The organism is Aquibium oceanicum, assembly GCF_001889605.1.
Lineage (GTDB): Bacteria > Pseudomonadota > Alphaproteobacteria > Rhizobiales > Rhizobiaceae > Aquibium > Aquibium oceanicum.
Map to the genome: position 1 here is coordinate 556,559 of NZ_CP018171.1, position 55,480 is coordinate 612,038.

The following is a 55,480-nucleotide window of genomic DNA, read 5'->3' on the forward strand; positions in this document are numbered from 1 at the left end:
AGGACTGGGACCCTTCCATGGTCGAGGACCCGGTCCAGGACAAGCTTCTCGAGATCATCGAGGCGAAAAAGAAGAAGAAGCCGGCCAAGGCGAAGAAGGGCTCCGCCAGGGCGGAGCCGCAGGAGACGCCGAGCAACGTCGTCTCCATCATGGACGCGCTGAAGAAGAGCGTCGAATCCGAGAAGGGCAAGCGCAAGACGAAGTCCTGATCAGGCCGCTTTCTTGCCCTTGCGCTTCGGGCTCTTGCCGAGTGGCACTTCCGCCTTCCGGAAATCCGCCCACGGATCGGTCTCCAGGTTGGCGAGCCGCGCCGGCGCGTTGGGCACGGTGAAGTAGGCCGGCCCGATCTCTCCGGAAAGTTCATCCCAGGCGATCGGCATCGACACCGGCGCGCCGGCGCGTGCGCGGGTGGAGTAGGGCGCCACCGCGGTCGCTCCCCGCCCGTTGCGCAGGTAGTCGATCAGGATCTTGCCGCGCCGCTTCGACTTGGTCACGGTGGCCACGAAGCGGTCCGGGCTGTCGCCCGCCATGGAATCGGCGATCCCCTTCGCGAACGCCTTCAGCTCGTCCCATCCGACGGAGGGCTTGACGGGGCTCACCACGTGCAGGCCCTTGCCTCCCGACGTCTTAAGGAAGCACGCAAATCCTTCCGCCTCCATGCGCTCCCGCACCTCGTTCGCCGCCTCGATCACCGCCTGCCATTCCACGCCGTCGCCCGGATCGAGATCCATGACGATCTGGTCGGGGCGTTCGAGGTCATGCAGCGAGGCCTGCCACGGATGGATTTCGAGCACGCCGCCCTGCGCTAGCCCGATCAGCCCGTCGAACCCGTCGATCGCCACGATCGGCTGGCCGGACTTGTCCTTCGGGTCGTGGACGGTGAGGATGTTCGAACTCATCCCCTTCCAGGCATGCTTCTGGAAGAAGCTCTGCCCGTCATAGCCGTTCGGGCAGCGCAGCAGCGCCAGCGGCCGGTTGACCACCAGCGGCGCCATGAACCGCCAGGCCTGGCTGTAATATTCCGCCAGCCCTTCCTTCGTCACGCCGGCATCCTTCCAGTAGATGCGGTCGGGATGCGTGAGCTTCACCGTCCAGCGCGGCAGCTTTTCCTTGGAAGCCGCCTTCTGTTCGCGCACGATCTCCGCCGGCGGCTTGTCCTCGCGCAGGCCGCGGAACGAGGCATGGCGCAAAATGCCGTCGGCGGTCCAGGCCCGGAACTCGACCTCCGCGACGAGCCGCGGCTCGACGAACTTCACGCCCCGCTTGGACGCCGCGTCGAGAGGCGCATCGAACGGTGACCTGTCCCGCCGGATCGCGTCCAGCTTGCGGAATAGGTCTTCGGCCACCTTGCGCGAGAAGCCCGTGCCGACGCGCCCCGCATGCACGAGCTTGTCGCCCTCGTAATGCCCGAGCACCAGCGAGCCGATCGCGGTGTCGGACGTTGTCGACGGCACGTAGCCCGCGATCACGAATTCCTGTCGGTCCGAGCATTTCGACTTGATCCAGTCCCGGCCGCGGCCGGAGCGGTATTTTCCGTCGCGAAGTTTCGAGATCACGCCTTCCAGGCTGAGCCGGCAGGCGTGGCGCAGGATCATCTCGCCGTCCTCCTCGAAGTGGTCGCTGTAGCGCAGGCTCTGCGGCGCGTTGGCGATCAGCTTCGCCAGCCTCTCCTTGCGGTCGATCAGCGCGGCCCCGCGCAGGTCATGTCCGTCGAGGTAGATGAGGTCGAAGGCATAAAACACGAAGCGGTCGGAGCGGCCTTCCGACAGGTCGGCCTGGAGCGCGGAAAAATCCGAAGCGCCGCCGCCGCCTTCCACCACGAGTTCCCCGTCGATGACGGCCTCCGACGCCGGCAGGCCCGTGAAAGCATCCGCCACCGCGGTACCGAACTTCTCGGTCCAGTCCAGGCCGCTGCGCGTCAGCAGCCTGACCTTGCCGTCGGCGAGCTGCGCCTGCAGGCGATAGCCGTCGAACTTGATCTCGTGGATCCAGCGCGTCCCGGCCGGCGCCTCGGGCCGCAGCGTCGCGAGTTGCGGTTCGACGAAATCCGGCCGCTTCGCCTTGCGGCTGCCTTTCGGGAAATCCTCCGCGGCGGGCTTTTCGGCCGCTTCCTTCTTGCTGGTAGCCGGCTTCGCCTTTGCGGCCGCCTTCCCGTCGGTATTCGCCTTCGCCGCCGGCTTGCCAGTCTTCTTGTCGAGCTTTCCGGATTTGGACGACCAGCCCGGCGCTTCCTCGGCGATTTCGGGAATGTCGCGGCCGGTCTTCACCGATTTCGGCGCCTCTTCCAGGATGTCGGGATCGTCCTCCTCGCGGGCGAATTCATCGTCGCTTTTGATCAGCAGCCAGTTGTCGCGCTTTTCGCGCCCGCGCCTTGCCATCCGCACCAGGTGCCAGCGCCCGTGCAGCTTCTCGCCCGAAAGTTCGAATTCGAGATGCCCCTTGGCGAGGCCCTTCTTCAGGTCGCCGGTCGGGCTCCACGTGCCGCGGTCCCACAGCAGCACGGTGCCGCCGCCATATTCGCCCTTCGGAATCGTCCCCTCGAACTCGCCGTATTCGAGCGGATGGTCCTCGGTCTGTACGGCGAGACGCTTTTCGCCCGGCACGAGGCTCGGACCCCGCGTCACGGCCCAGCTCACCAGCACGCCGTTCATTTCCAGCCGGAAATCGTAGTGCAGCCGCGTGGCGTCGTGCTTCTGGATCACGAAGCTGTTGCCGCCCTTCGATGCCTTCGCGGCACCCTTCGGTTCGGAAGTCCGTTCGAAGTTGCGCTTCTGATTGTATGTCTCGAGCGCCATGGATCAGCTTGCCTTCTTGCGCTGCTCGGCCTGGCCGCCCTTCGCGGAACGCTTCGAGGAGGAGGTTTTCTTGCCGCCGCTCTTCTTGCCGGCCGCGTCCGTCGCCGCCGCGCTCTGGCGCAGCGCCTCCATGAGGTCGATCACCTTGCCCTGCGGCTTGCGTTCGGGCGCCTTGATCTCGCGGCCCTCCATCTTCGCCTTCACCAGTTCGGCGAGCGCCGCGTCGTAGCGGTCGTCGTATTCGTCCGGCTTGAACTCGCCCTTCTTGGTGTTGATGATGTGCTTGGCGAGATCGAGCATCTCGCCCTTGATCGTCATCTCCGGGATGTCGGAAAAGGCCTCTCGCGCCGAGCGCACTTCGTAGTCGAAGTTCAGCGTGTTCGCGATCAGCCCCGGCCCCTGGGCGCGCAGCAGCACGGTGCGCACGCGGCGGAACAGCACCGCGCGCGCCAAGGCGGCGACGTTCTTCGCCCGCATGCCTTCGCGGATGACGGCGAAGGCCTGCTCCGCCGCCTCGTCGGCCGGCGCGACGTAATAGGGCTTGTCGAAATACACGGTATCGATGTTGGGACAGCTGAGGAACGTGTCCACGCTCAGCGTCTTGTCTCCCTGGGGAACGGCCTCCGCGATCTCATCCGGCTCCAGCACGACGTACTGGTTGTCGGCCACCTCGTAGCCTTTCACCTGGTCGTCGCGCTCCACCGGCTTGCCGGTCTCCTCGTCGACATACTGCCGTTGCACCCGGTTTCCGGTCTTGCGGTTGAGGATGTTGAAGGAGATCCGTTCGGAGGTGGAGGCTGCCGCATAGAGCGCCACGCCGCAACTGAGTTCGGCGACCTGGAGATATCCCTTCCAGACTGCTCTTGCTGCCACGGTGGTTCCCTTTCACCGCCGGTAACGGCGTCGGGCGTCCATTGTTCCTGAAAGCCGCCACAGGAACAATCGTCTCCTCTTCCTGTTCATCAGACAATCGAAACCGCAAGGAAGACACAGACAATGGCCCGCATCACTTACGAAGTCGTCGAGCACGATGGCGCCTGGGCCTACAGGGTCGGCGACGTCTACTCCGAGACCTTCCCCTCTCACGACGCCGCGGCCGAAGCGGCCGAGCGCGCCGCCGCCGCGCACGAGCAGGCGGGGTCTGACGAAACCATCGAATACGAGGACCAGTCCGGCACCTGGCACGAGGAGCGGGCGTCTGGTGACGCTCGTCCCCAGACCGATGTGAAGGAATGACGGGCGCCTACCGCAGTTCGGGCTTCGTGATCAACGCGGTTCCGGAGCAGAACGCCATTGCATGACGCGGCTCCGAAGGCGCCGCCCACCTTAGACCCTTACCGCCCGGACGTCTTCGGAAAGGCTCTGCTTACGAACTTCGATCCGGCAAGGCCGAAGCGCCAGTCCTGATCCCGGGCCTTGCTGATCCCGATCCGCGTCCCGGTCACCACCGCGTGCGACCTGTCTGGCGGCTCGAGCCGCAGCGAACCGTGCGCCAGTGGCAGTCCGTTGTGCTCGCCGCCGATCGCCAGCGCCTGGCACAGTTTACCCGGTCCCGAGCAGAGCGAGCGGACATCCTCCATGCCGCGCCTCCGGATCATCGCCGGAATGCCGCTGACCGGCTCCAGCGCCCGCACCAGGACCGCCGAGCCCGGGCGGCACACGATGTTGAAGCACCAGTGCAGCCCGTAAGAGCGGTAGACGTAGGCGTGCCCGGCGGGACCGAACATCGCGGCATTGCGCATGGTCTGCCCGGAATAGCTGTGCGAGGCGGGGTCGTCCCGGTCGTAGGCTTCCGTCTCGACGATTGTCCCGCCGACTCCATCCAGCGACAGCGCCGCGCCGATAAGGTCCCGCGCCACTTCTGGCACCGGCCGGTCGAAGAATGCGTCATCGAACGCCGCGCTCACGACGCGTCCTTTCGCGGTCCCCGTTCCTCTCTCCTTTGACTCGCCACGACTGCCTCTCCTGGAACACCCGTCGGGAACAAGGCTGGCCCAAAACGATTTCTGACGTCGAAGACCAACGACCACGGCGGCGGGCGTTCCCCCGCCCCAGAACCGAGGGACAACCATCATGGCCAACGGCGAGTTTCGCAAGGACGCAGCCGAGGAAGTCTCGAGGCAGCGCTCCATCCAGCGGCAGGTGGACAAGGCGGACGCCGATCGCGGCAACGGTTCGTCCGACGACGCCATGCAGGCCGGCGCGCGGGAGTATCCCGTCCCGCCCTTCCCGAAGCAGCATCAGCCAAAGCCCGGCGACGAAGCCGCGCTCGACCCGGCGCCCATGTACGATGCGCCTTACTATCTTGGATCGAAGAAGCTGGAAGGAAAAGTCGCGCTCATCACCGGCGGCGATTCGGGCATCGGCCGTTCCGTGGCCGTCCTCTTCGCCCGCGAGGGCGCCGACGTCGCCATCGTCTACCTGAGCGAGGACGACGACGCGGAGGAGACGCGTCTGGCCGTCGTCGACGAAGGCCGCCGTTGCCTGCTCATCGCCGGCGATGTGACGGAGGCCGACTTCTGCCGCCAGGCGGTGGACAAGGTGGTGGGCGAGTTCGGCAAGCTCGACGTCCTCGTCAACAACGCCGCCTTCCAGTACCACGCCTCCGATCTCGGCGATCTCACGGAAGAGCATTTCGACACGACGCTGAAGACCAATCTCTACGGTTACTTCCACATGGCCAAGGCCGCCGTGGACCACATGCAGCCCGGCTCCGCGATCGTCAACACCGGCTCCATCACCGGCATCGACGGCAGCAAGGAACTTATCGACTACTCGATGACCAAGGGCGGCATCCACGCCTTCACCAAGGCGCTGTCGTCCAACCTCCTGCCGCGCGGCATCCGCGTCAACGCCGTCGCGCCCGGCCCCGTCTGGACGCCGCTCAATCCCTCCGAGCGCCCGCCCGAGCAGGTCGAACAGTTCGGCGCCGGCACCAAGATGAAGCGTCCTGCCCAGCCGGAGGAGATAGCCCCGGCTTACGTCTTCTTCGCTTCGTCCCATTGCTCCAGCTACATCACCGGCGAGATCCTGCCGATCATCGGGGGATACTGACCTGCGCCGCATGGACACCATACCCACCGCCAGCGCCGCGCGCGAATTGTCGGCCGCGCGGGCGGACCTCGCCTATGTCAGCGACATGGAGCCGGGCATACGCCGCCGGCGCGTCGGCAAGGGCTTTACCTTCTTCACGCCTGAGGGGCAGCGTCTGGCGGTGCCGGAGACCATCGCTCGCATAAAGGCGCTCGCCATACCGCCGGCCTGGACTGACGTGTGGATCTCGCCCGATCCGACCGGCCACATCCAGGCGACCGGCCGCGACCAGAAGGGACGCAAGCAGTACCGCTATCATCCGGGATGGACGGCCTGCCGCGACGAGGCGAAGTTCTCCTCGCTGGTCGATTTCGCCGGCGCCCTGCCGCGCATCCGCGACCGGGTCGACCAGGACCTGCGCATGCGGGGCACCCCGCGCGAGCGCGTTCTCGCCTCCATCGTCTGGCTGCTCGACAACACGCTGATCCGCATCGGCAACGATGCCTATTCGCGCGAAAACAAGAGCTTCGGCCTGACGACCCTGCGCCGCAAGCACGTGCGCATCGAGGGCCAGCGCATCCGCTTTTCCTTCGTCGGCAAGTCTGGGCAGGAATGGAAGCTGCAGCTTACTGATCGGCGCATCGCGCGCATCGTCGGCGCCATCGAGGAACTGCCGGGCCAGCACCTGTTCCAGTACCTCGACGAGGAGGGCACGCGGCGGCCCGTCCACTCGCACGACGTCAACCGGTACATTCACGAGACGGCAGGGCCGGACTTCAGCTCCAAGCACTTCCGCACCTGGTCGGCCACCATCTTCGCCGCCGACATGTTCGCGCAGAAGGAGTACCCGTCGACCAAGCGCGAACTGGCCCGCACCACCAACGAGGTGATCGACAAGGTCGCGGCGCGGCTGCGCAACACCCGCGCCGTCTGCCGCCGGTGTTACATCCACCCGATCGTCATCGAGAGCTGGGAACAGGGAAAGCTGTCTGAAGAGATTGCCGAGATCCGTCGCCACACCCGAAAGCCCCTCCAGGGCCTCGACGAGGACGAATCGACCGTCCTGCGCTGGCTGCGCGCTCGCCACCAATAGACGTACGGCGAGCGGCTGGAGCCTTGAACATCAGCTTTTTGTGCGAAGGCTGGGGCTTCAGCGCGGCCAGTGCACCTGATGCTCGGTGTCGGGCTCTTCCACGGCCTCGACATTCACCTTGCCCGGATCGAAGGCGCCATACGACCGAAGCTCGCTGTAATCCACGGTGGGCGCATCGAAGGCCCACAGCACGTCGTCGGCGGACTCGCCGACCGCCGTGACGTTCCAGAACCGCGCCTCGCCTTCTTCCATCTTCCGGGTCGTGGGCGACTGCTTCAGGAACTCGAAATAGATGTGTTCGAATGGGACATAGTAGAGCGATGCCCGCCCAGGCTCCTCGACCACCATGGCCTTGCCCGTCGAGGCAATGATGGCGTCGCTGAACATCACGTTCACCTTGCCCTTGAAGGGCCGTACCGTCTTCGTGGCTGTCGTCTGCATCTGCTATCCGATCTCTGAAATGTGTTCGGTCGGGTGGCGCGGCCCGTTCGTCCGGGTCAGGAATCCGACTTGTGCTCCGGCTTTCCCTTGCGCTTGGTCGAAGCCATGTCGTGCAGCTCCTTCTCAGACATGGATTTCTCCATGCCCTTGGAAGCGCCCTTGAGTTCGCTCTTCTTGATGTCGCCGCGCTTGGCGGCCAGCGCGGCCCCGGCCGCCTTCTGCTGGGATTTGGATTTGGCAGGCATGCGAACCTCCGCTACGTGCTTGCCGTGTGGCCGGTTCCGGCCGTCCGGCTCTATTTTCGCTACTTCAGGGAAACTCGCTCCGCAGGCAAAAGTTCACGGAGCCCGCGGCTTCGATCGGCGCCAGCGTGGTCCTCGACCAACCGCGATGCATGCGCGCGGGATGCGAATGGCTTCAAACCGGCGGCGAAAGACACTACCTTCCTGATTCGAGGAAGCAGGATTGGACGAGTTGCCATGAGAATGAGGACGCCGCTGGCGGCGCTTGGGCTTGCGCTGGCGTTTTTCCTCGTCGTCATCTCCATCGGCGGTCTGTTCGTATGGCAGGGCTATCGCGATACGCTGAACCGGGGTGAGCAGCGCGCCGCGGCTGCGGCCGAGACGATCGCCGCGCATTTCCAGTGGATCGTGGAAGCCAGCCGCCAGGCGCTCGGCCGCATCGACGACACCATCGGCTTCCGCCCCGAACTCCTGAGTTCCGCCGAACTCGGCGACATGGACGACGCCGTCGCGGGGCTGCCGGACAACGTCGTGGTTCGCGTCTTCGACAGGAGCGGCCGCGAAATCCTGTCGACCGCTCCCTCGGAGGAGGAGGTGACGATCGGCGACCGCAACTATTTTCAGGCGCTTCGCGATGGCGAGAGTTTCGTCATCTCCAGGCTCCTCGTCGACCGCGCCACCAACCGCCAGAGCTTCGTGATCGGGCGGCGCCTCGTCCGGGACGGAGAGTTCGCCGGCATCGCCGCGCTCATCGTGCCCTCCGATCTCATCGCCGACTTCTGGGTGTCGTTGAACCTCGGCAGCGGTTCCGCGGCGAGCATCGTAGGCGACGACGGCTGGCTCGTCACGCGCTTCCCCTCGCTGGAAAGTTCGATCGACCTGAGCAATCACATCCTCTTCACCCGCTATCTGCCCGAAGCGCCGTTCGGCAGCTATCGTTCGGAGGCATCGCCGGCCGACGGCACCTCCCGGCTGGTGGGTTATCACCGCGTGGCAGGCGCACCGCTGATTGCTTTGGCCGCCGTCTCCACCGATGCTGTCCTGGCCGATTACCGCTCGCGGATGCTCGGCATCGGCATCGGCGCCATCCCGATCCTCCTCGGCCTCGCCGGATTCGCCGGCTGGGTGTTCCGCCTCCTCGTCCACGACAGTCGCCGCCGCGAAGAGCTGGAAGACGCGCTGGCGCAGAACCGTCTCCTGCTGCGCGAGGTGCATCACCGGGTGAAGAACAACCTCCAGACTGTCACGTCGCTCATCAGGCTGCAGCCGCTTCCGCCCGATTCCAAGCGCGATCTGGCCGGCCGCATCGGCGCCATGGCCGCCGTCCACGAGCAGATCTACCGCTCCGACCGGCTCGAGGCGATCAAGCTCGACCACTACATCCGCAACATAGCCGACGGCGTTCGATCCTCCTTCGACGGCTCGAGCGAGTTGCGCTTCGACATGCAGCCGGTAGAGCTCGATCCCGAGCGCGCCATGGTGGTCGGCCTTCTGGTCACGGAAGTCGTTTCGAACTCGCTCAAGCATGCCTTCCCCGGCGGAGCCAAAGGCACGATCACGATCAGGCTCGACGCCGAGGGCGACGATGTCCGCCTCGCCATCCGCGACGACGGCGTCGGCTTCGGCGAACCGCGCGAGCGGAGCGGCCTTGGCATGCGGCTGATCGACAGCTTCGTTCGGCAGCTGGAAGGAGAACAGCGGCTGAAGGGGGAGGGCGGCCTCGATTTCGAGGTTCGCTTCCCGCTCGCCAATCCGGTAGCGAGCACGTTCAAGGCCTAGACGGGCATCGCCCGGAACCGGCCGGCGCTTCGCCTGTTATGCCGGAAGGAAGCACGCAGGCGCAGACCAGCTCGCCGGCGGCAGCGGCTTGAATGAAAACGATATCCCGAGAGGCAAAGATGCTCCGATCCGATAACAACGGTCCGGTGGAGGTCGTCGTCGTCACCGGTGCCACCGCCGGCGTCGGCCGCGCCACCGCGAGGCATTTCGCCAGGTCCGGAGCACGGCTCGTGCTCATCGCCCGCGATCCGGTCGCACTGGAAGAGACCCGCGCCGAGATCGAGGAACTCGGAGCCGAGGCCATCGCCATTGCCGCCGACGTTGCCGACGCGGATGCCCTCTTCGCCGCGGCCGACCATGCGGTGGAACGCTTCGGCGGCATCGACATCTGGATCAACAACGCCATGGCGACGGTGTTTTCGCCCGTGGCGAAGATCACGCCTGAAGAATTCCGCCGGGTGACGGAGGTCACCTATCTCGGCTTCGTCCACGGCACGATGGCGGCCCTCAGGTACATGTCGGCCCGCAACCGCGGCACCATTCTCCAGGTCGGCTCGGCGCTCGCCTATCGCGGCATCCCGCTGCAGGCCGCCTATTGCGGCGCCAAGCACGCGATACGCGGCTTCACCGATTCCCTGCGCACGGAACTGATCCACGACGGCAGCGCCATCCATCTGGTCATGGCGCACCTGCCGGCGGTCAACACTCCGCAGTTCGACTGGGCGCGCACGCACATGGATCACGAGCCGCGCCCCGTGCCGCCGGTCGTCCAGCCGGAGGTCATCGCGGCGGAAATCTACAAGGCCGCGCATGGCCGGCGCCGCGAGATCTGGATCGGCAAGAGCACCATCGAGGTCATTCTCGGCAACGCGCTGGCGCCCTGGTTCCTCGACCGGTACCTCGCGCGCAACGCCTATGACGGACAGTCGACCGACCGGCCCGTCGTGCCGGAAAGGCCCGACAATCTGTTCGGCCCGGTCCCCGCGCTTCACCGCACCCGCGGCTCCTTCGGTGCCGAGGCGAGCACTTCCGCCATCGCGGTCCCCGAACGCGGGTCCCGCACCACCGCCGCCGTCGCCGCCATCGGGCTGGGCCTCGTCGCCGGGATGCTACTCGAAGGAGCGATCGGCCGCAGGTCGTGATGCGGCGGTCGACATCGACATGAGGCTTCACGTCTGCCAACTGTGAACCCCATGCGCATCGAAGACTACGGACTGATCGGCAACGGCGAGACGGCCGCACTCGTCAACCGCGACGCCTCGATCGACTGGCTGTGCTGGCCCCGTTTCGATTCCGAAGCCTGCTTCGCGGCGCTGCTGGGCGATCCCGGCAACGGTCAATGGTCGATAACCCCCGAAGCGCCCGTCACAGCGCGCAGCCGCCGCTACAGGGGCGATACGCCCATCTTGGAAACGACGCTCGAAACCGCGAGCGGCGTAATCCGCATCATCGACTTCATGCCCGTCGATCAGGGCACGCCGGCGCTCATCCGCATCGTCGAGGGCGTCCGTGGCACCGTTCCCGTCGGCATGAACCTTTGCCTGCGCTTCGGCTACGGCTCGCGTGCGCCCTGGCTGCGCAAGGAAGCCTCCGGGGACATGAAGGCGATCTCCGGCCCGCATGCCGCCGTGCTGCGCAGCACGGTCGATTTCGCCATCGATGATCACTCCGCCATCGGAAAATTCACCGTCTCCGAGGGGCAGCGGCTCGACTTCGTCCTCGCCTACGGCCCCTCCTTCGAGCCGCCGCGCGTCTTCCCCGATGCCGCGGCGGCGATGGAACAGACGGAACGCTTCTGGCACGACTGGTGCAAGTGCTGTACCTACCAGGGCGCGTGGGGGGAGCCGGTCAGGCGCTCGCTGATCACCATCAAGGCTCTGATCTATGGCCGCACCGGCGGTATCATCGCCGCCCCGACCACCTCGCTTCCCGAACAGGCCGGCGGCGCGCGCAACTGGGACTACCGCTACTGCTGGCTGCGCGACGCCACCTTCGTGCTCCTGATGATGATGTCGGCCGGCTACCGCGAAGAGGCCGAGGCCTGGACCGACTGGCTGCTGCGGGCCGTCGCGGGCTCCTCGCATCAGGTGCAGCCCCTCTACGGCGTGGCGGGAGAGAACTGGATCGGCGAGCGGGAGGCCGACCATCTCGCCGGCTTCAACGGCGCCCGCCCGGTACGCATCGGCAATGCCGCTTTCCGGCAGCGCCAGATCGATGTCTTCGGCGAGGTGATGGACGTCATGCACCACGCGCGCCGCTCCGACTTCTCGCTGCGCGAGGCCGACTGGACCCTCCAGACCTCGCTCGTGAACTATCTCGAGGAAATCTGGAATCAGCCCGACGAGGGCATCTGGGAGGTGCGCGGCGGCCCGCGCCACTTCGTCCACTCCAAGGTCATGGCCTGGGTCGCATTCGACCGCGCCGTCAAGGCGATCGAGGGCTTCGGCCTCGAAGGTCCCGTCGAACGCTGGTCGCGCATCCGCGACGAGATCCACGCGCAGGTCTGCGAGCGCGGCTTCGACGCCCGGCGCGGCGCCTTCGTCCAGTCCTACGGGTCGAAGGAACTGGACTCCTTCACCCTCCTCATCCCGCTGGTCGGCTTCCTGCCGGCCGACGACCCCAGGGTCACCGAAACGGTCCGCGCGATCGAGAAGGAACTCACCGTCGACGGCCTCGTGCTGCGCTACAGGACCGAGCACACCGACGACGGGCTGCCACCCGGCGAGGGCATGTTCCTCGCCTGCAGCTTCTGGATGGCCGACAACTACATCCTGCAGGGTCGTTACGCCGATGCGCGGAAGCTCTTCGAGCACCTTCTGTCGCTGCGCAACGATCTCGGCCTCTTGGCGGAGGAATACGATCCGCGCACGAAGATGCAGATGGGCAATTTCCCGCAGGCCCTGTCGCATCTGACGCTGGCAGCTACCGCGCTCAACCTCGACCATGCCTCGAGCCCCACCCGCGAGCGGTCCGAGGAAGGCAGCTAGCTCATCCGGTCGGCGGACGTGCCGCCCGGGGGTCGCCTCTCTGCTCGGCGACGTCCCCGCGCCCATGTCCGGCCGAGGCTCAAAGTGGGGTTTGCGAAGCCCGGCGCATTTGCGCAGACGCCATGACCCCCAGTCCGGACTCGCGCTCATGCGCCCGGCGACCGGCTGAGGCAAAGCGGCGTTCGCCCTATCCGGCCCGTACCTGGGAATCCGTAGGTCGTTGCCGCGTCAGGATCAGGGTCGGAGCGTCATGGTAGCGGGCCGCGATCGCGTTGCGGTAACCGAAGTACCGCGCCACCCGAAGCGAGGACTCGTGGTCCGGATGGATGATGCAGACGATCGTTTTCGAACGAAGCTGCGCGTCGCCCCAGGCGTGGATCGCAGCAAGGGCTTCGCGCGCCAGGCCTTGGCCGTGGAACTCCGGCCCGAGCAGCCATCCTGCTTCCGGCGTTCCGTCGAACGCGGGCTCGATGTCGCGTCGCAAATCGTGGAAGCCGGCCTCTCCCGCCAGCTGGCCGCTCGCCCGGTCCTCGATCGCCCAGAAGCCGAAGCCGAGCACCCGCCAGTGGCCGACCTGGCGCAGGAGCCGGATCCAGCTCTCTTCCCGCGTCAACGGCCGGCGGCTCGTATATCGCACCACGATCGGGTCCGCCCATAGAGTGGCATAGGCTTCGTGGTCGCGCGCCTCGAGCGCGCGCAGGATCAGCCGCTCCGTCTCGATCACGGGCGCGCAGGCGAATTCAGTTTCATCCATGATGGTATCCAGACGGAGAGGCCTTACTGCCCGGACCCGGCCCGCCCCGACAGCCGCTCCGCGACGAGCGCCGCTAGCTTGTCAGCGACGTCGCCCTTGGCCATCTCCGGCCACTCCTCGACGCCTGAGCGGGAGACGATCCGCACCCGGTTACGGTCGCCGCCCATGACGCCGCCCGGTCCGATGCCGCTTCCATGCGAGACGTCGTTGGCGACGATCAGGTCGGCGCCCTTGCGGTCGAGCTTGGCCTGGGCGTTGGCCAGGAGGTTCTCGGTCTCCGCCGCGAAGCCGATCACCAGCGCCGGCCGCTTCTCGTGATGGCCGACGGTGGCGAGGATGTCCGGGTTCTCCACCATCTGCAGCGCCGGAGGGCCTTCGCCCTTCACCTTCTTGATCTTCTCGCCGGCCGAATCCGCCGTCCGCCAGTCCGCCACCGCCGCGACGAAGATCGCGGCGTCCGCCGGCAGCAACGCCTCGACCGCGTCGCGCATCTGCCGCGCAGTCTCGACATGCACCGTCCCGACGCCGGCGGGATCAGAAATGTTGACCGGTCCCGACACGAGGTGCACGTCGGCTCCGAGAGCGGCGAGCGCGGCGGCGATCGCGTGCCCCTGCTTGCCCGACGAGCGGTTGGCGATGTAGCGCACCGGGTCGATCGGCTCGTGCGTCGGCCCCGAGGTCACGACGATCCTTTTGCCGGCAAGCGGCTTCAGTCGTCCGTCGAGCATGCCCTCGACCGCTGCCACGATCTCCAGCGGTTCGGCCATCCGCCCATCGCCGACCTCTCCGCTCTCCGCCATCTCGCCCCGCCCGGGACCGACCAGCGCGACGCCGTCGCCCTTCAGTGTTTCGAGGTTCCGCCGAGTCGCGGGGTGCGACCACATGCGCGGGTTCATGGCGGGTGCGATCAGCACGCGCTTGTCCGTCGCCATTAGCACCGTCGAGGCGAGGTCGTCGGCATGGCCGTTCGCCATCTTGGCCATCAGGTCGGCCGTCGCCGGCGCTACCACGATCAGGTCCGCCTCGCGCGACAGGCGGATGTGGCCGATGTCGTGCTCGTCCTGCCGGTCGAAGAGATCGGTGAAGACGTGATCGGCCGACAGCGCCCCGACCGACAGCGGGGTGACGAATTCCTGCGCCGCCCGCGTCATCACGCAGCGCACCCTCGCCCCCCGCTCGCGCAGCCGCCGGATCAGGTCGAGCGCCTTGTAGGCCGCGATCCCGCCGCCGACGATCAGAAGGATGCGCTTGTCGGAAAGGGTCATGGTGCCGGTCGCCTCGTCACGCCGGCTTCAATGCCGGTTCGATGTCGGTATGGATGAAATCGTTGCCCTTGAAAAGCAGGGGCAGGTTGCGCGTCCGGGCGAGGGCATAGGAGAAGCAGTCGCCCATGTTGAGCTTGGCCGGATGGCCCGAGCCCCTGCCGAACCGCGCATAAGCCTGGCGGCTGGCGGACAGTTGCTGCACGTCGAAGGGAACGATGACGGGGCCGATCAGGTCGAGCATCCTTTCCAGCCGTGCCGCGCCGTCGCGCAGCCGCTCCCCCGATGCGACACAGAACGCCTCGTGCACCGTCGCGGCGCTGATCTGCGCATTGACGTCCTCGTCGATGTAGCGCTTGAAACGGTCCGCGTCCGGTTCGGCGGCGAGGATCGCGATGAGCACCGAGCTGTCGAGGACGAAGCCGCTCACCGGAAGCTCTCGTCCCACATTTCGTCGGTGGTCCTCTTCTGGTCGAAGGGCTCATCTGGCGCGGCGCCGAGTTTCGTCAGTTCGTCGAAGATTGACGTCTTGCGCCGGGTGGCGCGGTTCACGCTCTCGGCCAGCCGCTCGCGGGCCTCCTGTTCCATCGACACGCCGCGCTCGGCCGCAAGCCGCCGCAGGCTGTGCTTCACTTCCGGATCGAGATTGCGGATCGTCAGGTTGGACATGGGATCGCTCCACCAGTCATGACGTCAATGTATGCATTGCATGCAATGCGGTCAACGCAATCACGCCACCTGCCAGGCGATCCACACCAGCGCCAGCGCGATCACCCACAGCGCCACCCGCCCGGACCGCGTGTGCCGCGCCTCCGCCTTGCCGATCGCGCGCGCGGTCTCATCGTCGAAGCGCAACCCGTGCTCCGCCATGGCGTCGATCTCCCGCGACAGCCGTTCGGCGCGCGCGGCGAGTTCCGGCGCCTGGCGGGCGAGAGCCACCATCGCGCTCACCCCGTCGCGCGCGTCGGTCAGCAGGCCGCGCGGTCCGAGATTGGCCGCGATCCAGTCGCCCACCACCGGCTCGGCGGTCTTCCACATGTTGAAATGCGGGTCGAGCGAGCGCGACACGCCTTCCACCACCACCATCGTCTTCTGCAAGAGCACCAGCTCCGGCCGAGCGGCCATGTCGAAGAGTTCCGTCACCTCGAAGAGCAGCGTCAGGAGCTTGGCCATGGAGATCGTCTCGGCCGGCTGGCCGTGGATCGGCTCGCCGATCGCCCGGATCGCCTGCGCGAAGGCGGCGACGTCGTGTTTCGCCGGCACGTAGCCCGCCTCGAAATGCACCTCCGCCACGCGCCGGTAGTCGCGCATGATGAAGCCGTAGAGGATCTCGGCCAGGAACCGGCGCTCCTTCTTGCCGAGCCGGCCGGTGATGCCGAAATCGACCGCCACGATCGTCCCGTCCGCCTCCACGAACAGGTTGCCGGGGTGCATGTCGCCGTGGAAGAACCCGTCGCGCAGCGTGTGGCGCAGGAAATTCTGGATCAGGTTGGCGGCGAGCGCCGGCAGGTCGTGCCCCGCCTCGCGCAGCCCCTCGATGTTCGACATCTTGACGCCGTCGATCCATTCCAGCGTCAGCACGTCGCGCCCGGTGCGCTCCCAGTCCACCGTCGGCACGCGGAAGCCCGGATCGTCCCGGGTGTTCTCCGCGATCTCGGAAAGCGCCGCCGCCTCCAACCGCAGGTCCATTTCGATCTTGGTCGTCTGCGCCAGCGTCTCCGTCACCTGCACCGGCCGCAACCGGCGGGTCGCGGGGATGAAGCGTTCCTGCAAGCGCGCGGCGACGAAATAGCTCTCGAGGTCATGAAAGAAGCGCCGGCGCACCCCCGGACGGATAACCTTCACCGCGACGCGGCGTCCGCTCTCGGGAAGCGTGGCGGGATGCACCTGCGCGATCGACGCGGCCGCCACTGGCTCGCCGAGTGTCTCGAAAAGTTCCCTGACCGGCCGACCGAGCGAGTCCTGCACGGCAGCCACGGACTGGGCCTGCGGGAACTTCTCCATCCGGTCTTGCAGATTGGCGAGATCGAGCGCGATCTCGGTGCCCACAACGTCCGGGCGGGTAGCGAGGAACTGGCCGAGCTTGACGTAGGACGGGCCGAGCCGGGTTGCCGCTTTGGCGAAGCGCTCCGAGCGGTCGCGCCCGGCCGAGCGGCGGCGCGCCATAAGCCGCGCCACGCGCCACGCGGTCTTCGGCGGACCGGTCAGCTGGTCGCCCGGCAAGGCTGCCACCACGCCCTCGCGAACCATGATCCAGCCGGCCCGGGCGAGGCGGAAATAGGCGCCGACGGTGGTCATCGGATCAGGGCCTTCAAAGCTTCCAGCCGGAGTGGACCGCCGCGATGCCGGCCGAATGGTTGCGGTAGGTCACCCGTTCGAACCCCGCAGCCTCGACCATCCTGGCGAAGTCGTCCTGGTTGGGAAACTTGCGGATCGATTCCACCAGATAGCGGTAGGAATCGGCATCGCCCGTCACCGCCTTGCCGATCGCGGGGATGGCGTTGAACGACCACGCCTCGTAGGCCCGGTCCAGCATCGGCAGGTCGACGTCCGAGAACTCCAGGCACAGGAACCGCCCGCCCGGCTTCAGCACCCGGTAGGCCTCCGAAAGCGCCCGGTCGATCTTAGGCACGTTCCTGATGCCGAAGGCGATGGTGTAGGCGTCGAAGCTGTCGTCGGGAAACGGCAGTTCCTCTGCATTCGCCTCCACGAAGCCGACATTGTCGGCAAGCCCGCGCTTCTCGGCCCGCTCGCGTCCGACCGCCAGCATGGACCCGTTGATGTCCAGCACCGTCACCTTTGCGTGATGACCGGATGCCTCGACGATGCGGAAGGCGATGTCGCCTGTGCCGCCCGCCACGTCGAGGCTCGTCCAGCCGGCGCGCTTCGGCGGGTTCAGCCACGATACCATGGCATCCTTCCACAGCCGGTGCAGCCCGCCCGACATCAGGTCGTTCATCAGGTCGTAGCGCTTGGCCACCTTGTGGAAGACCTCGTCCACGAGCGGCTGCTTCTCACCGGCGGGAACGCTGCGAAAGCCGAAGGAGTTTTCCATTCCGCCGCGCGCGGTCGTTCTTGGTTCTGTCATCTGGTCATCCGTCGAATGCGCCGGGACCATAGCCGATGCGGCTGGCCGGCGCTATTGTTGTGGACGCGGTGAACCGCCGCGCCGAATTGAGAACGAAGAAGGAAACAAAATGGTCCTCAAGGCGGAGATTCACTGTCACATCGAAGGTGCCGCCTCGCCGGACCTCGTCGTGAAACAGGCGCAGAAATACGGCGCCGACGTGTCCGGCTTCATCCGCGACGGCGCCTTCGTCTGGGACGATTTCACCAGCTTCCTCGCCGCCTACGACCAGTCGGCCGATCTCTTCCGCGACGAGGGCGACTATGCCCGCCTCGCCGAGACCTATCTTTCCAGCCTGGCCCGCGACGGCGCGATCTATTCGGAATTCTTTACCTCGCCGGATCACGCCGAGCGCGCCGGTCTTTCGGCCGCCGCCTACACAGCGGGCCTCGCCGAAGGCATGCGCCGCGCTCGGGCGAAGACCGGCATCGAGAGCCGCATGATCGTCACGGGCGTGCGCCATTTCGGCGTCGAGTCGGTGGAAAAGGCGGCCCGCTTCGCCGCCCGCTGCGGCGAGCCTCTGGTCACCGGCTTCGGCATGGCGGGCGAGGAGCGCTTCGGCGATCCGGAGGACTACGTCCGCGCCTTCGAGATCGCCCGCGAGGCGGGGCTGGGCATCACCGTCCATGCCGGCGAGTTCGGCGGCTGGGAGAGCGTGCAGTCCGCCCTCGACCATTTCAGGCCCACCCGCATCGGCCACGGCGTGCGCGCCATCGAGAACCCGGACCTCGTCTCCCGGATCGCCGACGAGGGCGTGGTGCTGGAATGCTGCCCCGGCTCCAACGTCGCGCTGCGCGTCTTCGAAAGCTTCGAAAACCATCCCTTCCCGAAGCTGCGCGCCGCCGGCTGCAAGGTAACGCTCAATTCCGACGATCCGCCCTATTTCTGGACCACCCTGAAACACGAATACGAGATCGCGCGCGAGCATTTCGGCATGGACGACAAGGCCCTGACCTCCGTCACCCGCACCGCCATCGAGGCCGCCTATGTCGACAAGAAGACGAAGGCGTCGCTCCTCGCCCGGCTGGACGGCGCCAAGCGCTAGCGCCTTTCGGATCGGCTCCGCAGGGAACATTCCATCCGTGTCGGGATTGAAGGCGGGACGCGCTTCGCGCTCGCTCACCCAGCCCCCGCGCAAGGAATGCTCCCATGAAAACCGACCTGACGGTCAACGGCCGGACAAGAACCATCGAAGCCGACCCGCGCACCACCCTGCTCGATGCGCTTCGCATCCATCTTGGTCTTCCCGGCACGAAAAAGGGCTGCGACCACGGCCAATGCGGCGCCTGCACGGTGATCGTGGAAGGGCGGCGCATCAACTCCTGCCTCTCGCTCGCTTGCATGCACGAGGGCGACGACGTCGTGACCATCGAGGGCCTCGGCACGCCCGGCGCGCTGTCGGATCTCCAGAAGGCCTTCGTCGAGCACGACGGCTTCCAGTGCGGCTTCTGCACCCCCGGCCAGATTTGCTCGGCCACCGCCATGCTCGCCGAATTCGAAGCCGGTTGGCCGAGCCACGTCACCGGCGACGTCGCTGCCGATCCGGAGTTCTCCGTTGAGGAGATCGCGGAGCGCATGAGCGGCAATCTGTGCCGCTGCTCAGCCCATCCCAACATCGTCGATGCGATCCTTGACGCGGCCGGAAGGGCGCGCTCATGACCCCGTTCGACTATTCCCGCGCCGCAACTCCGGCCGAGGCCGCTCGGCTCGGCAGCGAAGGCGCGACCTTCATCGCCGGCGGCACCAATCTCCTCGACCTGATGAAGCTCGAAGTGATGACCCCCGACCGCCTGGTCGACATCAACCGGCTGGATCTCGGCGGGATCGAGGAAACGCAGGATGGAGGCCTGAGGATCGGTGCGCTGGTGCGCAACAGCGATCTCGCCGCCGACCGCCGCGTGCGCGATGCCTATCCCGTGCTCGCGGAAGCGCTGCTCGCCGGCGCCAGCGGCCAGCTCCGCAACAAGGCGACGACCGGCGGCAACCTCCTGCAGCGCACCCGCTGCTACTATTTTTACGACACCGCGATGCCCTGCAACAAGCGGGAGCCCGGCTCCGGATGCCAGGCCCTCGGCGGGGTCACCCGCCTGCACGCGATCTTCGGCGCCAGCGAACACTGTATAGCCACCCACCCCAGCGACATGGCGGTGGTCATGCGTGCGCTCGACGCAATGGTCGAGATCCGCTCGGCCGGCGACGAAGTGCGCCAGGTTCCGATCGGAGACTTCTACCGGCTGCCAGGCGATACGCCGCAGATCGAGAACGTGCTGGAGCCCGGCGACCTGATAACTGCGGTCGTGCTGCCGTCGCCTCGCGCCGGACGTCAGACCTACCGCAAGGTGCGCGACCGGGCCTCCTATGCCTTCGCGCTGGTCTCGGTGGCCGGCGTCCTCGACGTCGAGGACGGCCGCATCATGCGTCCGGCATTCGCCTTCGGCGGCGTCGCCCACATGCCGTGGCGCAACGCGGAGTTCGAAGCGATGCTCGATGGCCAGCCGTTGTCGTCGGACCTCTTCGACCGCGCGACCGCGCACCTTGTCGCCGACGCGAAGCCGCAGGACGGCAACGCCTTCAAGGTCCCGCTCCTGAAACGCACGCTGCGCGCCGTCCTGCGCGAACTGACGGAGGGCTGACCCATGACCCTGCACATCAAGATGGACGACAAGGTCGATGCCGATCGGCTGGAGGAGATGGTCCAGGGCGTCGTCGGCGAGCCCCTCGACCGGCCGGACGGTCCGCTCAAGGTGTCGGGCATGGCGCCCTACGCGATGGACGCGCTGCCCGATGGAAGCCTTTTCGGCGTACTCGTTCGCTCCACCGTGCCGGCCGGGCGGATGACAGGCGCCGACTCCGACGCGATAGAGGCGTTGCCGGGAATACGCGCGGTCGTCATCGACGATCGCTTCCTGCGCAATCCGGCGCAGGGCATGGCCGGCGCCGCGCCGGTCCAGGATCCCCACGCGATCGCATATTTCGGACAGCCGGTCGCGCTTGTCGTCGGGGAGACCTTCGAGCAGGCGCGCCACGGCGCGCTGATGCTCGGCCTGACGCTGGAATCCGACCGGGACGTCGTGGTCGCACCGGATTCTCCTGGCGTTGAGATCGAGACGCCCGAGAAGAAGCAGCAGTCCAGCGGCGATCTAGCCAAGGCGATGCGCGAGGCCGCCCACACGGTCGACGGGACCTACACGACACCCTCGCATGTGAGCGCCGCCATGGAGCCGCATGCCGCGATCGCCCGGTGGGACGGCGACGACGTCGTCCTGCGGGGCAGCTACCAGATGCTGCGCTTCAACCGTGCGGAACTGGCGGATTCGCTCGGCATCGACGAGAAACACGTACGCATCCTGTCGCCTTATGTCGGCGGCGGCTTCGGCTCCAAGCTCGGCATCGCGCCGGAGGCCGTCGCGGCCGCCATTGCCTCGAAGAAGCTCGGCGCGCCGGTCGCGGTGGCGATGAGCCGCCAGCAGGTCTTCGAGACCGTCATGCGCCGCTCCGAGACGAGCCAGCGCATCCGTCTCGCCGCCGACGCCGAAGGGCGGCTGACCGGCATCGGCCACGAGGCACTGGTCTCGAACCTGCCGGACGAAAAGTTCTCCGAGCCGGTCACCCAGGCAACCCCCTTCCTCTATCGCGGAAAAAACCGCGTGATCGGCCATCGCATCGCGCGCCTCCACCGCACTTGCGCCGGCTCCGTTCGCGCGCCCGGCGAAGCCGTCGGCGTCACCATGCTCGAGATCGCCATGGACGAACTCGCGGTGGCGAGCGGTATCGATCCGGTGGAATTGCGCCTGCGCAACATCCCCGACGAGGACCCGACCCAAGGCATCCCGTTCTCCTCCAACAAGCTCGCCGAGGCGCTGCGCATGGGGGCGGACAAGTTCGGCTGGGACCGCCGCAGTGCCGAGCCCGGCAGTGTGCGCGACGGCGAATGGCTGGTCGGCATGGGCATGGCCTCGGCCGTACGCGTCAACATGCTGATCGAAGCCAAGGCTCGCGTCACGCTGACATCGGACGGACGCGCCCGCGTCGAGACCGACATGACGGACATCGGCACCGGCACATACGCGATCCTGACCCAGGTCGCCGCCGAAATGCTCGGGCTTCCGGTCGAAAGCGTCGAAACGCGGCTCGGCGACACTGACCTTCCACCCGGCTCAGGCTCTGGCGGCTCCTTCGGCGCGGCCTCCAACGGCACCGCCGTGTTCCTGGCCTGCGAGGAGATCCGCCGCAGACTGTGCGACAGGCTTGGCTGCGAGCCCGGGGATCTGACGCTGAAGGACGGAAAGGCGATCACCGGCAACCGGAGCATCCCGCTCGCCGAAGTGCTGGCCGGCGAGACGATCGTTGCCGAAGGCCACGCCGAACCGGGCGAGGCGGAAGACAAGGTGCGGCAGGCGACGTTCGGCAGCTATTTCGCCGAGGTCGGCGTCAATTCGGTTACCGGCGAGACGCGGGTCCGGCGCATGCTCGGCGTCTTCTCGGCCGGGCGCATCCTCAACGCCAAGACGGCCCGCTCCCAGTGCTTGGGCGGCATGACTTTCGGCATCGGAATGGCGCTGACCGAGGAGATCTTCCACGACCCGCGCGACGGCCACATCGTCAACCGCGATTTCGCCGAGTACCACCTGCCGGTCAACGCGGACGTTCCGCAGATCGACGTGGTGCTGCTCGAAGAGCGCGACGCCTGGGCGAACCCGCTCCAGGCCAAGGGCATCGGCGAACTCGGCATCTGCGGGGCGGCGGCAGCGGTCGTCAATGCCATCCACAATTCATGCGGCGTGCGAGTGCGCGATCTTCCGGCCACCCTCGACAAGGTGATCGAAGGGCTGGAGCTCCAGGGGAGGTAAGCAGCCGTCCGGGGCGAACTTTAATCGGGAGTATCGGCGCTGCCGCGTTTCCCCTGCCGCGTCGATGCGGTAAGGGACGATGTTAGGCGTACGCGCACGATCCGAAGGAGCCCCGCACGATGAACGGCGTCACCGTGGTCAGTCACCCGCTTGTGCAGCACAAGCTCACGATCATGCGCAAGAAGGAGACGTCCACCGCCGGGTTCCGCCGCCTGCTGCGCGAGATATCCCTGCTGCTGGGATACGAGGTCACGCGTGAGCTGGAGCTGACGACCACGGAGATCGAAACGCCGCTCCAGACCATGCAGGCGCCGACGCTGGAGGGCAAGAAGCTGGTCTTCGCCTCTGTCCTGCGCGCCGGCAACGGGCTGCTCGAAGGCCTGCTCGACCTTGTGCCCGCCGCGCGTGTCGCCCATGTCGGCCTCTACCGCGACCACGACACGCTGGAAGCGATCGAATACTTCTTCAAGGCGCCGAGCGACCTCGCCGACCGGCTGGTGATCGTCGTCGATCCGATGCTGGCGACCGCCAACTCGGCCATCTCCGCGGTCGAGAAGCTCAAGCAGCGCGGCGCGACGAACCTGCGCTTCCTCTGCCTGCTCGCCGCACCGGAAGGCATCGAGCGCTTCACCAAGGCCCATCCCGACGTGCCGATCTTCACCGCGTCCATCGACGAGCGGCTGAACGAGAAGGGCTACATCGTGCCGGGTCTCGGCGATGCCGGCGACCGCATGTACGGCACCAAGTAGGCCGTTCAGGATTCGCTAACCACCGCCGTCGAAACGGCTTTGCGGCGCGCCCCGGCGCCCTCCGCTTAAGTTGCCTTCAACGGCTTTGACGCCATGATCGCCGCTCCTGAAAGGTGGATCATGACGCGCAAGCTGCTTGCACTCAGTGTCTCGGCCGGAATGGCGGCATCCGTGCCGCTGCTCTACCAGGCCAATCCCAACCTGTTCCACGACCTCGCCGCCGTGGGACTGACGCAGATCACCCCCGCCCCCGAGGAGGAGCGGCCGATCCCGGTCGTCAATCTTGCCGCCGTGCCGAGCCAGAAGCAGCTTACCGGCCGCCGCGTAGAACTGACGATGGGCTCGCGCGGCCACTTCACCGGCGAGTTCAAGATCAACGGCCGCCGCGTCGACGCGATGATCGATACCGGGGCGACGCTGGTCGCCTTCAACGAAGCCACGGCGCGCAAGGCCGGGATCAAGCTTTCTGCCGACGATTTCCGCTACCGGATCGAGACGGCGAACGGCGTCGCGCTCGCCGCCTCCGCCGATCTGGAATCCCTCGAGATCGGCCGCATCCGCGTCGAAGGTGTCAAGGCGGTGGTGCTGAAGGACCACGCGCTCAACGACATCCTCATCGGAATGAGCTTCCTGAACCGGCTCTCGAAGGTCGAGGTCGAGAACGGGGCGATGCTGCTGGAGCAGTAGGTCCGCCGCCGCAACCGCTGCAATTTATTGCGGCGCGCCGACATGGCGCAGCACCGGCTTGCCGGGGGAAGGCCGCTTTTCGCCCACCGCGTAGGCCTCGCGCACCGCCGCGATCGCCGCCTCCGCCGCCGCGTCGTCGCGCGCATGCACCATCGCCAGCGGAGCGTCGGGACCGACCTCGCCGCAGACCGGCGCCAGGTCGCTCAGACCCACAGCATGATCGATCGCGTCACCGGGTCTGGTCCGGCCGCCGCCCAGCGCCACGACAGCGACGCCGATGCCGCGCGTGTCGATCGCCGTCACGAACCCGCTCCCCGGCGCCGGCACCGCCTTCACGACCGGTGCCGCCGGCAGGTGCGCGCGGCAATCCTCCACGAAATTCGCCGGCCCGCCGAGGCTCGCTACCATCCGCCCGAACACTTCGGCCGCATTGCCGCCGTCGAGTGCCGCGCGCGCGGAAGCCTCGCCCTCCTGCCGCGAACCCGCGAGCCCGGCCGAAACCAGCATCTCGGAGGCGAGCGCGAGCGTCACCTCCTCCAGGCGCGGGTCGCGGGCGCGTCCGGTCAGGAAGTCGACCGCGTTGATCACCTCCAGCGCGTTGCCGGCCGCCGAGGCCAGCGGCTGGTTCATGTCGGTCAGCAGCGCCGTCGTGGCGAGCCCGGCGCCGTTGGCGACCTCCACCAGGCTCGTCGCCAGCGCCACCGCGTCGCGGCCTTTGGCCATGAAGGCGCCGTTGCCCGACTTGACGTCGAGCACCAGCCCCTTGAGGCCGGCCGCGAGCTTCTTCGACAGGATCGAGGCGGTGATCAGCGGGATCGATTCCACCGTCGCGGTGACGTCGCGGATCGCATAGAAGGGCTTGTCGGCCGGTGCGAGGTTGCCGGTCTGCCCGATGATGGCGCAGCCCACCTCCCGCACCGTCCGGCCGAAGAGGTCGTTCCCCGGCTGGCTGGTGTAGCCTGGGATCGAGTCCATCTTGTCCAGCGTGCCGCCGGTATGCCCAAGCCCGCGACCGGAGATCATCGGCACATAGGCGCCGCAGGCCGCCACGATCGGCGCCAGCATCAGCGAGACGTTGTCGCCCACCCCGCCGGTCGAATGCTTGTCGACGATCGGCCCGTCGAGGTCGTCCCACGACAGCACGTCGCCCGAATCGCGCATGGCGAGCGTCAGCGCCACCGCCTCCTCGCGGCTCATGCCGTTGAAGAACACCGCCATGGCGAGCGCCGCCACCTGCCCCTCGGTGACGCTCTCGTCCGCCAGCCCCTTCACGAAGAAGCCGATCTCGTCCGGCGTCAGCGCCTTCCCGTCGCGCTTCCTGCGGATGATTTCCTGAGGGAGCACGTCACACCCCGAACGGTGTCCAGATCGACTTGATGCGCGTCGCCCGGAACAGGAACTCCTCGCCCTGGCCTTGGCCCTGGCCCCCGTCGTACCAGTCGCGCGCCTTGCCGTTGTTCACCCACGTGGCCTTCAGATTGCCCGCCGACTCGCGTTCCACCATCGCGGACCCCTCCGCCGAACCGAAATACCAGCAGGCGGCGATGTCGTCGTGCTTCGCCATCACGCTTGCCAACTGGTCACGGTCGCCGGTGACGATGTTGACCACGCCGCCCGGCACGTCCGACGTGTCGAGCACTTGGTAGAGGTCGCAGGCCGCCAGCGGATGGTGCTGCGAAGGCGTGACGACGACCCGGTTGCCCACGGCGATCGCCGGCGCGACCAGCGACACGAAACCGAGCAGCGGCGCCTCGTCGGGACAGGATATGCCGATCACCTCAAACGGCTCCGGCAGCGCCAGCGCCAGCATGCGGGCCTGCGGCGCGCGCACGCGGCCGTCATACTTGTCGGCGCGAGACGCGTAATGGATGATCCGCGCCACCGAAGCCGCCACTTCGCGGCCCGCCTGCTTTTGCGACGCGCCCGTCATCTGCGCGATCCGCGCGGCGAACTCCTCCGATCGCAGTTCGAGGTTCTCGGCCAGGAACCACAGCACCTGCGCGCGCGCATGCCCGGTCATGTCCGACCAGGCGTCCGCCTTGCGCGCCGCCTCCACCGCGTTGCGGATGTCCTTGCGGTTGCCGTAGCCCGCCTCGGTGATCAGCCGCCCCTTGGCGTCGACCACGGGATAGGAGTAGCCCGAATCCGGCCGCGCCTGCTTGCCGCCGACATAGAGCTTTACCGTGCGGTCGAGGCTCGCGCGCGCGCCGCCCGGTCCGGCGTCGTCGTCGACCGGGACCGGCGCCGGCAGCGGCGTCGCGGCGGGGGCAGCCTTCGCCTTCTTTTCCCAGGCAGGCACCAGATATTCGAGCATGCCCTCGCGGCCGCCCTCGCGCCCGAAGCCGCTCTCCTTATAGCCGCCGAAGCCCACCGCCGCGTCGAACAGGTTGGTCGAGTTGATCCACACCACGCCGGCTTTCACCTTGCGCGCCGCGTCGAAGGCGACGTCGAGGTTCTGCGACCAGATCGACGCCGCAAGCCCATAGCGGCTGTTGTTGGCGAGCGTCACGGCCTCGCCCGGCGTGCGGAACGTCATCGAGACCAGCACCGGCCCGAAGATTTCCTCCTGCGCCAGGCTCGATGCCGGCGACACGCCGGTGAACAGGCTCGGCGGATAGAAGCAACCCTTTTCCATCGCCTTGGTGAAGTCGTCGTTGGCCCAGGACGGCTGCCAGAGGCTCGCCCCTTCCTTCACCCCGGCCTCGACCTTGGCCCGGATCGAGGCGATCTGCACCGGCGCCACCACCGCGCCGATGTCGGTCGACTTGTCGAGCGGCGGACCGACCCGAAGCGTCTCCATGCGCGCCTTCAGCTTGGCATGGAATTTTTCCGCGATGCCTTCCTGAACGATGGCGCGCGAACCGGCGCAGCACACCTCGCCCTGGTTGAACCAGATCGCATCGACCACGCCCTCGACCGCGGCGTCGATATCGGCCGTGTCGAAGACGATGAAGGGCGACTTGCCGCCGAGTTCGAGCGACAGCTTCTTGCCGGTCCCCGCCGTCTGGCGCCGCAGGATGCGGCCCACCTCGGTCGAGCCGGTGAAGGCGAGCTTCGCCAGCCCATCGTGTCCGGCCACCAGTGCGCCGGTCTTGCCGCCGCCGTTGACCAGGTTGAACACGCCCGCCGGCAGTCCCGCCTCGGCGCAGATCTCGGCGAAGGCGATCGCGGTCAGCGGCGTATGCTCGGCCGATTTCAGCACCATGGTGCAGCCCGCCGCCAGCGCCGGCGCCACCTTCCAGGCCAGCATCAGCAGCGGAAAATTCCACGGGATGATCTGCCCGCACACGCCTGCCGGCACATGGTCGGGAAACTCCTCGTCGCGCAACTCCGCCCAGCCGGCGTGGTGGTAGAAATGCCGCGCCACCAGCGGCACGTCGATGTCGCGCGTCTCGCGGATCGGCTTGCCGTTGTCCAGGCTCTCCAGCACGGCGAGAAACCGCGCATGCTTCTGAACCTGCCGCGCGATGGCGTAGAGATGCCGCGCCCGCTCGGTCCCGGTCAGGCCCGACCACTTGGCGAAGGCCGACGTCGCGGCCTTCACGGCGGCGTCGACCTCCTTCTCGCCGGCCTCTGCCACGTCGGCCAGCTTCTCGCCGTCCGCCGGGTTGTTGACCGCGAAGGTCTCCTTGCCGGGCTTCGTCAGCTTGCCGTCGATGAACTGGCCGAACCGCCCGCCGTGGCGCGCCAGCCAGGCGCGGACATGGCCGTCCTCCTCGGGTGCCGGACCGTATTCCATTGTGTCGAGGATGTTCACGATCTCGTTCATGCTCACGCCATCCCGTGCCGGTCGGCGGACGAATAGCGCCCGGTGACGAAGTGCTCGATCTGCCGCTCGATGTCGGTCAACAGCCCGCTGGCCCCGAAGCGGAAGAGCTCCGGCTCCAGCCAGTCGCGCCCGAGTTCCTCCTTCATCAGGAACAGCCAGGTGAGCGCGTCCTTCGCCGCACGGATGCCGCCGGCCGGCTTGAAGCCGACGCGCAGTCCCGAAAGCGCCAGATAGTCGCGGATCGCCCGCACCATCACGAGGCTGACCGGCAGGGTCGCGTTGACACCCTCCATGCCCGTCGAGGTCTTGATGAAGTCGGAGCCGGCCATCATCGTCACCATCGAGGCGCGGTAGACGTTGGTCAGCGTCTTCAACTCGCCCGTGGCCAGGATCGCCTTCATGTGCGCTTCGCCGCAGGCCTCGCGCATGCGGCGCGTCTCGTCGTAGAGCGCCTGCCAGTTGCCGGTCAGCACATGGGCGCGGGTGATGACGATGTCGATCTCCTGCGCGCCCTCCGCGACCGCGTAGCGGATTTCGGCCAGCCGCTGCTCGAACGGCGTGAGGCCGGCGGGAAAGCCGGTCGCCACCGAGGCGACGGGAATGCCGCTGCCGTCGAGCGCCTTTACCGCCGTGCGCACCATGGACGGATAGACGCAGACCGCGCCCGTCGTCAGCCGCCGCCCGGTCAGCCCCAGCGCCTCGACGAGATCGTCGCGCAGCGGATGGCGCGCCTTGGCGCAGAGCCGCTCGACGCGGCCGGGCGTATCGTCACCGGTCAGTGTCGTCAGGTCGATGCACTGGATCGCCTTGACCAGCCATGCCGCCTGCCACTGCTTCTTCACGGTGCGCCGCGTGCCGATGGTCGCGGCGCGGCGTTCGGCGGCCGACAGGTTCACCTCGGCGGCGTCGAACCAGTCGGCGTTGAGCGGCGTCCCGTCGTTGCGCGCGTGCGGCTGGTGAAGCTTCACCGGCCCGGCCGCCGCGGCGACGGGCTCTCCGGTTCTCATGTTCATCAAAGGTCTCCGATCGCCTTGCGCAGGATCGTGGCGAGGCGGGCGCCGCCTTGCGGCGCCATGTCCTTCGTCTCCTGATGCGACAGTTCCGCGCCGGTCATGCCGGCGGCGAGGTTGGTGATGACCGAACAGGCGGCGACGCGCAGGCCGAGGAAGCGGCCGAGGATCACCTCCGGCACGGTCGACATGCCCACCGCGTCGGCGCCGAAAGTGCGCGCCATGCGGATTTCGGCCGGCGTCTCGAAGGAGGGGCCCGAAAACCACATGTAGACGCCCTGGTTCAGCGGCGTGTCGGTGTCCGCCGCGGCCTTTTCCAGCGCGCCGCGCATGTCGGCGTCGTACGCGCCGGTCAGGCCGACGAAGCGCCGGTCGGTCGGCTCCCCGAACAGGGGATTCGAGCCCGAGAAATTGATGTGATCTGTTATCAGCATCACCGAACCCGGCCCCATTTCGGGGCGCAGCGATCCGGCGGCGTTGGTCAGCATCAGTTTCCTGATCCCCACGCCGGCCAGCGCCTCCAGCGCCGGGCGCATGGCGGCCGCGTTGCCGTGCTCGTAGTAGTGGGAGCGTCCCGCCAGCATCAGCACCGGCACGCCCGAAAACAATCCGCCGACGATCTCGCCCGCATGGCCAGAGACTCCGCTCTTCGGAAAGCCTGGCAGATCGCCGTATAGCACCCGCACCGGGTCCGAAACCTCCTCGACCAGGCCGCCAAGTCCCGATCCGAGCACGAGCGCGATCTCGGGCGCCAGCCCGTTCAGCTTCTCGACGAGATGGTCGACCGCGGTCTTCATGTCAGCCGGGTCCTCATTTCAGGATGTCTCCCTGGAAACCGAGCGGCAACATGGCGCCCAGCGTCGTGGTTTTGACTATACCCTGCTCGTTGCACAAATGCAGCCTCGTCTCCGGCCGGGCGAACTCCGCAAGCCGCTGGCGGCAACCGCCGCAAGGCGTTACCTGCGCCATGCGCTCCGCCACCACCGCCACCTCGGCGATCTCGCCGCCTCCATCCATGATGAAATGGGCGAGTGCCGTCGTCTCCGCGCACCAGCCTTCCGGATAGGACGCGACCTCGATGTTGGCGCCCGCGAACACCCGGCCGTCGCTGGTACGGATGGCGGCCCCGACCGGAAACTTCGAATAAGGAGCATAGGCCTTGGCCATCGCCGCCCTGGCGGCTTCGAAGAGGTCGTGGGATGGCGAAGTGGACATTGGATCTTTCCGGTCATGGGCAATAGGCAGTCGGCAGTCGGCAGTAGGCAGTAGCAGAAAGGGCATAGTCCTCGAGAGCTACGAGCATGCTTGCGCCAGTAGCGAACCTGCGGTTCGTTCCGACTGCCGACTGCCGACTGCCGACTGCCGACTGCCGACTGCCGACTGCCGACTGCCGACTGCCGCTCTATCTCTCCTTCACATACGCCACCCCGCCTGCCTTCGGCGGGATCGCCCTTCCGATGAACCCCGCAAGAAGGATCACGGTGAGGATGTAGGGCAGGGCCTGCATGAGTTGCACCGGCACGCGGCCGATCAGCGGGAATTCCGTTCCCTGGTAGCGGATGGCGAAGGCGTCGAGGAAGCCGAACAGGAGGCAGGCGAACATGGCGTTCACCGGTTTCCACTTGGCGAAGATCAGCGCCGCCAGCGCGATGAAGCCGCGCCCCGCCGTCATGTCCTTCACGAAGCCGGCATTCATGGCGAGCGCCAGATAGGTGCCGGCGAAACCGGTCAGCACGCCGGTGATCATCACCGCGCGGTAGCGCAGCCAGGTCACCGAGATGCCGGCCGTGTCGACGGCGGCCGGGTTCTCGCCGACGGCGCGCAGGCGCAGCCCGAAGCGGCTGCGGAACAGCACCCACCAGGTGAACGGCACCATGAAGAAGGCGAAGTAGGCGAGCAGCGAGTGCCCCGAGATGATGTCGGAATAGATCGGCCCCAGCACCGGCACGCCGCGCACCGCCTCTGCGCCGGGAAGATCGATCGCCCCGAAGCGCCCTTCCGGCGGAAGGGAGGGCGTTCGTCCGCCCTGGTGGAACCAGCCCTGGCCCAGGATGACGGTGGCCCCCGCTGCGATGAAGTTGATCGCCACGCCCGACACGATCTGGTTGCCGCGGTTGGTGATGGAGGCGAAGCCGTGCACCAGCGCCAGCATGCCCGAGACGAGGATCGCCACGCCGAGCCCCATCCAGGCGGACCCGCTGACCGCCGCCGCCGCGCCCGCGGCGAAGGCGCCGGCGAGCATCTTGCCCTCGAGCCCGATGTCGAATATGCCGGACCGCTCCGAATAGAGCCCCGCCAGGCAGGCGAGCAGCAGCGGCACCGATAGCCGGATGGTGGCGTCGAGAAGCTGGACGATCGTATCCATCTCAGGTCCCCTCCCGCCCTGCCGTGCCCATGCCCATCGAGCGCGGGCTCAGGCTCGCGAACGCCGCCTGCACGGCGGGCCGGAACATGTGCTCCAGCGCGCCGGCGAACAGGATCACCAGTCCCTGGATGATGACGATCATGTCGCGCGAGATGTTGGGCATGACGAAGGAGATTTCCGCCCCGCCCTGGTAGAGCATGCCGAACAGGATCGCCGCCGGCACGATGCCGGCCGGGTGCGAGCGTCCCATCAGCGCCACCGCGATCCCGACGAAGCCGGCACCGGTGACGAAGTCGAGCTGCAACCGGTGCTGGTCGCCCATGACGGGGTTCAGCGCCATCATGCCGGCCAGGCCGCCGGAGATCATCATGGTGATGACGATGATGCGTGCCTCGCCGATGCCGGCGTAGCGTGCCGCCTTCGGGCTGAAGCCCATGGTGCGGATCTCGTAGCCCAGCCTGGTGCGCCAGATCAGCGCCCACACCGCCACGGCCATCACCAGCGCAAGCAGGAAGGAGAGGTTGAGCGGCGTCGAGCGGATCGTCGCGCCGAACATTTCCAGCAGCCAGTCGAGCTTGGGCAGGTGCGCGTCGGCCGCGAAGGTGCGCGTCTGCGGCGCCATTGAGTTCAGCGGCTTCAGCGGGCCGACCAGCAGGTAGACCATCAGGCTGGCCGCGATGAAGTTGAACATGATCGTCGTGATGACGATGTGGCTGCCGCGCTTGGCCTGCAGATAGGCCGGGATCATCGCCCAGAAGGCGCCGATCGCAGCGCTGCCGATGATCGCCAGCGGAAAGTTGATCCACCAGGGAAACACCGAGTCGAAGCCGAGGCACACCAGCGCCACCCCCAGCCCGCCGACATAGGCCTGGCCTTCGCCGCCGATGTTGAACAGGCCGCAGTGGAAGGCGACCGCGACCGCGAGCCCCGTGAAGATGAAGCTCGTCGCGTAGTAGAGCGTGTAGCCGATGCCGGCCCCCGAGCCGAAGGCGCCCTTGATCAGCAGCGTGGCGGCCTGAATCGGGCTTTCGCCGACGAGCAGCACGACGAGCCCCGCCACGAGGAAGGCGACGACGAGATTGATGAGCGGGATCAGGCCGTAATCGGCCCAGGCCGGCAGCTTCGCGTAGGGTGTCGCCATCTACTCCGCCGCCTCCTGCGCTTCGACGCCGGCCATCAGCAGGCCGAGCTCGCCCTCGGTCGCGTCCGGCCCGCGCTCGCCGACGATGCGGCCGTCGAACATCACCAGGATGCGGTCCGACAGCGAGCGGATCTCGTCGAGTTCGACGGAGATGAGCAGCACCGCCTTGCCCTGGTCGCGCATGGCGATCAGCTGCTTGTGGATGAACTCGATCGCGCCGACGTCGACGCCGCGCGTCGGCTGGCCGACGATCAATACGCCCGGATCGTTCTCCATCTCGCGCGCCAGCACGATCTTCTGCTGGTTGCCGCCGGAAAAATTCGCCGTGCGCAGCCGGCAGTCGGCCGGGCGGATGTCGTACTTCTCGATCTTCTCGCGCGCGTCGCCGCGGATCGCGTCGATGTTCAGAAACGCGCCGTTCAGGAATTTCGGGTCGTCGTGGTAGCCCAGGATCGCGTTCTCGTTCTCCTCGAAGGGCAGCACCAGCCCGACATGGTGCCGGTCCTCCGGCACGTGCGCCAGCCCGCGCTTGCGCAGTTCGGCGGGATCGGCCGTGCCGGTCACGTCGATCGGATTGCCGTCCATGGTCACCGATCCGGTTTCCGCCTTGCGCGTGCCGGCAATCGCCTCGATCAGCTCGGACTGTCCGTTGCCGGCGACGCCCGCGATGCCGACGATCTCGCCGGCGCGCACGTCGAACGACACGTCGTCCACCATGGTGACGCCGCGCCCGTCCTTCACCGTCAGGTTCTTGACCGACAGCTTGAAATCGCCGGGCTTGGCCGCGCCCTTTTCCACCTGCAGCAGCACGCGACGACCGACCATCAGTTCGGCCAGTTCCTCCACCGTCGTCGAGGCCGTCTTGCGCGTCGCCACGATCGTGCCCTGCCGCATGACCGAGACGTTGTCGGTCACCGCCATGATCTCGCGCAGCTTGTGGGTGATGAGGACGATCGTCTTGCCCTGGTCCTTCAGCATGCGCAGGATGCGGAACAGGTGGTCCGCCTCGGGCGGCGTCAGCACGCCCGTCGGCTCGTCGAGGATCAGGATCTCCGCCCCGCGGTAGAGCGCCTTCAGGATCTCGACGCGCTGCTGCAGGCCGACCGGCAGCTGCTCGATCACCGCGTCGGGATCGACCTCGAGCCCGTATTCCTTCTCCAGCCGCTGCAGTTCAGACCGCGCCCGGGCAATGCCCTTGTTGAGCAGCGAGGCGCCTTCCGCGCCCAGGATGATGTTTTCCAGCACCGTGAAGTTCTCCACCAGCATGAAGTGCTGGTGCACCATGCCGATGCCGGCGGCGATGGCGTCGTTCGGTGTATGGATCGAAGCCTTCTCGCCCTTGACGAAGATCTCGCCGCTGTCGGCCTGGTAGAAGCCGTAGAGGATCGACATCAGCGTCGACTTGCCGGCGCCGTTCTCCCCGATGATGCCGTGGATCGTGCCCTGCGCGATCTCGATGTCGATGTCGCGGTTGGCGCGAACCGCGCCGAAGCTCTTGTTGATGCCTTTGAGTTCGATTGCAGCTTGCGCCATGCAACCGTTTCCCCTCGATTTTTTATCGTTTGGTCAAAACTGCTATCATGACCAGGAACGGTTGCCAATCTCCCGCCGCTACTCTCGACAAAAGCGCGGCACCTTGTCAATTTCCGCGCCATGACAAATCCGGCATTCGCACCCTTCACCTTCAACACCACCCCGCAGATCGTTTTCGAGAACGGCGTCGCGGGACGTATCGGCGGCCTGCTCGCGCGCAAGCTTGGCAAGTCAGTCCTGTTCGTCACCGATCCCGGCCTGCGCTCCCTCGGCCTGTGCGATCCCGCGATCGCCTCGCTGGAAGCGGAAGGCGTGACGGTGAGCGTCTTCGACAAGGTCGAGGCCGATCCGCCGCTGAAGACCCTGACGGCCGCGGTAGAGGCCGGCCGTTCGGCGGGCGCCACCGGCGTCGTCGGCTTCGGCGGCGGCTCCTCGCTCGACGTCGCCAAGCTCGCCGCGCTGCTCGTCGGCTCGGGCGAGGACCTCGACCAGGCCTGGGGCGTCGGCAACGCGAAGGGCCCGCGCCTGCCGCTGGCGCTGGTGCCGACCACCTCCGGCACGGGTTCCGAGGTCACGCCCGTCTCCATCATCACCGTCGGCGAGGAGGAAAAGCGCGGCGTCTCCTCGCCCGTCATCCTGCCCGATGTCGCCGTCCTCGATCCGGAACTGACGCTCGGCCTGCCGCCGTCCATCACCGCCGCCACCGGTATCGACGCCATGGTCCACGCCATCGAGGCCTACGCCTCGAAGAGCGCCAACAACAACCCGCTGTCGCGCGCGCTGGCCCGCCAGGCGCTGCAGCTTCTCGGCGCCAACATCGAGACCGCGGTGAACGACGGCAAGGACATCGCCGCGCGCGGCGCCATGCTGCTCGGCTCCATGCTCGCCGGCCAGGCCTTCGCCAACTCGCCGGTCGCCGCCGTCCATGCGCTCGCCTATCCCATCGGCGGCACCTTCCACGTGCCGCACGGGCTCTCGAACGCGCTGGTCCTGCCGCACGTGCTGCGTTTCAACGCCCCGCAGGCCGCGCATCTCTACGCCGAGATCGCCGCCGACGCCTTCCCGCACCTTGGCGCCGAGGAAGGAACCCAGGGACGCTGCGCCGCCTTCATCGAGGCGCTGGCCGCCCTGTCGGCCCGCGTCGGCCTCCAGCCGCGCCTGCGCGACGTCGGCATCGGCGAGGAGCATCTGGCGAAGATGGCGGCCGACGCGATGAAGCAGACGCGCCTCCTGGTCAACAATCCCCGTGACGTCGCCGAGACCGACGCGCTGGCGATCTACCGGGCCGCCTGGTGAGCGACCGCCCAGCCCCCTCCGACCGTTCGGCCTACCGCGCCTTCCGCACGATCCATACGCGCTGGATGGACAACGACGTCTATGGCCACATGAACAACGTCGTCCATTATTCGCTTTTCGACACCGCCGTGAACGGCTGGCTGATCGAGAAGGGCGTGCTCGACATTCGCGGCGGCGACCAGATCGGGCTCGTGGTGGAGACCGGCTGCCGCTACTTCTCCGAAATGGCCTTCCCCGACGTAGTCACGGCCGGGCTTCGTGTCGCGCGGCTCGGCAGTTCGTCGGTCCGCTACGAGGTTGGCCTCTTCCGCAACGACGAGGACATCGCGGCGGCGGAGGGCTTCTTCGTCCATGTCTACGTTGATGCACACACCCGCCGCCCCAGGCCGCTGGGCGATGCCCTGCGCGCCGCGCTCGAGGAGCTTTGCGGATGAGTTCGCCGGAAGAACGCCTGGTGACGCTCGAGGCGCTCTGCGCCGAACAGGAGCGCACCATCGAGGAACTGTCGGGCCAGATCGCCGAGCAGTGGAAGACCATCGACGGGATGCGCAGGAAGCTCGAAGTCCTGACCGAGCGCTTCCTGGCGGTCGAGGAGCGCACCGCGCCCGACGTGCCGGTCACCAAACCGCCGCACTGGTAGCGGTCCGGCACGATTTTTCCGCACCGGCATCGACCGGGCAGTTCCCAGCGAAGCCGCAATGGCCTAGAATTTCGCCCGGGACGAGCTTCAATCCGGGTGTCAGGGATGAGCAGCGAAGGCGACCGCATCGAGCGCGCGGGCGACTACATCATGGGCCGCATGAGCCAGGCGGAGCGTGAGCGCGCCGAACGCGACCTCGAGCGCGACCCGAAGTTCCGCGAAACCGTGATCCGCCTTGCCGAACGCCTTCGGTCAGGCACCCACGCGGACCAGGGCGATCTCTGGCGTTCGGTGCAGGATGCCATCGCCGGCCTGCCACAGATGCGCGACGCCGCTCTCGCACAGCCTGCCGAGCGTAGCCCCCAACCCATGTCCGGCTCCTCGACCCAGGCCCCGCTCGGCGGCTGGCGGGGAGCCGCGCTCATCGCCGCTCTGGCGGCGGTCGGCGGCGCGGGCTACGTGGCCGGAGACCGGTTCTCCGGCCCGGCCGACCCCATCGCGCTGGTGCGGCTCTCGGACGCCGTGGGAAACATCGCCGGCATTCTCGAAATTACCGAAAGCGACGATCTGCGCTTCCTGCCGCTCGACATGGACCTGCCGACCGAAGGGCGGGTGCTGCAGTTGTGGACGCGTTTCGACGAGGCGACCGGACCGGTGCGGCTCGGAACCGTATCGCATGCGGGGCCGCTGCGCTGGCGCGGTCCCCATCTACCGCCGCCGCAGCCCGGCCAGTCCTACAGTGTCACGGCCGCCACACCGGCCGAGGCGGCGCTCGACCGCCCCGGAGGCGAGACGCTCTTCCAGGGCACCGCTCAGACGCTGCCGCGCCCCTGACCGGGCCCGGGCGCCCGCGAAGGGTCAGGTCTGCCAGTCCGGCACCTTCTGCCGCCGCACCAGCGGGATAAGGCACAGGATCCCGGCGACCGACAGCACCGCCAGGAACCAGCCGAAGCCCGGCCAGCCGAAGTTCGAGATGACGTAGCCGGCGATCGGCGGGCCGATGAGGGTTCCGATGCCGCCCGATTGTGCCACGAGGCCGATCCCCACCGCCACCGATCCGCCCGCCGGAACCACCGAGGGAACGCTGGCGAACAGGCACGATGCGATGACGCCCCCGGCGATCGAGAACACGACGGCGGCCCCGGTCGCGAGTGCCGGGTTCGAGGAGGAGAAGAACGGCACCGCCGCCGTCGCGCTGACGGCGAAAGCGGCCGCGGTCAGAAAGGCGGTGAAGCGCGCGTCGCGTCCCTCAACCAGGAAGCCGGCCAGGATGTTGCCGAAGGGGACCAGCAATGCCACGACCCCGGCTGAGAGCAGGATCGCCCCCTCTTCGTTGGCGAATTTCGGCAGGAAGCTGAAGAAACCGAGCGACAGGATCACGTAGGCGCCGAACGCCGCCGCGATCGCCCCGACTTTGGGCGTGAACGTGGCGGAGAGCGGTGCCGCGCGGTCGCCCCGTTTCGCCGCGTGGCCGATCGGTTCGAGGCCGAAGGCGAACAGCGCGGCCGCGAGCGCAAGCCCGGCGAAGGCGAGCGCGATCGTCAGGAGATAGATCTGCGGCGCAAGCGAGGGCAGCATGGCGGCGGCCGAGAAATCCGCCACGGCGTAGCCGAGCGGCACGAAACCGCCCCAGATCGCCAGCGCCGGCGCCTTCAGCCGCGGCGGCGCCAGCGCGGCCAGCAGGGCGGGGGTGGCGATCACGATCACCAGATAACCGATCGCCTCGACCAGCCGGCCGGCGAGGACAAGCGCAGGCGATTGCGACAGGGCCAGGATGACCCCGCCCAGTGCCAGCGCGGCCGAGGACGCGACGAAGGAGGCATACATGCCCGCCCTGTCGATCGCGAAGGCGGCCGGCAGGGCGGCGAGCGCGACGAAGACCCCGAGCGTCGAGGTCAGCCAGCCGACCGTCACCAGCGTCAGTCCGGCTTCCGCCTGGTACCAGCCGACGAGGGGCGCGATCTTGCCGAGCTGGGCGCCGGCGAGAATCCCGGCGAGCAGAAGCAGGAAAAGGGCTGAAAGGCGGCGGGCGTTTCCGGTCATGATGCTCCGAGCTTTTCGTCCTCTGCGGCGCTTGAGCATATCTCCCGAGAAAAAAACAGTTCTCGGGAAAACGACATGCACAAGAGCGGAAACTTGAAGCGCGGCAAGCGATTCTGAAGGATCGCGACGCCGCCTTGGGCCTCCGGAAACGTCCACACCACTCGGACGAATGTCTGCGCGGACGGTAACCATTCGGTGTCGCGCCGTCCGCGAGCCGTCCGATGGGAGGCTGGCCGAAAAAACAAATCCGCCGGGCGATGCCCGGCGGATCGTCGTTTCCGCTGGTTGCGGAAATCAGTACGGGCAGGAATTGTCCGACATGTAGTCGTGCACCTCGATCGTGCCGGCGATGATGTCGGCCTTGGCCTTCTCCGCGGCGTCGATCATCTCCTGGGTGACGAGATCCTTGTTGTTGTCGTCCATGGCGTAGCCGACGCCGTCCTCGGCGAGGCCCAGGCTGTTGAAGCCGTAGGTGAACTGGTCGTTCTTGGCGTCCATGAAGGCGTTGTAGACCGCCACGTCGACGCGCTTGACCATCGAGGTCAGGACGTGACCCGGCTGCAGGCCGTTCTGGTTGGAATCGACGCCGATGCCGAGCTTGCCCGCGTCGGCCGCTGCCTGGAGCACGCCCACGCCGGTGCCGCCGGCCGCGGCGTAGATCACGTCCGCGCCCTGGTCCATCTGCGACTTGGCGATCTCGCCGCCCTTCGTCGGGTCGTTCCAGGCCGCCGGGGTGTCGCCCGTCATGTTCTGGATCACCTCGGTCGCGCCGGCCGCCTTGGCGCCGCCGACATAGCCGCAGCCGAACTTGCGGATCAGCGGGATGTCCATGCCGCCGATGAAGCCGACCTTGTCGGTCTCGGAAGCCATCGCCGCAAGCACGCCGACGATGTAGGAACCTTCCTGTTCCTTATAGACGACGGAACGGACGTTCGGCGCATCGACGACCATGTCGATGATGGCGAAGTCCGTGTCGGGATACTCGGGAGCGATCTTTTCCAGTGCCGCGGCCCAGGAGAAGCCGGCCATGACGATCGGGTTGCGGCCGTCGTCGGCGAAGCGCTGCAGGGCCTGCTCGCGCTGCGCGTCGTTGGAGATCTCGAACTCGACATACTCGACGCCGGTCTCCGACTTGAACTTCTCGGCGCCGTTATAGGCGGCCTCGTTGAAGGATTTGTCGAACTTGCCGCCGAGATCGTAGATGATCGCCGGAGCGATCTCGTCCTGGGCCAGTGCCGGAACGGACATTGCGGTTGCGGCCAGCAGGCCGATGACGAAACGCTTCATATTGATCCACACCCTGTTGGTTTCTTGCGGTTGTTCTTGCGGTCCGTCGCGCGGCACAGTTGACGCGGGACCGGGCAGGGAATGCCCCCGCTCCCGGTCAATGTTGCATGTCGGCGCGCAAAATTCACGCGGAAATTTGACCTTCCGGAAAAGGCGGCTGTCGCCGGCCGCGGGTTACTCCGCGGCCACCGCCGGCGCCGGGCAAGACACGCCCGTGCCCCGCAGCGCGCAATAGCCGCCGGGGTTCTTGCCAAGATACTGCTGGTGCTCGGTCTCGGCGAAGTAGAATTCCGGCGCCTCGGCGATCTCGGTGGTGATCTTGCCGCGTCCGGCCCGGTTGAGCTCCGCCTGGTAGGCGTCGCGCGAGGCCTGCGCCTGTTCGAGCTGCTGCGGCGTCGATGCGTAGATCGTCGACCGGTAGGTCGTGCCGACGTCGTTGCCCTGGCGCATGCCCTGGGTCGGGTCGTGGCTTTCCCAGAAGATCTTCAGGAGGTCGGCATAGGATACCTCCTTGGGACCGTAGACCACCAGCACAACCTCGGCGTGGCCGGTCAGCCCGGTGCAGGTCTCCTGGTAGGTCGGGTTCGGCGTATAGCCGCCCTGGTAGCCGACGGCCGTCACCCACACGCCGGGCGTCTGCCAGAACAGGCGCTCGGCGCCCCAGAAGCAGCCCATCCCGAAATAGGCGGTCTCCAGACCTTCCGGATAGGGGCCGTGGATCGGCCGGTCGTTGACGTAATGCTTCGTCGCCGTCGGAATGGCCTTGTCGCGGCCGCGAAGCGCATCTTCCGGCTTCGGCATGTTCTGTTTCTTGTTCAGAAGGTCACCCAGGAAGAACATTTGGTCGCTCCTTTGTTGGCCTCAGCCGCCGACGTGCCCGAGACGGCCGAGGCGCCGAGAGGGCCTGCGCCCGATGAGATAGAACAGCAGGGACAGCACCAGGAAGACGGCGAAGCCCGGCAGGGTCAGGATCGTCACCACGACCGGATCCCAGATCGCGGGCAGAAGGTATCGCTGCACCATTGCCTGCGCCAGGTTCAGCGTGTCGGGAGAGACAGCGTACCAGCTCGATCCGAGCGGCGTCAGCACGATGTCGTTCGCCGCGACCGACCGGGTCGCATCGATCACCGCCATGATCACGGCGACGGCGAGAGCCAGCACCGAGAACAGTCTGAAGAAGAACCTGATGACTGCCATAGATCCTGCCACCGTCTGCGACGGCACGTCCTTTGGCCCCCGACATATGGCCGCCGCCGTCGCGGTTCAATCGGATCACGATGTTTTGTCAAGCCGCCGGCCGGGTCGGGACGTCCCCCTGGGCCGCGGCACGTCCGGTCCGGTCACCACATTCCCGCCAGTGTTTACTGCCAAGCGGGGCCTTCCGGCGGCGCGTTTCGCCGCAAACTCGTTCGATGGTATCAACGCTCGCGAGCGTGCGCACATTGACCCGTGCACCTCATCGCGATAAGCGCAAGCGTCGATTTTCCCGCTGGAGGCAGGGCGGGACGGCAGGATGGATCGGCGCTTCGCCGGCGGCAGCGGGAAGGAATACATGGCGGACCGGAAATCGAGCTACGGTTATGAGGAACTGCTCGCCTGCGCACGCGGCGAGCTGTTCGGACCGGGCAACGCGCAATTGCCGGCTCCGCCGATGCTGATGTTCGATCGGATCACGGAGATCTCCGAGACCGGCGGCGCGCACGGCAAGGGCTGCATCCGGGCGGAGTTCGACATCAAGCCCGACCTCTGGTTCTTCGCCTGCCATTTCATCGGCAATCCGATCATGCCCGGCTGCCTCGGCCTCGACGCCATGTGGCAGATGACGGGCTTCTATCTCGGCTGGCTGGGTGAGCCCGGCAAGGGCATGGCGCTCTCCACCGGCGAGGTGAAGTTCAAGGGAATGGTCACGCCGTCGGTCAAGCTCGTCGAGTACGGCGTCGACTTCAAGCGCGTCATGCGCGGACGGCTGGTACTGGGCATCGCCGACGGCTGGCTGAAGGCCGACGGAGAGACCATCTACCAGGCAACGGACCTCAAGGTCGGCCTGTCGAAACAGAGCGCGGCCTGATCGGCCATCGATGAGTTCAGGTCGCAGTCGCGGTTCGCAAGGCCGCGCAGCGGGAAGGAGCCCAACATGAGACGCGTCGTCGTGACCGGTCTTGGTATCGTGTCCTCGATAGGCAACAACGCCGATGAGGTGCAGGCGTCCCTGCGCGATGCCCGCTCGGGCATCAGCTTCTCCGATTCCTTTGCCGAGCACGGGTTCCGCTGCCAGGTATGGGGCAATCCCACCCTCGATCCCGCCGAGCTCGTCGACCGCCGCGCCATGCGCTTCCTCTCCAAGGGCGCGGGCTGGAACCATGTCGCCATGGAACAGGCGATCGCCGACGCGGGGCTGGAATCCTCCGACGTCACCAACGAGCGCACCGGCATCATCATGGGGTCCGGCGGACCCTCGACGAAGACGATCGTCGAAGCCGCCGAAACCACGGTCAAGAACGGCAGCCCCAAGCGCATCGGCCCCTTCGCCGTGCCCAAGGCGATGTCGTCGACCGCCTCGGCGACGCTCGCCACCTGGTTCAAGATCCACGGCGTGAACTATTCGATCTCGTCGGCCTGCTCCACCTCGGCGCATTGCATCGGCAATGCCTACGAGCTCATCCAGTGGGGCAAGCAGGACGTCGTCTTCGCCGGCGGCCACGAAGACCTCGACTGGACCATGTCGAACCTCTTCGACGCCATGGGCGCCATGTCGTCGAAGTTCAACGACCGTGCCGCGGTCGCCTCGCGCGCCTACGACATCGCGCGCGACGGTTTCGTCATCGCCGGCGGCGCGGGCGTGCTGATCCTCGAAGAGCTGGAGCACGCCAAGGCGCGCGGCGCGAAGATCTACGCCGAAATCGTCGGCTACGGCGCCACCTCCGACGGCTACGACATGGTCGCGCCGTCCGGGGAGGGCGCCGTCCGCTGCATGAAGCAGGCCATCGCCACCGTCGACGGAAAGGTCGACTACATCAACACCCACGGCACCTCCACGCCGGTCGGCGACCAGCGCGAGATGGGCGCCGTGCGCGAGGTGTTCGGCGACGAAATCCCGCACATCTCCTCCACCAAGTCGCTGACGGGCCATTCGCTCGGCGCCGCCGGCGTGCAGGAATCGATCTACTCCATCCTCATGATGCAGGGCGGCTTCATCGGCGAGAGCGCCCATATCGAGGAACTCGATCCCGAGTTCGAGGGCCTGCCGATCGTGCGCAAGCGGATCGACGATGCCAGGATCGATACCGTCCTTTCCAACTCGTTCGGCTTCGGCGGAACGAACGCGACCCTCGTGTTCCAGCGCTACGCATAGGACTTTTCCGTCATGCAGGACCTGATGAAAGGCAAGCGCGGGCTCGTCATGGGCGTCGCGAACGACCATTCGCTCGCCTGGGGCATCGCCCGGCGCCTGCGCGAGCAGGGCGCCGAGATGGCCTTCACCTACCAGGGCGAGGCCTTCGGTCGCCGCGTGAAGCCGCTGGCGGAGGAAGTCGGCGCGAAGCTGATCCTGCCTTGCGACGTCGAGGACGGCGCTTCCATCGATTCCGTCTTCGACGCCCTGAAGACCGAGTGGGGCGGCATGGATTTCATCGTCCATGCGATCGGCTTCTCGGACAAGAACGAGCTCAAGGGCCGCTACGCCGACACCACGCGCGAGAACTTCGTGCGCACCATGGTGATCTCGTGTTTCTCCTTCACCGAGGTGGCACGCCGGTCGGCGGAGCTGATGCAGTCCGGCGGCGCGATGCTGACCCTCACCTATGCCGGCTCGATGCGCGTCATGCCGAACTACAACGTCATGGGCGTCGCCAAGGCTGGCCTCGAGGCGAGCGTCCGCTATCTCGCCAACGATTTTGGGCCCGGCGGCATCCGCGTCAACGCGATCTCCGCCGGCCCCGTGCGCACGCTCGCCGGCGCCGGCATCAGCGACGCGCGCCACATGTTCTCCTACCAGGCGCGCAATTCGCCGCTGCGCCGCACGGTCAACATCGACGAGGTCGGCGGATCGGCGCTCTACCTGCTTTCGGATCTCGCGAGCGGCGTCACCGGCGAGGTCCACTACGTCGACAGCGGCTATCACATCGTATCGATGCCGGTGCTCGATCAGTTGAAGAAGCTGGAATGACCGTCAAAAAAGGCCGTTTCGTAGAATTTTAGGATTCGCGGAACCGAATCTTCAAAGTTCCTCCGCTAGGGTGCATGTGCAAGTGAAAGGCATTTTGCAGATGCAGCCAGTGAAGAATCCGAATCGGTCGCCGCTTTTCAGGTTGATCACGATCGCCAGTGCGGGTCTGGGCAGCCTGATCATCGGGCTGTGGGCGTTCGAGCTCGGACTTGGCGGGAACCTGCGGGAAATGCCCCCGCAGATGATCGGCGGCGTCATCGCCGCGCTTTGCGCCCTGGCGGCCGCCGGTACCGCGCTTTCCTTCTTCGCGGGCGTGGACGAATCCGCCAGCTTCGTCTTCCAGGAAACCCAGGTCGACAAGCTCTCCGGCTTTCATTCCCGCACCGCCATGATCGGCAAGATCGCCGAAGCCGCCATCGCGACCGTGCGCAGCGGCGAACCCGTCTACATGATCGACGTCGACATCGACCGGTTCAAGCAGATCAACGATGCGATCGGCTACAGCCAGGGCGACCAGCTCATTCGCGCCTTTTCGCGCCGGCTGAAGAAGAGCCTTCCCGACGGTGTCGTCCTGGGGCGCATCGGCGCCGGCGAGTTCGCCGTTCTCGTGCCGGAAAGCAAGGTCGTGGATCGCATCGACCGGATGATCGACCGGCTCATCGACGAGATGACCAAGCCCTACCGCCTTCCCACGCACCAGCAGACGGTCAACCTGTCGGCCGGCCTGGTGGCGCTGCCGAAGGACGGAAACGACCCGGTCATGCTTCTTCGCCGCTCGAACCTCGCGCTCCAGAACGCGCGCGCCTCCGGCATCGGCGGCTGGGCAGTGTTCAGCTCCGAGATGGGACAGGTGGCCGAGCACCGCCAGTGGATCGAGTCCGAACTGCACGCGGCCTTCCAGCGTGGCGATTTCGACCTTCACTACCAGCCGCAGATGGACCTCATGAAAGGCCGCATCGTCGGCTATGAGGCGCTGCTGCGCTGGAACCACCCCGAGCGCGGCGCAATCTCCCCGATGGAATTCGTGCCGATCGCCGAGGAAACCGGCATGATCGGCCCGATCGGCGAATGGGTGCTGCACAAGGCCTGCGAGGACGCCAGGATCTTGCCGGACGACTGCTTCGTCGCGGTCAACATCTCGCCCGTCCAGTTCATGACCAAGGATTTCGTCCGCTACGTCCGTTCCGTTCTCGAAAAGACCGGCCTCGACGCCAGCCGTCTCGAGCTGGAAGTCACCGAGACGGCGATGATGCAGGACAAGGAGCGCGCCGCCGCGATCCTGCGCGAGCTCTCCGAACTCGGCATCTCGGTCGCCGTCGACGATTTCGGCACCGGCTATTCCAACCTGTCCTACCTGATGGACTTCACCTTCCAGAAGCTGAAGATCGACAAGTCCTTCGTCAGCCGCATCGAGAAGGACAATGGCGGCGCCGTCGTCTCGACGATCGTCGGGCTGTCGCGGGCGCTCGGCGTCCACACCATCGCCGAGGGCGTGGAGACGGAGGACCAGGCGACGCTGCTGCGTGCTGCCGGTTGCGACGTCTTCCAGGGCTATCTCTACGGAAAGCCCGCGCCGCTCGTCATCCGCGACGGCGAGGCGATCGAAGTGCGGCGCGTAGCAGTGCACTGAGCGCCGGAGCTTGTCTCCCGAAAGCGCCGCGCCGAAACATCGCGACGCCTTTCACGTCAGCGCTTCGCCCACAACACCTTGAATCGGTCGTCGCGGCAGGTTTCGCCGGAGGCGGCAAAACCGCTGGCCAGCGCCGCCTCGTAGGGCAGCCCCCGGTTCGCCACCAGGAATAGACGCCCTCCCGGTTTGAGCGCCGCCGACGCGGCGCGGATCATCCCCTGGCCGATCCCCGGTTCCGCCGCCCTTCCCTGATGGAACGGCGGGTTCATCACGATGAAATCGTAATTCCGCTCCACCTTCTCCTGCAAGAGGTCGCGCCAGAAGAAGCCCTTCGGTAAGGACGCTCCGGCCTCTGCAAGATTCCGTTTGGCCGCCTCCAGCGAAGCGAAGTCCACCTCGAAGAGATCGAGCCCCGTGATCCCGCCGTCGCGCGCCAGCACCTCGCTCGAAAGATAGCCCCATCCCGCGCCGAAATCGGCGACGCGGCCGGCGATCGTCAGCGGCAGGTTTTCCGCCAGCAGCCGCGACGCCGGATCGATCCGGTCGTGCGAGAACATGCCGGGCGCGGTGTGGAAGCGACCCTCCACGAGCGTCGGGTCGGGATCGCGCATGAGATCCGACCCTTCAAGGTCGGCGTCCGCCGGCCGGGAGAACCAGAAGACCACCCCGTGATGCTTCGACAGGCGGTCGATCGTCACTTCGCCGGAAACGCGCTTTCGAAAACTGTCCACGCCGTCCTGTTTGGTACCGGCAACCGCGATCGTCGCGCCGGGCCTCGTCCTGCCCAAGGCCTCGCGCAGCCAGGCTTCGTTTTGGCCCCTGTGCCGGTCGAGAAGGATCAGCGCCAGGTCGTAGTCCCGTCCCTCCGCCTCAGGCCGCACGTTGGCGCCTTCCCGCTTCAGCGCCAGGAAATCCGGACGAAATCCCTGCACGGCATCGAGGTGCGAACCGAAGTCGGAGGGCGGTCGAAAGCCGGGAGCGGCTCCAAGGAAGATGGCGCGCGTCCCCGCCGGGGCGGCGAGCGCTTCGGTCTCGAAGGGATGAAAGAGGGTCTTGGAAGCAGTGCCGGACATGCGGGGCCTGTCAATGAAAACGGGCGCGCCCAAAGGCGCGCCCGCTGGAAACTCTCGTCTCGTGAAGCCTCAGGCGGCGTCTTCTTCGCCGTCCTGGCGCTTCTCGCGGACGATCTCCTTGCCGGTCTCCTGGTCGACGACCTTCATGGAGAGGCGGACCTTGCCGCGCTCGTCGAAGCCCATGAGCTTCACGAACACCTTCTGGCCTTCCTTCACCACGTCGGTGGTCTTCTGGACGCGCTCCGGCGCCAGCTGCGAGATGTGCACGAGGCCGTCCTTCGGGCCGAAGAAGTTGACGAAGGCGCCGAAGTCGGCGGTCTTGACGACCGTGCCCTCGTAGATCTCGCCCACTTCCGGCTCCGCCACGATGGTGTGGATCCACTTCTTCGCCGCCTCGATCTCCTTGGCGTTCGAAGAGGCGATCTTCACCGTGCCGTCGTCCTCGATGTTGATCTTGGCGCCGGTCTTCTCGACGATCTCGCGGATGACCTTGCCGCCCGAGCCGATCACGTCACGGATCTTGTCGGTCGGGATGTTCATCACCTCGATGCGCGGGGCGAATTCGCCCAGTTCCGAACGGCCCTCGGTGATCGCGTTGGCCATCTCGCCGAGGATGTGCTCGCGGCCGCCACGGGCCTGGTCGAGCGCCACTTTCATGATCTCCTCGGTGATGCCGGAGATCTTGATGTCCATCTGCAGCGACGTGATGCCGCCCGTCGTTCCGGCCACCTTGAAGTCCATGTCGCCGAGATGGTCCTCGTCGCCGAGGATGTCGGACAGCACCGCGAAGCGCTCGTCTTCCTTGATCAGGCCCATGGCGATGCCCGCCACCGGCTTGGCCAGCGGAACGCCGGCATCCATCAGCGCCAGCGAGGTGCCGCAGACGGTCGCCATCGAGGACGAGCCGTTGGACTCCGTGATCTCGGAGACCACGCGCAGCGTGTAGGGGAACTGGTCCGCGGCCGGAAGCATCGGACGGATGGCGCGCCAGGCGAGCTTGCCGTGGCCGATCTCGCGGCGCCCGGGCGAACCCATGCGGCCGGTCTCGCCCACCGAATAGGGCGGGAAGTTGTAGTGCAGGAGGAAGGTCTCCTTGTAGGTGCCGGTGAGGGCATCCACGAACTGCTCGTCCTCGCCGGTGCCGAGCGTGGCGACCACGATCGCCTGCGTCTCGCCGCGGGTGAACACCGCCGAGCCGTGCGTGCGCGGCAGGACGCCCACTTCCGAGACGATCGGGCGGACCGTCTTGAGGTCGCGGCCATCGATGCGCGAACCGGTGTCGAGGATGTTCCAGCGCACGATCTTGGCCTGGAGTTCCTTGAACACGGTGCCGATCTGCTCGGACGTCCACTTGGCGTCCTCACCCTCGGCCGGCGCGAACGCCGCCTTCACCTTCGCCTTCACCGCGTCGACGGCGGCGTAGCGCTGCTGCTTGTCGACATTCTTGTAGGCGGCGCGAAGCTCGTCCTCGGCGATCTTCAGCATCTCGGCTTCGAGTTGCGAATAGTCCGGAGGCGTGAAGTCGCGCGGCTCCTTGGCCGCCACTTCGGCCAGCTTGATGATCGCGTCGATCACCGGCTGGAACGCCTTGTGGCCGAACATGACAGCGCCGAGCATCACGTCTTCCGACAGTTCCTGGGCTTCGGATTCCACCATCAGCACGGCGTCGGAGGTGCCGGCCACGACGAGGTCGAGCTTGGATTCCGGCATTTCGTCGATGTGCGGGTTGAGCACGTACTCGCCGCCGATGAAGCCGACACGGGCGCCGCCGATCGGACCCATGAAGGGTACGCCCGACAGCGTGAGGGCCGCCGAGGTGGCCACGATCGACAGGATGTCGGGATCGTTCTCGAGGTCGTGCTGCAGCACGGTGCAGACGATCTGCGTGTCGTTCTTGTAGCCGTCGGCGAAGAGCGGACGGATCGGCCGGTCGATGAGACGCGAGGTCAGCGTCTCCTTCTCGCTCGGACGGCCTTCGCGCTTGAAGAAGCCGCCGGGGATCTTGCCGGCCGCGAAGGTCTTTTCCTGGTAGTTGACGGTCAGCGGGAAGAAGTCGAGGCCGGGCTTCGGCTCCTTCATCGACACGACGGTGGCGAGCACGACGGTCTCGCCGTAGGTGGCGAGCACCGCGCCGTCAGCCTGGCGCGCGATCTTGCCGGTTTCGAGGATGAGCGGACGGCCGCCCCATTCGATTTCCACTTTGTGGTGATTGAACATGTTTCGTCTTTCATATGCGGAAAGGGGCCGCGCTCGTTCGGCGCGGGCAGCCTTTCCCCCTTGGCAGCGTTCGGGCCGAGCCACGGGCAAGACAACGGGAGGTCCGGAATGGGGCGCTCGTCGCGCGCTCCGGGCATCCTGCAATCCTGCCCCATGACCGGTCCATGGGCGGTTTCCGCGACAGCCACGTCTCTTCGGAAACCGGGCGGGCCTCGTTCGTCTCGGCCCGGATGGTCGGCCGGCGGCGCCCCTTTCGGAACGCCGCCGGCCGGATGGTTCTAGCGACGCAGTCCGAGTCTCTCGATCAGCGTCTGGTAGCGCCCCTGGTCCTTCCTCTTCAGGTAGTCGAGGAGGGAGCGGCGCTGGGAGACCAGCTTCAGGAGGCCGCGCCGGGAATGGTTGTCCTTGGCATGGCCCTTGAAGTGTTCGGTCAGATTCTTGATGCGCTCCGACAGGATGGCGACCTGGACTTCGGGCGAACCCGTGTCGCCCGTCGCGGTCGCGTATTCCTTGAGCAGTTCCTGCTTGCGCTCGGCAGTAATCGACATCGTGTTCCTTTCTGTCTGTATCAGGAAAAGGTCGCCCACGGCCGGGATGTCGTCCAGCGGGGGCCGGGTACACATGGCGCGAAAAAAGCGCGATGTGCGGCGCATATAGTGCAAAACGGGCGCGAATGCCAGCGGTAAAACCTGGCGGACCTGACCGTGAGTGGCGGGCCTCCGCGTCCGCGGGCCGATGCCGGTTCAGTGGCCTTGGTCTTCCTCGCATTTCAGGTACGGGTCGAAGACCCACCCTTCCGAATTGTCGTCTGCAACGCGTTCCACCGCGTACCAGACTTTTCCGTTGTGCTTCTTCTCCTCGTACGGCCGGACGCGCACGCCATTGGTCCACGTGCCCAGTATCGAGCCGTTGGGTTCCTCGCGGATATTGAGCGGCGTGCCGGTCGGATCCGCCACGGTGCAGATCTTGCCCATCTCGTCTTCGCCACCGCACCGCAGGTAGGCGCCGAAGACCCACCCCCACGCTTCCGCATACTTCGCCACGAGGGCCCAGCGCTTTCCGTCGTGATCGCGGTGCTCGATCACCTCCACCATCGAGCCCTTCTTCAGGCTCGACAGGATCTTTCCGTTCGGGCCTGCCCGGACGTTGAGCGGCGTTCCGGTCGGATCGACCACCGTGCAGACCGGCGCGCCGCCGCAAGCCAGTGCTGAACCGGCGGGAATCCCACACGAAAGCACCAGTATCGCACCGGCGATGAGGAGTTTGGTCATGGCGGTAGGTTTCCTGGGAGGAGGAAGAGCGGGCTCGTCGAGTCCCGCCCGTTGCCGCAGCGGCGTCCTCCCTTACAGCCACTTCTTCCTTCGAAACAGATAAAGCAGCCCCAGCGCGATCGCCGCCATCACCACCAGCGCCATCGGATAGCCGTAGCGCCAGCCGAGCTCCGGCATGTTCCAGGGTGACGCCTCGCGATCGAAGTTCATGCCCCACACGCCGGCCAGGAAGCCCAGCGGGATGAAAATGGTCGAGATGATCGTCAGTACCTTCATCACCTCGTTCATCCGCGTCGAGACGCTGGAGAGATAGAGGTCGAGCAGCCCCATGGCGAGTTCGCGGTAGGTCTCGGTGATGTCGATCAGCTGGATGGCGTGGTCGTAGGTGTCGCGCAGGAAGTGCTGCACGTCCTGCGGAATGATGCCGAGCTCCTCGCGGGTCATGCCCGACAGCATCTCGCGCGCCGGCCACAGTGCGCGCTTGACCACCAGCAGGTCGCGCTTCAGCCCGTGCAGCCGCGTGACGTCCTCCGGCTCGGGGTCCTGGGTGATCTTGTCCTCCAGTTCCTCGAGTTCTTCGCCGATGTTCTCCAGCACGGGGAAATAGGCATCCAGGATCGTGTCGAGCAGCGCGTAGACCAGATACGCCGTCCCGCGCTGGCGCAGGCGTCCGGCCGGCATGTCCAGGCGCTTGCGCACCGGTTCGAGGCAGTCCCCCGGCCGCTCCTGGAAGGTGACGACGTGGCGCTTGTCGAACAGGATGGAGAACTGTTCCTTGGAGGAGACGCTGACCCCGTCGAACATGTGCACAACGATGAGCGCGTGATCCGCGTAGGTATCCACCTTTGGCCGCTGGTTGGTGTTGGCGATGTCCTCGAGCGCCAGCGGGTCGATCGAGAACAGGTCCCCGATCGCTTGGAGGAGGCCGAGGTCGGCCAGTCCGATGACGTCGACCCACACGCGCTTGTCGGAGCGCAGCGCCTGCTCCACCACCGCGACGGGCGCTTCGGGAATGTGTTCGACGGCATCGTTCTCGATGATCGTCAGCCGGACGCTGGTCGGCGAGGCGCCCTCGTCCGGCAGCAGCGTTCCCGGCGGCGAGCCGACCGGCGCGCGGCGTCTGGACACCAGTCTCGACTTGTTCTTCTTCTTCGTCATTCGCGCACTACGGCGCAATTCGCTGCCGTTCGCAAGTCCGCCGCGGCGGAACTGGCATGTCCTTAGCCGACGAAGACACGCTTCGGCTTGAACATCCCAGCCTCCACGGCGCCGATCGCCACCAGCCGCCCGCGCGCGGTCACGCAGGCTTCGTCGGCTTCCGCCGGCGCGTCGCGCCCGCGCACGATTACCGGGTTGCCGAGCCTGATCTTGGTCGCCGCGTCGTCGGAAATGGCGATCTGTGGCAGGCAGTCGAGCGCCGCCCCAGTCTCCACCAGCAGCGCGTCGAGTGGCGCGAACCGCTCCTTCTCGCTGCGCGGATCGTCGATGCGCCCGTCTTCGCCCGCCTCCCCGCGCGGCGCCGCGTCGGCGGCCGCGGCTTCGAGTTCGGGAAGGGTCACCAGGTCTTCCGGCGTGAACGGATCGACCTCGGTCCGCCGCAGCTCCGAGATGTGGCCGTAGCAGCCGAGGTCGCGGCCCATGTCGCGCGCCAGCGAGCGCACGTAGGTGCCCTTTCCGCACTCGACCTCGAACACAGTGCGGCTGTCGTCGGGCCGCTCCACCAGGTCGAGCCGGCCGATCTCGACCTCGCGCGCGGGAATGTCCAGCACCTCGCCTTCGCGGGCGAGGTCGTAAGCCCGCTCGCCGGCGATCTTGATGGCGGAAAACTGCGGCGGCGCCTGCATGATCACGCCGGTGTAGTTCGGCATCACCGCGCGGATTTCCTCTTCCGTCGGCCGCTTGTCCGAGGTCTTCGTCGCTGGCCCCTCGAGATCGTCGGTCAGGCGCTCCTCGCCCCAGGTCACCGTGAACCGGTAGACCTTGGCGCCGTCCATCACGTAGGGCACCGTCTTGGTCGCCTCGCCGAGCGCGATCGGCAGCATGCCGGACGCGAGCGGATCGAGCGTGCCCGCATGCCCGGCCTTGTCCGCCTTGAACAGCCACTTGATCTTGGAGACCGCCTCGGTGGAGCCCATGCCCACGGGCTTGTCGAACACCACCCAGCCCGAGATCGGCCGGCCCTTCTTCTTGCCACGCCGCGCCATCAGTCGTCGTCCTCCTTGTCGAGGTCGCGCGCCACTTCGGGCGAGCGCAGCAGTTCGTCGATCTTGGCCATGTTGTCGAAGCTCGTGTCGAGCCGGAAGCGGAACTCCGGCATCGACCGCATCTGCCGCAGCGCCGGCGAGACGCGCCCACGGATGAACTTCGCATTCTGCGCCAGTGCCTTGATCACCGCCTGCCCGTCCTGCACGCCGAGCGGCGAGACATAGGCCGTCGCGATCTTGAGATCGGGCGACATCCTGACCTCGGTGATGGAGATCACGGTGCTGGCAATCACGTCGTCGATCACCTCGCCGCGCGTCAGCACGTCGGATAGCGCATGGCGAACCTGCTCGCCGACGCGAAGCTGGCGCTGAGAAGGGCCGGAACCGGAAGATGACATCGTTTTGTAAATCCCGAAGCGCGCGGCAAGGGATCGAACCGCGCCGCGCGTCTGAGTGGTTGGATGGGGCGGCGCCCGCCGCCCCGTTCGTTTGCCGGCTTAGCGCCTACAGCGTCCGCGTCACCATCTCGACGCGGAAGCACTCGATGATGTCGCCTTGGCGGATGTCCTCGTAGTTCTGGAAGGCCATGCCGCACTCCTGTCCGGCGGGCACTTCGGGAACCTCGTCCTTGAACCGCTTCAGCGTCTTCAGCGTGCCTTCGTGGATCACCACGTCGTCGCGGATCAGGCGCACGCCCGCGCCGCGCTCCACCTTGCCTTCGGTGACGCGGCAGCCCGCGACCTTGCCGGTCTTGGTGATGTTGAAGACCTCGAGGATCTCCGCATTGCCGAGGAAGGTCTCGCGGCGTTCCGGCGACAGGAGGCCCGACATCGCCGCCTTCACGTCATCCACCAGGTTGTAGATGATGTTGTAGTAGCGAATCTCGATCCCGGCATGCTCGGCCGCGTCGCGCGCCTGCTTGTTGGCGCGCACGTTGAAGCCGATCATCGCCGCGCCGGAGGTCTCCGCCAGCGACACGTCGCTCTCGGTAATGCCGCCGGCGCCCGAATGGACGATGCGCGCGCGCACCTCGTCGGTGCCGAGCTTGTCGAGCGCGGCCACGATCGCTTCCACCGAGCCCTGCACGTCGCCCTTGATGACCAGCGGGAATTCCTTAAGCCCCGAGGTCTGCAGCTGCGACATCATCTGCTCGAGCGAGCCGCGCTGGCCGGCATGCTTGGCCACCGCCTTCTCGCGTGCCAGGCGCTGGCGGTATTCGGTGATCTCGCGGGCCCGTGCCTCGCTTTCCACCGTCGCGAAGCGGTCGCCCGCCTGCGGCGTGCCCTGGAGACCCAGCACCTCGACCGGCGTGGAGGGACCCGCTTCCTTGATCTGCTCACCCCGGTCGTTGACCAGCGCGCGCACCTTGCCCCACTCGTTGCCGGCCACGATGATGTCGCCGGGCATGAGCATGCCCGTCTGCACCAGCACGGTGGCGACCGGGCCGCGGCCCTTGTCGAGCTTGGCCTCGATGACCACGCCTTCCGACGTACGCTCCGGATCGGCCTTCAGGTCCAGCAGTTCGGCCTGCAGCAGGATCGCCTCGAGCAGCTTGTCGAGGTTGGTCTTCTTGGTCGCGGAAACCTCGACGTCGAGCACCTCGCCGCCCATGGATTCGACGAACACCTCGTGCTGGAGGAGTTCGGTGCGAACCTTCTGCGGGTTGGCGTCCGGCTTGTCGATCTTGTTGATCGCCACGATGATCGGCACACCCGCCGCCTTGGCGTGGCTGATGGATTCGATCGTCTGCGGCATCACGCTGTCGTCGGCCGCGACCACCAGGATGGCGATATCGGTCGCCTGCGCGCCGCGGGCGCGCATCGCCGTGAAGGCGGCGTGGCCGGGCGTGTCGATGAAGGTGATCTTCTGGCCGCTCTTTTCCACCTGGTAGGCGCCGATGTGCTGGGTGATGCCTCCGGCCTCGCCCGAAACAACGTTGGCCTCGCGGATGGCATCGAGCAGCGACGTCTTGCCGTGGTCGACGTGGCCCATGATGGTGACGACCGGCGGACGCCGTTCCTGGTTCTCCGGCTTGTCGGCGATGTTGAACAGCCCTTCCTCGATGTCGGATTCAGCAACGCGCTTGACCGTGTGGCCGAATTCCGATGCCACGAGTTCGGCCGTATCGGCGTCGATCAGGTCGCCGGGCTTCATGATCTGGCCCTGCTTCATGAAGTACTTGACGACGTCCACCGCCCGCTCGGCCATGCGGCTGGCGAGATCCTGGATGGTGATCGTCTCGGGCAGCGTCACCTCGCGGGAGATCTTCTCGCGCGGTTCCTGGTGCATGCCGCGCTTGAACTTCTCCTGGCGGCGGCGCATGGCCGACAGCGAGCGTCCGCGCGCCTCGTCGCCCGACAGGGCGCTGTTGAGCGTCAGCTTGCCGCGGCGCCGGTCGTCCTCGCGTCCGCGGCTCGGACGCGCGGCCTCCGGTGTCGGGATCCGCTTGGGCGGCAGGCCGGGCTTGGTCTTGCTCTTCACCACCTCGGGCTCGTCGGCCACTTCCGGTCCGGCCGGGGGCGTGCGGCGGCGCGCCTCTTCCTCGGCGCGGCGCCGGGCTTCGGCCTCGCGCTGCAGGCGCTCTTCTTCCTCGGCCTGCCGGCGCGCCGATTCCTCGCGCTCCTTGCGGCGGCGTTCTTCTTCCTCGTTGCGGCGCAGCGCGTCTTCCTGGGCGCGCTTGCGCTCCTCGATCTCGCGATGGCGCGATTCCTCGAGGGCGCGGCGCCGCGCTTCGATCTCCTCGCCGGAGAGGTCGTTCAGCACCACGCCCGAGCGATCCGTCTGTGCCGGGCCGCGCGGGGTCTCGCGCTGCGGCTGCGGCTGGCGCGCCACCGGTGCCTGCGGCTGCGGTGGCGGCGGCGCGGGGCGCGCGGCGGCTGGCTGCGGACGCGGGTTGAGCGTCAGCGGCGCCTGCTCCTGGCGTTCGCCCGGCATGGAGAACTTGCGTTTCTTGGTCTCGACGACGACGGACTTCGTCCGCCCGTGCGAGAAGTTCTGGCGCACGGTTCCCTGCTCGACTCCCGGCCGCTTCAGGGTCAGGGTCTTCTTCGTGTTCACGGTCAGCGTCTTGTCGTCGCCCGATTTCGTATCCGTCATTCCGTATCCTTGTTAGGCGCCGTCTGTGCCGGCGGGCCGTCAATTGCCGCCCGGCCATCCGGGGAGCCGCCCCGGTAACGGTCAAGCGCAACCACGCGCCTGAAAGCCGCCTTGCCCGCGTCCTGCGCGAGCACGGCAGCATGTATCACATTTGTGGCCCCGAATGCCAAACCCATTTCGGCCTCCGAAAGGAGTTTGTAGGCCTGGATATCCGGACCGCCCAGATGGACGGTCGCCGTGCGTGCCTGGGAGAGCTTGCGAATGCCGTCCTCGGCCGCTTCCCTGGCATGAAGAACGACGAGAGCCTTCCCGGAGCGGATGGCGGCATCCGTCTTGGCTGCGCCCAATGCCACGGCACCGGCCTTGCGCGCAAGCCCGAGCGCCCCCAGCAGGGATTTCGTCAGCAGCCCGTCGACCAGCCCCGCGAGGTCCCGGTCGACGTTCACCTCCGCCTTGAGCGCGCGCCGGAAGAGGTTCTTGCGAGCCGCTTCCTCGACGCGGGCCCGCTCAGCGGTGACCCAGCATCCGCGTCCCGGCAGGTTCCTCTTCAGGTCCGGCACGACCGACATGTCGGGACCCGCGACGAAGCGGATCAGGCCTTCCGGCTCGCCCGCCCGGCGCGTCACGATGCATGTGCGTTCGGCCATCTCGTCCAAACAACTCTCCGGTCAGCCGCCGTACCATCTTCCGGCTCAGGCTTCGGCCGGCTGTTCTTCCAGTTCGGCCTCGTCGGCATCCCCCGCGAGGTCGTCCTCGGTGATCCAGCCCGCCTTCAGGCGAGCGGCGAGCACCATCTGCTCGGCGTCGGCGCGGCTCACCCCGTGCTCCGAAAGCACGCCGGGGAACATCTTGGTCTCGCCGTCCTTGCGCTCCTTCCAGCCGACGATGTCGTCGACCGCGTAGCCGGCGAAGTCCTCGACCGTCTTCACGCCGTCTTCGCC

54 protein-coding genes (2 of these 54 cut by a window edge) are annotated in these 55,480 nt (G+C 67.0%); 21 read left to right on the forward strand and 33 right to left on the reverse strand.

Features of this window, described 5'->3' with window-relative positions:
• Positions 1-209, forward strand: partial view of a non-homologous end joining protein Ku gene (ku, locus tag BSQ44_RS02815; protein ID WP_072601840.1) — the final stretch only. It extends 613 nt beyond the left edge of the window; the window shows 209 of its 822 coding nt (coding positions 614-822); its start codon lies beyond the left edge, outside the window; the stop codon is at positions 207-209.
• On the opposite strand, the gene ligD is transcribed toward ku (BSQ44_RS02815), so the two are convergent.
• A complete protein-coding gene (gene ligD, locus BSQ44_RS02820) occupies positions 210-2,795 on the reverse strand; it encodes a DNA ligase D (protein WP_072601841.1) in 2,586 nt (861 codons plus the stop codon).
• A gap of 3 nt (positions 2,796-2,798) precedes the next feature.
• A complete protein-coding gene (ku, locus tag BSQ44_RS02825; RefSeq protein WP_072601842.1) occupies positions 2,799-3,668 on the reverse strand; it encodes a non-homologous end joining protein Ku in 870 nt (289 codons plus the stop codon).
• 123 nt (positions 3,669-3,791) lie between these two features.
• Here ku (BSQ44_RS02825) and BSQ44_RS02830 point away from each other — a divergent pair, with 123 nt between their 5' ends.
• The gene (locus BSQ44_RS02830) at positions 3,792-4,031 is read left to right on the forward strand and encodes a DUF2188 domain-containing protein (protein WP_072601843.1); all 240 of its coding nucleotides are present in this window, start codon (positions 3,792-3,794) and stop codon (positions 4,029-4,031) included.
• A gap of 98 nt (positions 4,032-4,129) precedes the next feature.
• Here BSQ44_RS02830 and BSQ44_RS02835 read toward each other — a convergent pair whose 3' ends face one another.
• Entirely contained in the window at positions 4,130-4,702 is a 573-nt protein-coding gene (locus BSQ44_RS02835) for a DNA-3-methyladenine glycosylase (protein ID WP_072601844.1), read from the reverse strand.
• A gap of 166 nt (positions 4,703-4,868) precedes the next feature.
• On the opposite strand from BSQ44_RS02835, the gene BSQ44_RS02840 reads away from it, so the two are divergent.
• Together BSQ44_RS02840 and BSQ44_RS02845 are read left to right on the forward strand one after the other, a co-directional pair.
• Entirely contained in the window at positions 4,869-5,849 is a 981-nt protein-coding gene (locus tag BSQ44_RS02840; protein ID WP_072601845.1) for an SDR family oxidoreductase, read from the forward strand.
• Between the two features lie 10 nt (positions 5,850-5,859).
• The gene (locus BSQ44_RS02845; protein WP_072601846.1) at positions 5,860-6,921 is read left to right on the forward strand and encodes a DNA topoisomerase IB; all 1,062 of its coding nucleotides are present in this window, start codon (positions 5,860-5,862) and stop codon (positions 6,919-6,921) included.
• Positions 6,922-6,978: 57 nt separating this feature from the next.
• On the opposite strand, the gene BSQ44_RS02850 is transcribed toward BSQ44_RS02845, so the two are convergent.
• Together BSQ44_RS02850 and BSQ44_RS02855 are read right to left on the reverse strand one after the other, a co-directional pair.
• Complete coding sequence (locus tag BSQ44_RS02850; protein WP_072601847.1) at positions 6,979-7,362, reverse strand: DUF427 domain-containing protein; 384 nt, start codon at positions 7,360-7,362, stop codon at positions 6,979-6,981.
• A gap of 56 nt (positions 7,363-7,418) precedes the next feature.
• Positions 7,419-7,607: a DUF3008 family protein gene (locus BSQ44_RS02855; RefSeq protein ID WP_072601848.1), complete on the reverse strand. Its 189-nt coding sequence runs from the start codon at positions 7,605-7,607 to the stop codon at positions 7,419-7,421.
• 234 nt (positions 7,608-7,841) lie between these two features.
• Between BSQ44_RS02855 and BSQ44_RS02860 the strand changes: the two genes are divergently transcribed.
• The 3 genes from BSQ44_RS02860 to BSQ44_RS02870 all read left to right on the forward strand — a co-directional run bounded on the left by BSQ44_RS02860 (position 7,842) and on the right by BSQ44_RS02870 (position 12,370).
• A complete protein-coding gene (locus tag BSQ44_RS02860) occupies positions 7,842-9,383 on the forward strand; it encodes a sensor histidine kinase (RefSeq protein ID WP_083534394.1) in 1,542 nt (513 codons plus the stop codon).
• Positions 9,384-9,502: 119 nt separating this feature from the next.
• Positions 9,503-10,525, forward strand: a complete 1,023-nt coding sequence (locus tag BSQ44_RS02865) for an SDR family oxidoreductase (protein WP_072601850.1) — start codon at positions 9,503-9,505, stop codon at positions 10,523-10,525.
• A 51-nt stretch (positions 10,526-10,576) separates the two neighbouring features.
• A complete protein-coding gene (locus tag BSQ44_RS02870; protein WP_072601851.1) occupies positions 10,577-12,370 on the forward strand; it encodes a glycoside hydrolase family 15 protein in 1,794 nt (597 codons plus the stop codon).
• Positions 12,371-12,557: 187 nt separating this feature from the next.
• Here the strand turns inward: BSQ44_RS02870 and BSQ44_RS02875 are convergent, their stop codons facing one another.
• The 6 genes from BSQ44_RS02875 to ubiE are packed head-to-tail and all read right to left on the reverse strand — an operon-like array spanning position 12,558 to position 17,474.
• Positions 12,558-13,124, reverse strand: a complete 567-nt coding sequence (locus BSQ44_RS02875) for a GNAT family N-acetyltransferase (RefSeq protein ID WP_072601852.1) — start codon at positions 13,122-13,124, stop codon at positions 12,558-12,560.
• 23 nt (positions 13,125-13,147) lie between these two features.
• Entirely contained in the window at positions 13,148-14,389 is a 1,242-nt protein-coding gene (coaBC, locus tag BSQ44_RS02880) for a bifunctional phosphopantothenoylcysteine decarboxylase/phosphopantothenate--cysteine ligase CoaBC (protein WP_072601853.1), read from the reverse strand.
• 16 nt (positions 14,390-14,405) lie between these two features.
• Positions 14,406-14,816, reverse strand: a complete 411-nt coding sequence (locus tag BSQ44_RS02885) for a type II toxin-antitoxin system VapC family toxin (protein WP_072601854.1) — start codon at positions 14,814-14,816, stop codon at positions 14,406-14,408.
• Entirely contained in the window at positions 14,813-15,055 is a 243-nt protein-coding gene (locus BSQ44_RS02890) for a FitA-like ribbon-helix-helix domain-containing protein (RefSeq protein WP_072601855.1), read from the reverse strand. The genes BSQ44_RS02885 and BSQ44_RS02890 overlap by 4 nt, the downstream gene beginning before the upstream one ends.
• A gap of 60 nt (positions 15,056-15,115) precedes the next feature.
• Positions 15,116-16,684, reverse strand: coding sequence for a 2-polyprenylphenol 6-hydroxylase (gene ubiB / locus BSQ44_RS02895; protein WP_072601856.1), 1,569 nt, complete (start codon positions 16,682-16,684; stop codon positions 15,116-15,118).
• 13 nt (positions 16,685-16,697) lie between these two features.
• Positions 16,698-17,474 carry a bifunctional demethylmenaquinone methyltransferase/2-methoxy-6-polyprenyl-1,4-benzoquinol methylase UbiE gene (ubiE, locus tag BSQ44_RS02900; RefSeq protein WP_072601857.1) on the reverse strand — a complete coding sequence of 259 codons (777 nt, stop codon included), beginning with the start codon at positions 17,472-17,474 and terminating at the stop codon, positions 16,698-16,700.
• Between the two features lie 109 nt (positions 17,475-17,583).
• Between ubiE and BSQ44_RS02905 the strand changes: the two genes are divergently transcribed.
• From BSQ44_RS02905 to BSQ44_RS02930, 6 genes are all read left to right on the forward strand, one after another.
• Positions 17,584-18,558, forward strand: coding sequence for an adenosine deaminase (locus BSQ44_RS02905; RefSeq protein WP_072601858.1), 975 nt, complete (start codon positions 17,584-17,586; stop codon positions 18,556-18,558).
• Between the two features lie 104 nt (positions 18,559-18,662).
• Positions 18,663-19,172, forward strand: a complete 510-nt coding sequence (locus tag BSQ44_RS02910; RefSeq protein WP_072601859.1) for a 2Fe-2S iron-sulfur cluster-binding protein — start codon at positions 18,663-18,665, stop codon at positions 19,170-19,172.
• Positions 19,169-20,146: an FAD binding domain-containing protein gene (locus BSQ44_RS02915; RefSeq protein WP_072601860.1), complete on the forward strand. Its 978-nt coding sequence runs from the start codon at positions 19,169-19,171 to the stop codon at positions 20,144-20,146. The genes BSQ44_RS02910 and BSQ44_RS02915 overlap by 4 nt, the downstream gene beginning before the upstream one ends.
• 3 nt (positions 20,147-20,149) lie before the next feature.
• Positions 20,150-22,363, forward strand: a complete 2,214-nt coding sequence (locus BSQ44_RS02920; RefSeq protein ID WP_072601861.1) for a xanthine dehydrogenase family protein molybdopterin-binding subunit — start codon at positions 20,150-20,152, stop codon at positions 22,361-22,363.
• Between the two features lie 119 nt (positions 22,364-22,482).
• Positions 22,483-23,112 carry a uracil phosphoribosyltransferase gene (gene upp, locus BSQ44_RS02925; protein WP_072601862.1) on the forward strand — a complete coding sequence of 210 codons (630 nt, stop codon included), beginning with the start codon at positions 22,483-22,485 and terminating at the stop codon, positions 23,110-23,112.
• A gap of 120 nt (positions 23,113-23,232) precedes the next feature.
• Positions 23,233-23,799, forward strand: a complete 567-nt coding sequence (locus BSQ44_RS02930; RefSeq protein ID WP_072601863.1) for a TIGR02281 family clan AA aspartic protease — start codon at positions 23,233-23,235, stop codon at positions 23,797-23,799.
• 24 nt (positions 23,800-23,823) lie between these two features.
• Here the strand turns inward: BSQ44_RS02930 and deoA are convergent, their stop codons facing one another.
• The 8 genes from deoA to BSQ44_RS02970 form a co-directional block, all read right to left on the reverse strand.
• A complete protein-coding gene (gene deoA / locus BSQ44_RS02935) occupies positions 23,824-25,143 on the reverse strand; it encodes a thymidine phosphorylase (RefSeq protein ID WP_072601864.1) in 1,320 nt (439 codons plus the stop codon).
• A gap of 1 nt (position 25,144) precedes the next feature.
• Positions 25,145-27,568, reverse strand: coding sequence for an aldehyde dehydrogenase family protein (locus BSQ44_RS02940; protein ID WP_072601865.1), 2,424 nt, complete (start codon positions 27,566-27,568; stop codon positions 25,145-25,147).
• 2 nt (positions 27,569-27,570) lie between these two features.
• Complete coding sequence (deoC, locus tag BSQ44_RS02945) at positions 27,571-28,575, reverse strand: deoxyribose-phosphate aldolase (protein WP_083534941.1); 1,005 nt, start codon at positions 28,573-28,575, stop codon at positions 27,571-27,573.
• 5 nt (positions 28,576-28,580) lie between these two features.
• A complete protein-coding gene (locus BSQ44_RS02950; protein WP_072601866.1) occupies positions 28,581-29,375 on the reverse strand; it encodes a purine-nucleoside phosphorylase in 795 nt (264 codons plus the stop codon).
• Between the two features lie 13 nt (positions 29,376-29,388).
• Positions 29,389-29,793 carry a cytidine deaminase gene (gene cdd, locus BSQ44_RS02955; protein ID WP_072601867.1) on the reverse strand — a complete coding sequence of 135 codons (405 nt, stop codon included), beginning with the start codon at positions 29,791-29,793 and terminating at the stop codon, positions 29,389-29,391.
• Between the two features lie 187 nt (positions 29,794-29,980).
• Positions 29,981-30,943, reverse strand: coding sequence for an ABC transporter permease (locus BSQ44_RS02960; protein ID WP_072601868.1), 963 nt, complete (start codon positions 30,941-30,943; stop codon positions 29,981-29,983).
• A gap of 1 nt (position 30,944) precedes the next feature.
• The gene (locus BSQ44_RS02965) at positions 30,945-32,084 is read right to left on the reverse strand and encodes an ABC transporter permease (RefSeq protein ID WP_072601869.1); all 1,140 of its coding nucleotides are present in this window, start codon (positions 32,082-32,084) and stop codon (positions 30,945-30,947) included.
• The gene (locus BSQ44_RS02970) at positions 32,085-33,617 is read right to left on the reverse strand and encodes an ABC transporter ATP-binding protein (RefSeq protein ID WP_072601870.1); all 1,533 of its coding nucleotides are present in this window, start codon (positions 33,615-33,617) and stop codon (positions 32,085-32,087) included. It lies immediately after the preceding gene.
• Between the two features lie 120 nt (positions 33,618-33,737).
• On the opposite strand from BSQ44_RS02970, the gene BSQ44_RS02975 reads away from it, so the two are divergent.
• The 4 genes from BSQ44_RS02975 to BSQ44_RS26480 all read left to right on the forward strand — a co-directional run bounded on the left by BSQ44_RS02975 (position 33,738) and on the right by BSQ44_RS26480 (position 36,387).
• Positions 33,738-34,913: an iron-containing alcohol dehydrogenase gene (locus tag BSQ44_RS02975; protein ID WP_072601871.1), complete on the forward strand. Its 1,176-nt coding sequence runs from the start codon at positions 33,738-33,740 to the stop codon at positions 34,911-34,913.
• Positions 34,910-35,347 carry an acyl-CoA thioesterase gene (locus BSQ44_RS02980; RefSeq protein WP_072601872.1) on the forward strand — a complete coding sequence of 146 codons (438 nt, stop codon included), beginning with the start codon at positions 34,910-34,912 and terminating at the stop codon, positions 35,345-35,347. The genes BSQ44_RS02975 and BSQ44_RS02980 overlap by 4 nt, the downstream gene beginning before the upstream one ends.
• Entirely contained in the window at positions 35,344-35,553 is a 210-nt protein-coding gene (locus tag BSQ44_RS02985) for a SlyX family protein (protein WP_072601873.1), read from the forward strand. The genes BSQ44_RS02980 and BSQ44_RS02985 overlap by 4 nt, the downstream gene beginning before the upstream one ends.
• A 105-nt stretch (positions 35,554-35,658) precedes the next feature.
• The gene (locus BSQ44_RS26480; RefSeq protein WP_072601874.1) at positions 35,659-36,387 is read left to right on the forward strand and encodes an anti-sigma factor domain-containing protein; all 729 of its coding nucleotides are present in this window, start codon (positions 35,659-35,661) and stop codon (positions 36,385-36,387) included.
• Positions 36,388-36,411: 24 nt separating this feature from the next.
• Here BSQ44_RS26480 and BSQ44_RS02995 read toward each other — a convergent pair whose 3' ends face one another.
• The 4 genes from BSQ44_RS02995 to BSQ44_RS03010 all read right to left on the reverse strand — a co-directional run bounded on the left by BSQ44_RS02995 (position 36,412) and on the right by BSQ44_RS03010 (position 40,080).
• A complete protein-coding gene (locus BSQ44_RS02995; RefSeq protein WP_072601875.1) occupies positions 36,412-37,596 on the reverse strand; it encodes an MFS transporter in 1,185 nt (394 codons plus the stop codon).
• Positions 37,597-37,890: 294 nt separating this feature from the next.
• A complete protein-coding gene (locus tag BSQ44_RS03000) occupies positions 37,891-38,883 on the reverse strand; it encodes a BMP family lipoprotein (RefSeq protein WP_072601876.1) in 993 nt (330 codons plus the stop codon).
• 174 nt (positions 38,884-39,057) lie between these two features.
• Positions 39,058-39,723: a peptide-methionine (S)-S-oxide reductase MsrA gene (gene msrA, locus BSQ44_RS03005; protein WP_072601877.1), complete on the reverse strand. Its 666-nt coding sequence runs from the start codon at positions 39,721-39,723 to the stop codon at positions 39,058-39,060.
• Positions 39,724-39,744: 21 nt separating this feature from the next.
• Positions 39,745-40,080, reverse strand: coding sequence for a hypothetical protein (locus BSQ44_RS03010; RefSeq protein WP_072601878.1), 336 nt, complete (start codon positions 40,078-40,080; stop codon positions 39,745-39,747).
• Positions 40,081-40,435: 355 nt separating this feature from the next.
• Between BSQ44_RS03010 and fabA the strand changes: the two genes are divergently transcribed.
• The 4 genes from fabA (at position 40,436) to BSQ44_RS03030 (ending at position 44,678) form a co-directional block, all read left to right on the forward strand.
• Positions 40,436-40,951: a 3-hydroxyacyl-[acyl-carrier-protein] dehydratase FabA gene (gene fabA, locus BSQ44_RS03015; protein WP_072607821.1), complete on the forward strand. Its 516-nt coding sequence runs from the start codon at positions 40,436-40,438 to the stop codon at positions 40,949-40,951.
• Positions 40,952-41,017: 66 nt separating this feature from the next.
• Positions 41,018-42,235 carry a beta-ketoacyl-ACP synthase I gene (gene fabB / locus BSQ44_RS03020; protein WP_072601879.1) on the forward strand — a complete coding sequence of 406 codons (1,218 nt, stop codon included), beginning with the start codon at positions 41,018-41,020 and terminating at the stop codon, positions 42,233-42,235.
• 12 nt (positions 42,236-42,247) lie between these two features.
• The gene (gene fabI / locus BSQ44_RS03025) at positions 42,248-43,048 is read left to right on the forward strand and encodes an enoyl-ACP reductase FabI (protein WP_072601880.1); all 801 of its coding nucleotides are present in this window, start codon (positions 42,248-42,250) and stop codon (positions 43,046-43,048) included.
• Positions 43,049-43,148: 100 nt separating this feature from the next.
• The gene (locus BSQ44_RS03030; protein WP_072601881.1) at positions 43,149-44,678 is read left to right on the forward strand and encodes a putative bifunctional diguanylate cyclase/phosphodiesterase; all 1,530 of its coding nucleotides are present in this window, start codon (positions 43,149-43,151) and stop codon (positions 44,676-44,678) included.
• Between the two features lie 56 nt (positions 44,679-44,734).
• Here the strand turns inward: BSQ44_RS03030 and BSQ44_RS03035 are convergent, their stop codons facing one another.
• The 10 genes from BSQ44_RS03035 to nusA all read right to left on the reverse strand — a co-directional run.
• Positions 44,735-45,751, reverse strand: coding sequence for a class I SAM-dependent methyltransferase (locus BSQ44_RS03035; RefSeq protein WP_072601882.1), 1,017 nt, complete (start codon positions 45,749-45,751; stop codon positions 44,735-44,737).
• A gap of 69 nt (positions 45,752-45,820) precedes the next feature.
• Complete coding sequence (gene pnp / locus BSQ44_RS03040; RefSeq protein WP_072601883.1) at positions 45,821-47,968, reverse strand: polyribonucleotide nucleotidyltransferase; 2,148 nt, start codon at positions 47,966-47,968, stop codon at positions 45,821-45,823.
• 278 nt (positions 47,969-48,246) lie between these two features.
• Positions 48,247-48,516, reverse strand: a complete 270-nt coding sequence (gene rpsO, locus BSQ44_RS03045) for a 30S ribosomal protein S15 (RefSeq protein WP_072607822.1) — start codon at positions 48,514-48,516, stop codon at positions 48,247-48,249.
• A 195-nt stretch (positions 48,517-48,711) separates the two neighbouring features.
• Positions 48,712-49,239 (reverse strand): SH3 domain-containing protein, encoded by a 528-nt coding sequence (locus BSQ44_RS03050; RefSeq protein ID WP_072601884.1) that lies wholly within the window; start codon positions 49,237-49,239, stop codon positions 48,712-48,714.
• Positions 49,240-49,311: 72 nt separating this feature from the next.
• The gene (gene corA / locus BSQ44_RS03055) at positions 49,312-50,397 is read right to left on the reverse strand and encodes a magnesium/cobalt transporter CorA (RefSeq protein ID WP_072601885.1); all 1,086 of its coding nucleotides are present in this window, start codon (positions 50,395-50,397) and stop codon (positions 49,312-49,314) included.
• Between the two features lie 62 nt (positions 50,398-50,459).
• Positions 50,460-51,443 carry a tRNA pseudouridine(55) synthase TruB gene (gene truB / locus BSQ44_RS03060; RefSeq protein WP_072601886.1) on the reverse strand — a complete coding sequence of 328 codons (984 nt, stop codon included), beginning with the start codon at positions 51,441-51,443 and terminating at the stop codon, positions 50,460-50,462.
• Positions 51,443-51,841, reverse strand: coding sequence for a 30S ribosome-binding factor RbfA (gene rbfA / locus BSQ44_RS03065; protein WP_072601887.1), 399 nt, complete (start codon positions 51,839-51,841; stop codon positions 51,443-51,445). Before rbfA ends, truB begins: the two co-directional genes overlap by 1 nt.
• 106 nt (positions 51,842-51,947) lie before the next feature.
• Positions 51,948-54,539, reverse strand: a complete 2,592-nt coding sequence (infB, locus tag BSQ44_RS03070) for a translation initiation factor IF-2 (RefSeq protein WP_072601888.1) — start codon at positions 54,537-54,539, stop codon at positions 51,948-51,950.
• Entirely contained in the window at positions 54,536-55,186 is a 651-nt protein-coding gene (locus BSQ44_RS03075) for an RNA-binding protein (RefSeq protein WP_114580040.1), read from the reverse strand. The genes infB and BSQ44_RS03075 overlap by 4 nt, the downstream gene beginning before the upstream one ends.
• 45 nt (positions 55,187-55,231) lie before the next feature.
• Positions 55,232-55,480, reverse strand: partial view of a transcription termination factor NusA gene (gene nusA / locus BSQ44_RS03080; protein WP_072601890.1) — the 3' end only. 1,356 nt of this gene lie beyond the right edge of the window; the window shows 249 of its 1,605 coding nt (coding positions 1,357-1,605); the start codon falls outside the window, past its right edge — the gene reads right to left on this strand; its stop codon occupies positions 55,232-55,234.

What these genes read in the sequence shown, in the direction of transcription:
- BSQ44_RS02870 (WP_072601851.1), top strand. Translation starts at nt 10,577, where the DNA reads ATGCGCATCGAAGACTACGGACTGATCGGCAACGGCGAGACGGCCGCA.
- ubiB (WP_072601856.1), bottom strand. Translation starts at nt 16,684, where the DNA reads ATGACCACCGTCGGCGCCTATTTCCGCCTCGCCCGGGCCGGCTGGATC.
- upp (WP_072601862.1), top strand. Translation starts at nt 22,483, where the DNA reads ATGAACGGCGTCACCGTGGTCAGTCACCCGCTTGTGCAGCACAAGCTC.
- fabA (WP_072607821.1), top strand. Translation starts at nt 40,436, where the DNA reads ATGGCGGACCGGAAATCGAGCTACGGTTATGAGGAACTGCTCGCCTGC.
- BSQ44_RS02840 (WP_072601845.1), top strand. Translation starts at nt 4,869, where the DNA reads ATGGCCAACGGCGAGTTTCGCAAGGACGCAGCCGAGGAAGTCTCGAGG.
- ubiE (WP_072601857.1), bottom strand. Translation starts at nt 17,474, where the DNA reads ATGACAGAACCAAGAACGACCGCGCGCGGCGGAATGGAAAACTCCTTC.
- BSQ44_RS02855 (WP_072601848.1), bottom strand. Translation starts at nt 7,607, where the DNA reads ATGCCTGCCAAATCCAAATCCCAGCAGAAGGCGGCCGGGGCCGCGCTG.
- msrA (WP_072601877.1), bottom strand. Translation starts at nt 39,723, where the DNA reads ATGTTCTTCCTGGGTGACCTTCTGAACAAGAAACAGAACATGCCGAAG.
- BSQ44_RS02940 (WP_072601865.1), bottom strand. Translation starts at nt 27,568, where the DNA reads ATGAACGAGATCGTGAACATCCTCGACACAATGGAATACGGTCCGGCA.
- BSQ44_RS02985 (WP_072601873.1), top strand. Translation starts at nt 35,344, where the DNA reads ATGAGTTCGCCGGAAGAACGCCTGGTGACGCTCGAGGCGCTCTGCGCC.
- BSQ44_RS03030 (WP_072601881.1), top strand. Translation starts at nt 43,149, where the DNA reads ATGCAGCCAGTGAAGAATCCGAATCGGTCGCCGCTTTTCAGGTTGATC.
- BSQ44_RS02890 (WP_072601855.1), bottom strand. Translation starts at nt 15,055, where the DNA reads ATGTCCAACCTGACGATCCGCAATCTCGATCCGGAAGTGAAGCACAGC.
- corA (WP_072601885.1), bottom strand. Translation starts at nt 50,397, where the DNA reads ATGACGAAGAAGAAGAACAAGTCGAGACTGGTGTCCAGACGCCGCGCG.
- BSQ44_RS03000 (WP_072601876.1), bottom strand. Translation starts at nt 38,883, where the DNA reads ATGAAGCGTTTCGTCATCGGCCTGCTGGCCGCAACCGCAATGTCCGTT.
- BSQ44_RS03075 (WP_114580040.1), bottom strand. Translation starts at nt 55,186, where the DNA reads ATGGCCGAACGCACATGCATCGTGACGCGCCGGGCGGGCGAGCCGGAA.
- cdd (WP_072601867.1), bottom strand. Translation starts at nt 29,793, where the DNA reads ATGTCCACTTCGCCATCCCACGACCTCTTCGAAGCCGCCAGGGCGGCG.
- BSQ44_RS02915 (WP_072601860.1), top strand. Translation starts at nt 19,169, where the DNA reads ATGACCCCGTTCGACTATTCCCGCGCCGCAACTCCGGCCGAGGCCGCT.
- infB (WP_072601888.1), bottom strand. Translation starts at nt 54,539, where the DNA reads ATGACGGATACGAAATCGGGCGACGACAAGACGCTGACCGTGAACACG.
- coaBC (WP_072601853.1), bottom strand. Translation starts at nt 14,389, where the DNA reads ATGACCCTTTCCGACAAGCGCATCCTTCTGATCGTCGGCGGCGGGATC.
- BSQ44_RS02830 (WP_072601843.1), top strand. Translation starts at nt 3,792, where the DNA reads ATGGCCCGCATCACTTACGAAGTCGTCGAGCACGATGGCGCCTGGGCC.
- BSQ44_RS02950 (WP_072601866.1), bottom strand. Translation starts at nt 29,375, where the DNA reads ATGAAGACCGCGGTCGACCATCTCGTCGAGAAGCTGAACGGGCTGGCG.
- BSQ44_RS02875 (WP_072601852.1), bottom strand. Translation starts at nt 13,124, where the DNA reads ATGGATGAAACTGAATTCGCCTGCGCGCCCGTGATCGAGACGGAGCGG.
- BSQ44_RS03035 (WP_072601882.1), bottom strand. Translation starts at nt 45,751, where the DNA reads ATGTCCGGCACTGCTTCCAAGACCCTCTTTCATCCCTTCGAGACCGAA.
- BSQ44_RS02910 (WP_072601859.1), top strand. Translation starts at nt 18,663, where the DNA reads ATGAAAACCGACCTGACGGTCAACGGCCGGACAAGAACCATCGAAGCC.
- truB (WP_072601886.1), bottom strand. Translation starts at nt 51,443, where the DNA reads ATGGCGCGGCGTGGCAAGAAGAAGGGCCGGCCGATCTCGGGCTGGGTG.
- BSQ44_RS02850 (WP_072601847.1), bottom strand. Translation starts at nt 7,362, where the DNA reads ATGCAGACGACAGCCACGAAGACGGTACGGCCCTTCAAGGGCAAGGTG.
- BSQ44_RS02845 (WP_072601846.1), top strand. Translation starts at nt 5,860, where the DNA reads ATGGACACCATACCCACCGCCAGCGCCGCGCGCGAATTGTCGGCCGCG.
- BSQ44_RS26480 (WP_072601874.1), top strand. Translation starts at nt 35,659, where the DNA reads ATGAGCAGCGAAGGCGACCGCATCGAGCGCGCGGGCGACTACATCATG.
- BSQ44_RS02960 (WP_072601868.1), bottom strand. Translation starts at nt 30,943, where the DNA reads ATGGATACGATCGTCCAGCTTCTCGACGCCACCATCCGGCTATCGGTG.
- BSQ44_RS03010 (WP_072601878.1), bottom strand. Translation starts at nt 40,080, where the DNA reads ATGGCAGTCATCAGGTTCTTCTTCAGACTGTTCTCGGTGCTGGCTCTC.
- rpsO (WP_072607822.1), bottom strand. Translation starts at nt 48,516, where the DNA reads ATGTCGATTACTGCCGAGCGCAAGCAGGAACTGCTCAAGGAATACGCG.
- BSQ44_RS02970 (WP_072601870.1), bottom strand. Translation starts at nt 33,617, where the DNA reads ATGGCGCAAGCTGCAATCGAACTCAAAGGCATCAACAAGAGCTTCGGC.
- fabB (WP_072601879.1), top strand. Translation starts at nt 41,018, where the DNA reads ATGAGACGCGTCGTCGTGACCGGTCTTGGTATCGTGTCCTCGATAGGC.
- BSQ44_RS02965 (WP_072601869.1), bottom strand. Translation starts at nt 32,084, where the DNA reads ATGGCGACACCCTACGCGAAGCTGCCGGCCTGGGCCGATTACGGCCTG.
- pnp (WP_072601883.1), bottom strand. Translation starts at nt 47,968, where the DNA reads ATGTTCAATCACCACAAAGTGGAAATCGAATGGGGCGGCCGTCCGCTC.
- BSQ44_RS03050 (WP_072601884.1), bottom strand. Translation starts at nt 49,239, where the DNA reads ATGACCAAACTCCTCATCGCCGGTGCGATACTGGTGCTTTCGTGTGGG.
- BSQ44_RS02860 (WP_083534394.1), top strand. Translation starts at nt 7,842, where the DNA reads ATGAGAATGAGGACGCCGCTGGCGGCGCTTGGGCTTGCGCTGGCGTTT.
- BSQ44_RS02995 (WP_072601875.1), bottom strand. Translation starts at nt 37,596, where the DNA reads ATGACCGGAAACGCCCGCCGCCTTTCAGCCCTTTTCCTGCTTCTGCTC.
- BSQ44_RS02920 (WP_072601861.1), top strand. Translation starts at nt 20,150, where the DNA reads ATGACCCTGCACATCAAGATGGACGACAAGGTCGATGCCGATCGGCTG.
- deoC (WP_083534941.1), bottom strand. Translation starts at nt 28,575, where the DNA reads ATGAGAACCGGAGAGCCCGTCGCCGCGGCGGCCGGGCCGGTGAAGCTT.
- BSQ44_RS02930 (WP_072601863.1), top strand. Translation starts at nt 23,233, where the DNA reads ATGACGCGCAAGCTGCTTGCACTCAGTGTCTCGGCCGGAATGGCGGCA.
- fabI (WP_072601880.1), top strand. Translation starts at nt 42,248, where the DNA reads ATGCAGGACCTGATGAAAGGCAAGCGCGGGCTCGTCATGGGCGTCGCG.
- BSQ44_RS02975 (WP_072601871.1), top strand. Translation starts at nt 33,738, where the DNA reads ATGACAAATCCGGCATTCGCACCCTTCACCTTCAACACCACCCCGCAG.
- BSQ44_RS02865 (WP_072601850.1), top strand. Translation starts at nt 9,503, where the DNA reads ATGCTCCGATCCGATAACAACGGTCCGGTGGAGGTCGTCGTCGTCACC.
- rbfA (WP_072601887.1), bottom strand. Translation starts at nt 51,841, where the DNA reads ATGTCATCTTCCGGTTCCGGCCCTTCTCAGCGCCAGCTTCGCGTCGGC.
- ligD (WP_072601841.1), bottom strand. Translation starts at nt 2,795, where the DNA reads ATGGCGCTCGAGACATACAATCAGAAGCGCAACTTCGAACGGACTTCC.
- BSQ44_RS02905 (WP_072601858.1), top strand. Translation starts at nt 17,584, where the DNA reads ATGGTCCTCAAGGCGGAGATTCACTGTCACATCGAAGGTGCCGCCTCG.